The organism is Heyndrickxia sp. FSL K6-6286, from assembly GCF_038630395.1.
GTDB lineage: Bacteria > Bacillota > Bacilli > Bacillales > Bacillaceae_C > Heyndrickxia > Heyndrickxia oleronia.
This window is the reverse complement of record NZ_CP152029.1, coordinates 5,128,187-5,185,857: the sequence shown is the minus strand read 5'-3', so window position 1 is coordinate 5,185,857 and position 57,671 is coordinate 5,128,187. Positions and strand designations below refer to the sequence as shown.

Sequence of the window (57,671 nt, the reverse complement as noted above, 5' to 3'; positions counted from 1 at the left end):
CTTACCGTTAAAGGCTTAGGTTATAAACTGATGGTTGAGGATGAATAATTCATGAAATGGAAGCTGACGGGAAGGTATTTATTATCGGTTGTATTGGTTGTTATCCTAGTAGTTTTCATTAATATTGCTATTGCTTTAACCTTGCTCGTTGCTCAGTCAATTTTTGACATACCTTTATTACAAGAAAAGGAATCCTCTCCTGAACAATTTACTAGACAGTTTCAAAATAACATAGTTGTCTCGGATTCTGACGTGTCAATTACTGAAAAGGGAAAAAAGGAACTTGATAAAAAGAAGGCTTGGATACAAATATTAGACGAAAATGGCAAAGAAATTTATGGTTTTAAAGAGCCAGAAAAAATTAAGAAGAAATACACCCCTTCTGAAATTATTCAAATGTATAAGTATAGGGAAATTGATGCGAATACGACTGTTTATTTAGGAGAAAGAAAAGAAAATGGTAGAACATACAGTTACTTTATAGGAATTGACAATCCTAGATTAAATAAAGTTATTGTCTCATTGGACCTTGGAAATATTTTTCATGTCTTTAAATCAGGAACTTTTATTATTATTATTGATATTCTTATTGCTTTATTGGTCGGGTATTTTTTCAGTAAGCGTCTTACCCAGCCTTTATATACCTTAATGGATGGGATAAAAAAGCTAGCAAATAATGAATTTTATATAAATGATAAACCAAAAGGAATTTATAAAAATGTATTTGATAATTTAAACCACTTATCCGACCAATTAAAAGTGAATGAAATAGAAAGAAATAAATTAGATACAATGAAGGAAGAATGGATAGCAAATATTTCGCACGATATAAAGACCCCACTGTCCTCAGTTCAAGGTTATGCTGAAATGATAAAGGATCCCGAATATGACTTTACTATTGAGGAAATAAGGGAATATGCAGAGATTATTGAAACGAAATCACATTATATTAAAGAGGTGATTGAAGATTTAAATTTAACGACACGAATTAGGAATAAAGAACTTTCGTTAAATAAAAAGTGGATAAATATCGTGGCATTATTGCGTAATATTGTGATCGACATATTAAATGATCCGAAATATTCCGATCGAGATATCCAGTTTCATGTAAAAGAAGAGAAAATCATGCTTGAGGTGGATGAAACTCTGTTTCATAGAGCGATAAATAATTTAATTTATAATGCCATTGTCCATAATGAACGAGAAGTAAAAATCATTGTAAGTATTGAAAGAGCAGAACACACGCATATTGTAATAAAAGATAATGGTAAAGGGATAAAGAAGGCCGAGCTGAACAGAATCTTTGATCGTTATTACCGTGGAACCAATACGGGAATCGCACATAAAGGTTAAGGACTAGGAATGGCGATAGCTAATGATATTATTCAGGCACATGAGGGAGAAATTATGATTAACAGCGAAGTTGGTCATGGGACAACAATTGAAATTCAAATTTAGAACTTTAAGTAGGGACAATTTGTCTCTGCTTTTTTTATTCCTCTACCACCTTGATTTGCATAATTTTACATATTTATTAAAAGCAAGGAAATAATATCGATAACAAATATGTAAGGGGCAATGTACACATGGCTAATGAAAAAATAAAATTGACATCTGCCGAGATCGCTAGTATTTGGACAGGATATATGAATGATAGTTTGTCAAAATGTATACTAGGTTATTTTTTGCAGCATGTTGAAGATAAGGAAATTCGTTCTGTTGTTCAATTTGCTTATGACTTATCATCTGCCCATATTGAAAAGTTGAAGGTAATTTTTCAACAGGAACAAATTCCATTACCTATAGGTTTTACAAGTGAAGATGTTAATCTGAATGCCCCAAGGCTATATACTGACATGTTCATGCTTACATATATACTAAATATGGGGAAAGCTGGTTTACTTGCATATGGTGGATTTTGTGCGATGTCTGCAAGAAAAGATATTAGAGATTATTTTAGGGAAGGGCTTAAGGAAACATCCGACCTTTTTGATAAAAGTTCAGAAATCTCCTTATCGAAAGGTATATTTGTAAGAGCTCCTTTTATTGCTTATCCTTCAAAAACAGATTATGTAGATACCCATAAATATTTAAGTGGCTTTTCCTTTTTTAGCAAACAACGCCCATTAAATTCAGTTGAAATCGCCCATTTATATACGAATATTCAAACCAATTTGATGGGAGCAAAGCTAGCAACTAGTTTTGCTCAAGGCTCACCCAGAAAGGATATTCAACAATGGATGCTAAGAGGCAGAGATATATCAGAAAAGCACATTCAAGTTTTTACAAAAGCGTTGCTTAGTAACGGTATCCAGCCACCCGTATCATCGGATATTAGTATTACTGATTCGATCACCCCTCCGTTCTCAGATAAGCTAACGATGTTTCATATGAGCCTGTTAAGTGCAACAGGGACCGGAAATTATGCTACTGCTGCCGCTGCAAGTCAGAGAAGTGATCTTATAATAAATTACGAAAGGCTATCACTTGAAATTGCACAATATGCGAAAGATGGAGCAGATATTATGATTAAATACGCATGGTTGGAGCAGCCGCCAGGTACCCAAGATAAAGATAAATTGGTAACGAAAAAGGAACAGCAATAATGAAATATTCCATGACTGCATGAAGAAAGATAGGGAGATATTAAACTTCGAACATGATGGAGGATCGATGTTGATCTTCCTATTTTTTTTGACGTTCATTTTTCAAAAATTATTACGATTCGGTACAGATAAATTCCTCAACTTGTATAGTTTGTTTCTTTTGTAAAAGCCAGTAGTGGTTTGTTAATCAAGCAAAATCGAGAAAAAGGATATTGACGAATGTGTATATAGTGTATATATTATATATATACGGTATATAAGGTGCTGAAAAATAAATGGATATAATTATATCAAATACATCTAAAGATCCCATTTATCAACAAATCATTAAGCAAATTAAAGAGCTTGTACTAAAAGGAGAGTTACTGGAAGGAGATTCTCTTCCGTCTATTCGCCAATTAGCAAAAGATTTGCAAGTAAGTGTGATTACAACGAAACGTGCCTATGAAGAGCTAGAAAATGAAGGATTTATCGTTTCAATTGTTGGTAAGGGATCATTTATTGCTAGTCAAAATCAAGAGTTGTTAAAAGAACGACGCTTAAAAATTATTGAAGAAAAAATATGTGAAATTATTGACGAAAGTAAACTTATTCATTTTTCGAAAGAAGAGCTCATTGAATTGATTAATATATTGTATGGGGATGATCCAGAATGACGAATGTAGTTGAATTTAATCATGTATCAAAATCCTTTAAAGATTTTTCGTTAAAAGATGTAACCTTTTCCATTAAAAAGGGGTATATTACGGGGTTCATTGGCTCTAATGGTGCTGGAAAAAGTACAACCATTAAGCTACTCATGAATCTATTAAAAAAGGATAGTGGTGACATTACGATTTTCGGACTTGATCAAAACAAATATAATCAAGAGATTAAAAGTCGTATTGGTTTTGTGTATGATGAGAATTGCTTTTATGATACTTTAACCATTAAAGAACTAAGGAAAATCATTGCCCCGATGTACCCGAAATGGAATGATGACCTTTTTTATAAATATGTCGACCAATTTCGTTTACCGGAGAAACAGCAGGTTAAAAGCTTTTCCAAAGGAATGAAAATGAAATTGGCGATCGTATTTGCTATTAGTCATGATCCAGAATTTATAGTAATGGATGAGCCAACCTCTGGACTAGATCCTGTGTTTAGAAGAGAAATATTAGAAATTTTACATGAAATTATGTTAGATGAACAAAAAACGATTTTCTTTTCCACTCATATAACTACCGATTTGGATCGAATTGCTGATTATATTACTTATATCCATAAGGGACAAATTTTATTTTCAAAGGAACGTGAGGAACTGCTTGCGGAATATGGAATAGTCAAAGGGAAAAATGATTTATTAGATAGAGATACAGAAAAAGAGTTTGTTAGTATTCGGAAGACAGGTGTTGGCTTTGAAGCATTAACTAGTAATGTGAAGAAAACAATGAATCTTTTCGGCGATGAGGTTTTAATTGAAAAGCCTAGCCTTGAGGATATTATGTACTATACAGATAAGGGGAATTTGTCATGTACTCATTGATTTTAAAAGATATTCTTATGTTGAAAAAGATGTTATTACTGATTGTAGGATTTATAGCCTTATTTTATTTTTTAGAGAACCCTCCTGTAATGGCCATATCATTGGCAGGAATCATTTTCATTTCCAGTACAGGGAGTTTTGAAGATCGTAGCAATTCGCATATTATGTTAAATAGTTTGCCTATTAATCGTAAAAGTATTATCTCTTCCAAATATGTTGGGGCAATTTTGTTTGGAATATTTGCGACAGTTTTAGCGACACTATTTCAAATGATATTTTATTTTATATTGGATGCGTATAATAAGCCGCTACCAAATGCAAATCAATTAGTGTTGGGTATGTTAATCATCCTTTTATTTTCGGCTCTATATTTTCCAATATTATATAAATTTGGAGAAAAATACACAAGAATCATCCTTATGATTGTTATTTTTGGATTTATTATTTTTGGGCAAATGGCGATGTATGCTTTAAAAGGTAATATAGAAGTGTTTCAATTATTTCTTAATCAATTTACATTTACTCAGTTAACGATTGCAGGTTTTGCAATCACAATCATCGTCTTTATATTTTCTTGGCTAGCCACGATAAAAATATATGAGGCTAAGGATTTTTAGGTAGTTAACTAATAATCGAACACAAAAGCTGCGGAGAATTTTTTCTGCAGCTTTTTACTATGCTCAAATTCACTTAAAATATTAAAATAATATTTAGTATATTTTGAAATAATATTAAAATATTGTTCGGGTATAAATTTATTAATAAAACTGTTTTTTCTAGAAAATACAATTGTATTTTTGGTTGTTAATTATTATTATAGAATAAACGATTTGAATTTTTAAGATAATTATTTAAAGCAAGTGGCTATTCATAAGACTTCTTCAAATCTTTAAATAAGTGATATCAAAAAATGAATGACAGCACGTAAGCTTTTTAAAGGGAGAGAGGATTCAAATGGCAAACAAAGAGTTAAAAAGAGGTTTAGAAGCTCGTCATATCCAAATGATAGCGTTAGGGGGTACCATTGGTGTTGGTTTATTTATGGGGTCAGCCAGTACGATTAAATGGACAGGGCCATCTGTATTGCTTGCCTACGCTATTTCGGGGATATTTATTTATTTGGTCATGCGTGCTATGGGAGAAATGCTGTATGTAGAGCCTAGTACTGGATCATTTGCGACCTTTGGACATAAATATATTCATCCACTGGCAGGGTATTTAACTGCATGGAGCAATTGGTTTCAGTGGGTTATTGTTGGGATGTCAGAAATCATTGCAGTTGGGCAGTATATGCAGTATTGGTTTCCGGATCTGCCTGGCTGGATACCAGGTATAATTGCCATGCTGATTCTTGGTGCAGCAAACCTGATTTCTGTCAAATCCTTTGGAGAAATAGAATTTTGGTTTGCAATGATTAAAATTATTACGATTGTATTGATGATTGTTGCAGGATTCGGTTTGATTTTCTTTGGTTTAGGTAATGGAGGGAACGCTATTGGCTTAGAGAACTTATGGAAACATGAAGGTTTTTTTACTGGTGGCTGGTCTGGCTTCTTCTTTGCACTATCTCTTGTCATTGCTTCTTATCAAGGAGTTGAACTTATAGGGATTACAGCCGGTGAAGCAAAAAATCCACAGCAAACACTAACAAAGGCTATTAAAAGTCTGATATGGCGTATATTAATTTTTTACATTGGTGCAATTTTTGTGATCGTAACTGTTTATCCATGGGATCAGCTGAATTCAATCGGCAGTCCGTTTGTTGCCACATTTGCGAAGGTAGGGATTACTGCCGCTGCTGGTATTATCAACTTTGTCGTCATTACAGCAGCAATGTCTGGCTGTAATAGTGGGATATTCAGTGCTGGACGTATGCTTTATACGCTAGGAGTGAATGGACAAGCACCAAAAGTGTTTACAAAGGTAACAAGTAGTGGGGTGCCCATATACGGAACAGTCGGTGTTATGCTAGGCTTAGCGATTGGTGTGATTCTTAGTTATATTGCCCCTGAGAATCTATTTGTATATGTATATAGTGCTAGTGTGCTTCCCGGTATGGTGCCATGGTTTGTTATTTTAATTAGTCAAATTCGATTCAGGAAGGAAAAGGGAGCAGAAATGGTAAACCATCCATTTAAGATGCCTTTTGCTCCTTTTACAAACTATGTAACGATTGCCTTTTTAATAATGGTTTTAATAGGTATGTGGTTTAATGATGATACACGAGTATCACTTGTCGTAGGTATTATTTTCTTAGCCCTTGTAGTCATCAGTTATTATGTATTAAGTATTGGAAGTCGTTCTTCCAAAGTTGATAAAGAAAGGAAATAAATCCCTCAATTTTTATCCAATCCAGTAAGGGGATCGATCGCTCTTCTCCCTTTACTGGATGGTTAATGATCGTACTGATCCCTAAGTTTTTTCATTTCCTCTACTAAGTCTTTACCTATAATCGGAGCTAGTTTGTCGTATAACGGATATAGCTTCTTTGTCCACACTTTTCTTTCCTCATCGGTTAATTCATGTATTTGAATAGAAGATTTTTTTCGAATGAGCTGAAGCTGCTCTTCATTTAATTTTTCTGCTTGTTGTTGGTTCCAGGCAGTTGTTTCTGCCATTGCCTCGGTTAAAATCTGTTGAGTTTGTTCCGATTGCTTGTTCCAAAATGATTGATCCATTAAAACAACATAGCCTAGATAGCCGTGATTACTGATTGTCAAATACCTTTGAAGATTATAAAATTTCTTTGAATAGATATTTGATAATGTGTTTTCTTCTCCATCAATCTCTCCGGATTGTAAGGATTGAAAAGTAATATCAAATGCTTGTTGAATTGATTTTGCATCAAGTTGGTCGAATTGAGATTTTAAAACCTGACTTTGCATAATTCGAAAGGTTTGTCCTTTTATATCATTAGGAAAAATGATCGGCCCTTTATTGGATGTGAATTGTTTAAAACCATTTGTCCAGTAGGCTAACCCTTTCATTTGATCCTTTTCTAATGATTGTAATAACAGATGGCCAATTTTCCCGTTTAAACCTTTCTGAACAGCTTCATAATTAGGAAAGGCAAATGGTAAATCAAGTACCCCCCATTTACTAGATAAGGATCCAAGCTTTGATGTAGAAGGAGCAATAATTTGAACTTTATTTTCCTTCAATGCATTGATTTCCTCAATATCGGAATATAGCATCCCGTTTGGAAAAATTTCTACTCTAATTTTTCCATCGGATTTTTTATAGACAATATCCGCAAACTTTTTTGCAGCCAGCCCTTTTGGGGTGTTTTCAGCGACCACATGGCTAAACTTAAGAACAATTTGCTCGTTTAATCCTTCTTGTTCAGAATCATGAACCAGTTTATCATGAGGAAAAATGTATTTCATACCAAGTAGGAAAATAAAGATGACAATCAAAATTGAAAATAAAAGGACCATCCATTTTCTCATATGATTTTTCCTCCTTAATTGTTTGAAAAATTGTCCCTTTATAGAATTTTACTATAAAAAAGAAGAATTTATCATATCGGTGATAGAAGGTGATGACAAATGAAATTAAAGCAATTACCTATTCGTTGGAAAATGACCATTTTATCTTATACCATCGTCGTTTTTTCTTTACTAGTAGGCGGGACCTTCTTAATTGCTGATATTCAAAAGACAAAGGAACAGGAAATACAAACAAGTATTATGAATACCGCTAGAACTGTAGCGGAGCTTTCGGATGTAAAAAAAGAGGTTCAAGCACCTGATGGTTGGGAGCGATTAAATCCTTTGATCGAAGAGATTCGGTTGATAAATGAAGAGGATTATATTGTCGTGATGAATATGAATCGGGTTCGTTACTCACATCCGGTAAATAAACTATTAGGGACTGCTTCTACAACTAATGATGAAGAAGCAGCATTTGCGGAACATAATTATATTTCAAAAGCACGTGGTGAGGTTGGTACATTTCTAAGAGCCTTTTTTCCAGTTAAGGATCCAGATTTGAACCAGATTGGGGTCGTTGTTGTTGGTCATAGGTTACCATCATTTTTCGAGATTTTTACTGACTTAAAAAAGGAAATGATCATTATCACCGTTCTTACATTATCCGTAGGGCTAGTTGGATCATTTCTGCTTGCACGTCATATTAAACAGCAAATGTTTCATTTGGAGCCACATGAGATTGTCCGTATTTTAAATGAAAGAACAGCCACCTTTCATTCAATGCATGAAGGGGTAATTGCCATTGATTATAATGAAATCATTACTATTTTTAATGAGAGAGCCAAGGCCATTTTTTCCGTTGTTGGTGATGTAGTTGGCAAACCAATTAGAAGTGTATTGAATGATACACGGCTTCCTGAAATTGTTGAAAATAATCAAGCAGTATTTAATGAAACCATTATTGTTAGTGGAAAAACGATTGTTAGTAGTAGAATTCCTGTATTGATAGACAATCGCGTTGTAGGAGCTGTAGCTATCTGTCAAGATCGCACAGAAGTAGTAAAGATGGCTGAAGAATTAACCGGAGTAAGGAATTTTGTTGATGCATTAAGAGTTCAAAATCATGAACATATGAATAAATTACATACAATTGCTGGTTTAATTCAGCTTGGCAAGTCGGAGAAAGCTTTGGAATTAGCTTTTGAAACCTCAACCAAACAAGAGAATTTAGATCAATTTTTAAAGGATTCAATTAAAAATGATGCCATTGCCGGACTATTATTAAGTAAAATAAGAAGAGGAAGAGAATTGGGAATAGAGGTTTCAATTGATCCTAACAGCTATTTAACTACCTTCCCATATCAGATTGACCAGCATGATTTTGTTGTGCTCTTAGGTAATTTAATTGAAAATGCCTTTGGCTCATTTATGCATGTTGAAAGAAACGTGAAAAAAGTTGAGATCAGTATTGAGCAGTCTGAAGATATTTGTGCCATTTTAATAGAGGATAATGGATGTGGAATCCCAGAAAGTGATCTTCCTCATATATATGAAAAAGGTTTTACGAGAAATAAAAAAAATGGTTCTGGAATCGGCCTATATTTAATTAAACAAGCGGTTGATAAAGGAAATGGAGATATAATGGTTACATCAGTATCAGGGGAAGGGACAAGCTTCACAATTACTTTTCCTATGGGAGTAGGTGTTTGATAAATGTCAAATAAAACAATCAAAGTACTGTTAATAGAAGATGATCCAATGGTACGTGAAGTGAATAAAAGTTTTATTGAAAGTATTGATGGCTTTGAAATAGTAGGACAAGCGGGTGATGGCGAAGAAGGGCTTCGAATAGCTTCAAATAAAGATATTGATGTCGTCATTTTAGATATTTTTATGCCTAAGTTAAATGGGATTCATACATTACAAGAATTCAGAAAACAGAAATGGGATATTGATGTCATCGTTGTGTCTGCCGCCAAGGATAATGAAACGATTAATAGTATGCTTCAGAACGGTGCAATAGATTATATCATTAAACCATTTAAGTTTGAAAGAATGAAGAAATCATTAGAGAACTATCGCTTTTATAAAAACTCATTAAATAAAAGTAAGACATTTTCTCAAGAGGAATTGGACGCGATGATGAATGTCCGCCAAGAAACCGGGAGCAGTGGTACCCTCCCAAAGGGATTAAATATGTTCACATTGCAACAAATTACAACCTTTATGAAAGGAGAGAGTGTATCAAAGTCAGCGGAAGAAGTGGCAACTGCTGTTGGTATTGCGCGTGTGACTGCTCGGCGTTATTTAGACTATCTAGAAAAAACAGGGGTCATTCGTTTAGATGTACAATATGGCAGTGTAGGTAGACCAGTTAACCGATATGTTATGAATTAGACAGCTATCTTAAGACCAAAAAGACCAAAATGTCCTATATGAACACAAACTTCCTCGTTAACAAAGAAAGCGTTATCATCTACTTACAAGAAAATTCAATTTTCAGAGAAGGGATGTATACAATGAAGGGGAAGCGCATATATAAAAATTTAACCGTCCAAGTTTTAACTGCTATATTCATTGGTGTCATCGTTGGTTTAGTATGGCCAGATGTTGGGAAACAAATGAAGCCACTTGGAGATACATTTATAAATGCTGTAAAAATGCTCATTGCACCAATCATATTTTTGACCATTGTTTTAGGAATTGCAAAGATGGGGGACATGAAGAAGGTTGGCAAGGTCGGCGGAAAAGCAATCATTTATTTTGAGATTGTAACTACACTTGCACTTATCATTGGTTTGCTCGTCGTCAATATTTTACATCCAGGGTCAGGATTGGATCCAGATAAACTTCCGAAGGGGGATATCTCTCAATACACAAGCGATGGAGAAAAATTGAATTGGGTTGATTTTCTTACCCATATTGTACCTCATAGTATGGTAAGTGCCTTTGCAGAAGGGGATATATTGCAGGTTCTATTTTTTTCTATCTTATTTGGAGTTGGTTTAGCCGCATTAGGTGAAAAAGGTAAAAGTATCATCGACTTCTTTGATAAAATTTCACAGGTATTCTTTAAAATTATTGGATATGTTATGAGAGCGGCTCCTATTGGAGCTTTCGGTGCAATTGCTTATACCATTGGAACATTTGGTCTTCAATCATTGGTTCCATTAGGAAAACTAATGATCTCGGTTTATGTTACAATGTTCCTGTTTATCTTTGTCGTTTTAAATTTAATTTGTCGGAAATATGGATTTAGTTTATGGAATTATCTTCGTTTTATTAAAGATGAATTATTAATCGTATTAGGTACAAGTTCTTCTGAATCTGTTCTACCTAGAATGATGGATAAAATGGAGAAGTTTGGCTGCTCCAAATCTGTAGTTGGTCTGGTTATTCCAACAGGCTATTCTTTCAATCTAGATGGAACATCTATCTATCTAGTAATGGCTACAGTATTTCTTTCACAAGTGTTCGGTATTGATTTGACGATTGGCCATCAAATTACGATTATATTAATTCTGATGCTAACATCAAAAGGCGCAGCAGGTGTAACGGGTAGCGGGTTTATTGTTTTGGCATCAACGCTTTCAGCCTTACACATTATCCCTATTGAGGGATTAGCCTTATTATTAGGGGTTGATCGTTTTATGAGTGAAGGCAGATCAATCGTAAATCTTATTGGAAATGGCGTTGCAACGATTGTTGTGGCAAAAAGCGAAAAAGAATTTGATGAATCAAAACATGCAGAGGCAATTACGGAAATGAAACAAATGAAACAAGCAACCACAAGCATATAGGATATGGGATCAATTCTCCGCGATATAATAAATCGTAGGAGGAATGGTCCTTTTTTATTTCGTTAAAGAACATAGTAAGATACGATTTTGCACAAAATGGTTTAAAGGAATGAAGTTTGAAGCGAATATATTGGAAAAGGAAATAAAAAGAATGGCTAAAGGTATTGAGATAGAGTTTGGTGTACAATGTGAACGTACCTATGCACCAGATTACCCACCATTATATAATAACCCTGAGTTAACAGCCTTAGTAGCAGAAAGTCTAAGAAATATAGACGGTGATAAAGATATTAAGGAGATAAAGGAATTCCCAGCACTAGCACCATCAGAAGACTTTGCCTATTATGCAGAAAAGTTCCCAGCTTGTTTCTTTTATATCGCTTGCTCTCCAAAGGGAGTATCCGAACCTTAGTTTAATCCAAAATTTGATATAGATGAAGATGCACTTTTAGTAGCAGCGAAGGCAGTCGGCCAAGTAGTTTGTGAATACTATCAATTGAACTAATTTGTAAATAGATAAAAGTTGTTGTCTATAAGACAACAACTTCGGTAACTAGATTTATTTTGTATAATTATCGAAATATCCTTGAATAAAGATAATCGGTGTACCCTTATCTCCACTTCCAGAGGTTAAATCAGATAATGATCCTATAAGGTCAGTTAGCTTTCTTGGTGTAGTACCTTGTGCTTCCATTGCCCCTGTAAGATCGGAATCTTTATTATCGATGTATTGTGAAATGGCTTGTTTTAATTCTTCGCCCTTTAAGTGAGCAAAATTATTATCTGCAAGATATTTTAGTTTTACTTCATTCGGTGTTCCGTTCAATCCTGCTGTATAAGCTGGTGAAACAACTGGATCAGCAAGCTCCCATATCTTACCGACTGGGTCCTTGAAAGCTCCGTCTCCATAAATCATGACTTCCACGTCTTTACCTGTTTTTTCCTTTATTGCTTGTTGGATGTTATCAACGACTGGTTGACAGTTACGTGGGAAAAGCTTCACACTTTGTTCTGTTGACTTGTTTGATCCGAGCAGACCGTAATCTTCATTATATCCACTACCATCAATAGACTTAGATAAGATGTTATCTAGGCTAAATATTTTTTCCCCGCCATTTGCTTTTAGAATTCTCTTTGTTCTAAATCTAGAATGAATATCACAAGTAAGGACATTTTTTGTATAATCCAAAATTGTTTTTGGATTATTTGAGAAAATTACTTCACATTCCACACCGTATTCTTCGATTAATGATTTATAGTAATCAATATAATCTACACCAGTAAATGGGTGTTTATTATAGCCGAAATACTCCCTGAATTGTTTTTCTGTCAATACGTCAGTCCAAGGGTTTACACCTTTTTCATCAAGTATTTCAAGATCTACTAGATGATTCCCTACCTCATCAGAAGGGTAACTTAGCATAAGAACAATTTTCTTTGCTCCCTTTGCAATACCGCGTAAAACAATAGCAAAACGATTACGACTTAAAATAGGGAAAATAACACCAACTGTATCTTCACCAAATTTTTCTTGAACGTCCTTGGCAATGTGATCAATGGTTGCATAATTTCCTTGAGCACGAGCAACAATAGACTCTGTCACTGTTACGATATCTTTATCATTAATTGCAAAGCCTTCCACTTCTGAAGCCTTTAACACGCTATCAACAACAATTTCTTCAATATTGTCACCTTGATTGATTATAGGACAACGAAGTCCTCTAACAACTGTTCCAACTACTCTTTCCAAAATAATCTCTCCTAGTAAAGTGTATTTGAAAGTCTCTCTAAAAACTTGACTACATTTTCTACTGCCAAATTTTACTTATCGGTTAAGTAGAAAATAGCGCGATATCATTTATATTTTGGCTTTAACCTACATATGAAAAGCCAATGGAAAATACCTACTTGTAATATACCTCTTTCTAATGTTATAAGTGAAATTAATATCTTTAATATTAGATATAAGGAGAATTTATAATGATTGGTAAATTGGATTTATATAAAGTATTTTGTAAGGTAGCACGTTGCAAAAGCTTTTCAAAGGCTGCAAGAGACCTATATATGACCCAACCAGCTGTGAGCCAAGCAATTATGCAATTAGAAAGAGAGCTTGATACAAGATTGTTTAACCGGACACCAAAAGGGGTGTCTTTGACTAATGAAGGAAATTTATTATTTGAGTATGTTTATTCGGCCATAAATTTAATTAATGTTGGTGAAGAAAAGATACTAGAATTTAAAAATCTTACAACAGGGGAATTAAGGATTGGTGTTGGTGATACGATTGCTCGATATTTCTTACTTCCGTATTTCGAACTGTTTCATAATCAATATCCAAACATTAAATTTAAAATTGTAAATGGTACAACGATAGAGCTATGTTCTTTATTGAAATCGGGTGAGGTAGACTTAGTTATTTGTAATCTCCCTCTTGAAGACTCAACTCTCTTTATTAGATCATGCATTGATATTCACGATATTTTTGTTTGTGGAAAGGACTATAAACATCTTGCATCAACTCCAATACGGCTTGAAGAATTAGTTCAGCTACCGTTGATATTATTGGAAAGAAACTCCAACTCGAGAAAATATGTAGAAGATTATATGCTATCGAAAGGATTGCAGATCTCGCCGGAAATTGAATTAGGTTCCCATGATTTATTATTAGAACTTGCCAAAATTAATCTAGGCATAGCATGTGTGACAAAAGAGTTTTCTCAAGAGTATATAAATAAAGGATTGTTATATGAAATCCCCCTCATTGAGGAAATCCCAAAACGCTCCATTGGGGTCTGCTCTTTAAAAAGTGTGCCATTATCACCCTCCTCAACAAAATTTGTGGAAATATTGGAAAGAGAATTGAAGGATGGATAGGATAAGCATCCGTATATTGACAACATAATAAGTTATTGTCATAATAAGATTAATTGAAATATTGGTACCTTTAATTCAGTCCAGAGAGGCTGACAAGGACAGCGGAAATTTATAATCAAACACTAGTGGTGTAATTAGATTACACCCTTCTGTTTGATTATAAATAGAAGGGTTTATTGTCAGATGACGGCAATAAACCCTTTTTTAGTTTATAGGCTTGTTCAAAGGACCATTTTCAAATCAACTTTGGGGGAATACGTATGGAAAAAGTGGACTTGGAATTTTCGTTACAGCCTGTACCAAAAGGGCATCGAAATGGTTTTTGGAAGATTCTCGCTGTTATGCTTGGATTTACATTTTTCTCAGCAAGTATGTGGTCTGGTGGAACATTAGGGAACGGTTTATCATTTACTTCATTTATTTGGATTGTGTTAACGGGTAATTTGATCCTTGGCATTTATACCGGTGCATTAGCCTATATTGCAGCAAAAACAGGGCTATCCACCCATTTGTTAACCAGATATGCTTTTGGAAAAAAAGGATCCTATCTATCCTCTCTTTTATTAGGAATTACTCAAGTAGGTTGGTTTGGTGTAGGTGTGGCAATGTTTGCTGTTCCGGTCCAAAAAGCAACAGGTCTTAATGTGTATCTATTAATTTTTATTTCAGGAATTTTAATGACGATTACCGCAATTTATGGAATAAAGGCTTTAGCAATATTAGGTGTAGTTGCTGTGCCATCTATAGCAATCTTAGGAAGCTATTCTGTACTAGAGGCAACAGAAAAAGCTGGTGGATTTCAAGGGTTAATGGAATATCAGCCTTTAGAAGCGATGGGAGTAGCCACTGCGTTAACAATTTGCATTGGATCCTTTATTAGTGGTGGGACACTGACGCCCGACTTTGCTCGATTTGCTAAGACACCGCGGTCTGGCGTTGTTTCAACGGTTATTGCTTTTTTTCTTGGTAATTCGCTAATGTTTCTATTTGGAGCAGTCGGTGCGATCGTTTATGGTAAGTCAGATATATCTGATGTGATGTTTCTGCAAGGGTTAATCATTCCAGCGATTATCGTATTGGGTCTAAATATTTGGACAACTAATGAAAATGCTCTATATGCATCAAGTTTAGGATTCGCAAATATTACTAAAATATCAAAAAAGAAAATTGTCATTTTTAACGGTCTGGTCGGAACAGTAGCAGCTATGTGGTTATATAATAATTTCGTTGAATTTTTAACATTACTTGGATCGATATTACCATCAATTGGTGCCATTATTTTAGCAGATTATTTTCTATTGAATCGTGGCAAATATAAGAAATTCGAAGCGATGAAATTTAAAAACGTTAATTGGATAGCCATCATTGCATGGATTATAGGTGTAGCCGCCGCAAACCTCATACCGGGAATTCCTCCTATTAATGGGCTCATTGGAACGGCGGTTGTTTACATTATTTTAATGAAATTGGTATCTAAACGTGTGAATAATGAACAGCTACAAGAATTGAAGGGAGAACTAATGAATGATTATTAAACAGGCAAAGCTGAGAGGAAAAGAAGGGCTTTGGAACATCGTTGTACAAGATGGAAAGATTAGTAAAGTAACAGAATCATTGGATGATGTTTCAGGTCATGAAATTTTTGATGTAGAAGGGGCTCTTGTACTTCCTCCTTTCATTGAACCACATATTCATCTAGACACGACCTTAACTGCTGGTGAACCTGAATGGAATAAAAGCGGTACATTATTTGAAGGGATTCAAAGATGGTCACAAAGAAAAGAAACATTAACACATGAAGATGTGAAAACAAGATCGAAAACTGCATTGAAATGGCAAATTGCTCAAGGAATTCAACATGTCCGCACACATGTAGACGTAACAGATCCCAGTTTAACAGCATTAAAGGCAATGCTTGAAGTGAAAGAGGAGATGGCTCCATATGTAGATATTCAACTCGTTGCTTTTCCACAGGAAGGAATTCTTTCTTATCCAAACGGAATAGAGCTGCTTGAGGAATCACTAAAAATGGGAGCAGATGCTGTGGGAGGGATTCCTCATTTTGAATTTACACGTGAATATGGTGTGGAATCCTTAAAAAAGGCCTTTGACCTAGCTGAAAAATATGATCGTTTAGTAGATATTCATTGTGATGAAATAGACGATGAACAATCCCGCTTTGTAGAGGTAGTTGCCAAAGAGGCTTATGAGCGTGGGATAGGTGCTCGAACGACTGCAAGCCACACTACTGCTATGGGATCTTATAATGATGCTTATACGTACAAGCTTTTTAGATTATTAAAGCTTTCTTCTATTAATTTTGTATCGAATCCTTTAGTCAATATTCATCTTCAAGGGAGATTTGATTCGTATCCAAAAAGAAGAGGTTTAACGAGAGTAAAAGAATTACAAGAAGCAGGCTTAAATATTTGTTTTGGACATGATGATATCTTTGACCCATGGTATCCACTAGGAACAGGAAATATGCTTCAAGTATTACATATGGGGATTCATGCTGCACAGTTAATGGGATATGATCAAATCGTAAACTCCATTGATTTAATTACTAATAACAGTGCAAAGACTTTACAAATTGAGGATGCCTATGGAATTGAAGAAGGAAAACCAGCTAATTTTATTGTTTTATCTGCAGAAAATGAATATGAAGCCATTCGTAAACAGGCAACCGTCAGATATTCCTTTAGAAATGGCAAGATCATAGCTGAAACGAAGCCAAGTGAAACAACTGTATCCTTCGGAGAAAATACGGAAAAGGTTAATTTTAATAGATAATGAGGGAGGCACAATTTGTGCCTCTTTTTTAATCGATAGGAAGGTATACCATTCAATCGATTTTAAAAAGTTATATTGCTCGATATTTTTGTCCATTTCTAATAGCTAGCCCCCTTTATGTCAACTAACCTAGTGTCGATTTTACCCGTTTGAAACATATGGGTTGTTGGGTTTAACATACAATCTATACATTTCTAGGCTCTAGCTACTTATATACTGAGCGATATATTTAAAACTTTTAATAGATTGAGTAATAGCAGGATCCTTTCTTTGTAATATTCCTACTAGAAAAGTAATACGGTTGTTATCTTGAATATTTTCAAGTATGGTATATAGAAAAAAAGTATAGGAACAACAAAATAATAAAATGAATGGGTGAATCGAGGATGTCTAAAACGATTGTTGAAAAATTAAATTTAACTAAATATGCAAAAGTAGCAGTTTTAAATATGCCTGTAGATAAAGATTATCTATCCGGACTAAAGGGCTACAACACTGAGCTTAACGATAATACTTACGATCTTATTTTTGCTTTTGTATTAGATATGGAATCATTACAAGCGATGGTACACAAAGTAATTGAAGGGAATTATTTGAATGAAAAAGGCTATCTCTTTTTGGCTTATCCAAAAAAGGGGAATAAAGTATACCCAACTTATATCCATCGTGATGAGTTATTGAGTGGATTAGGTGCTGACGATCAGGGCTATATTGGAACAAGCGATATTAAATTTGCACGAATGGTAGGTTTAGATGATGTCTTTACGGTTGTTGGTTTAAAGGAGGCATCTCGAGAGAAAACAAAGCCAAAGACTACAGCGAGCCAGTGTGTAGATGATTATGTTGCAATGATTCCAGAAGTTGAAACAGAATTAAAAGATAATCCGGATTTACTTGCCTTTTATCAATCTCTTACTCCTGGCTATCAAAAGGATTGGGCACGTTATATCTACAGTGCAAAGCAAGAAGCGACTAGGAAAAAACGTCGTGAGGAAATGAAGCAGATACTTAGAGAGGGGTATAAAAGTAGGGATCTCTATCGTAGGGATAGAATGGAGTGATTTTTCCCCTGTTTAAATGAATATATGACATGTGTACTGTATTGGAGCATGTGTTTATTTTACGCGGGTAAGAAGCTATCTGACCAAGAAGGGCAATGAAAATAATTCTTTCTGGATGGGGCTCATACATAACAATGGAGCCCTCTTTTTTTGAACCATCAGTCTAATTTCATCCCGGTTAAAATGGAGGTTAATGTCATTCATTCTCTCCTGTTCATTTGAAATATCCTATTGTCATATATATTTCAAAAGGGAGAACAAATATCACAATAAAATTTAGAATAGCTTAGAAAAGGGACACAAGAGCTGTGTCCCTTCTACTAGTTAATATACTTTATCTCCATTGAAAATCGAATTCTTAACGACTACATAATCTACATTTCGAATAGCATCTAGTTTATTTCCTCCGGCATACGAAATAGAGGATTGCAGGTCTTGTTCCATTTCTATTAATGTATCGATTAAAGATCCTTTGTGTTCCACAAGCATTTTTTTGCCTTCTACATTTTTTCTCTCACCCTTTTGGAACTCTGATGCTGAACCAAAATATTCTTTATAAAGTTTCCCATCTTTGTTAATAGTTTCTCCAGGTGATTCTTCATGACCGGCAAACAATGACCCAATCATGACCATTGAGGCACCAAAACGTATTGATTTGGCGATATCGCCATGTGTACGAATTCCTCCATCAGCAATAATTGGTTTGCTGGCAGCTTTTGCACACCATCTTAGTGCAGCTAATTGCCAGCCGCCAGTTCCAAATCCAGTTTTTATTTTTGTAATACAAACTTTCCCAGGACCAATTCCAACCTTTGTTGCATCTGCTCCTGCATTTTCTAGTTCTCTCACTGCTTCAGGGGTCCCTACATTTCCAGCAATAACAAAGCTTTGAGGTAAATGCTTTTTAATATGTTGAATCATAGCGATTACAGCATTGGAATGTCCGTGTGCAATATCAATCGTAATATAATCAGGTATAAGATTAGCATCAGCTAATTGTTGGATGAAAAGATATTCCTCTTCCTTTACTCCTACACTTATGGAGGTAATTAATCCACGTGATTTCATGTCTTTAATAAAATCAATTCTTTTCTCGGGCTGAAAGCGGTGCATGATATAAAAATAACCGTTTTCTGCTAAATAAATTGCGATGTTCTCATCTATAATGGTTTGCATATTTGCAGGCACCACAGGGAGTTTAAAGGTATGTTCACCTAATTTAATTGTTGTATCACATTCAGATCGACTATTTACAATACATTTTGCGGGTATTAATTGAATATCTTCGTAATCAAATACATTTTCCATCGTTAACACTCCTATAGACGAATATTATATATATCATTCATTAAAATCGTTCGTATATTATGTAATTTACCTTAAAATTGTCTTTCTGTCAAAGTATTTACTAATTTTATACGAGTAATCCTTAAAAAAGGATATGAAAATGTGAGGGATTGACAAATGACACCGTGTCATTTATCCTGATATTAGATCGAAGTGACAATGTGTCATATTGAGGTGGGAAGATGAAAAACGAGAATAAATATTTAAAGAAACTAATGAAGCTGATAGAAGATTTGAAATTACAGGGGATCAATGTCTCCTTGTGTAAAAGACCCAGTATAAAAAGTGAATAGAGCGGGAAGATTAAAAAAGTTAATAATATATTAACTATTAAGGAGAAATATATGGAAGTAAAAGAAATCATCGATTTGCCAAAAATGAAATCTTTAAAGCAAGATCTAATTCGCTTTATGATGTCTTATAAATTTGCATTAAGTGAAGTAAATACAAAAATAGATATTTTAAAGCAGGAATTTCAATATATTCATGATTACAATCCTATTGAACATGTGTCATCACGTATCAAGTCCCCTGAAAGTATATTAAAAAAGGTTTATAAGAAAGGCTGTCCTCTCTCGTTATCTAGTATAAGGGAAAATATTAGGGATATTGCTGGAATTCGTATCACCTGCTCGTTTATATCTGACATTTATGAAATAAGCAGCATGCTCCAGAAACAAAAGGATATAACAGTTATTGAATGTAAGGATTATATTAAACATCCTAAACCAAATGGATATCGTAGTTTACATTTAATTATCCAGATTCCTATCTTTATGTCAGACAGAGAGGATCATATTTTTGTAGAAATCCAAATCCGCACGATTGCAATGGATTTCTGGGCAAGCTTAGAACATAAAATATACTATAAGTGTAATAAAGAGGTACCACAAAAAATGAAAGACGAGCTTAAACAGGCGGCTGATTCATCTGCCTTACTAGATAAAAAGATGGAAAAAATCCATAATGATATGAACAAATTAAAGGAAAGCATTGAGATTGAGGAGAATATGCAGGAGCTTCAAATCAACGATGACAAGTTCCATCTTCCATCTGCTTTTTTAACGAACGATATACATGAGGAAAATGATAAGTAATAGGAGAGTTAAAATTGCCGAAACTAACTTTTTTTAATTTACCAGAGATTAAGAAACAAACATTAATTAATGCTGCTAAACAGGAGTTTTCAAGAGTGCCATTGTTTGATGCTTCCATTGCTAATATTGTAAAGGCCGCAGGAATTCCTCGTGGTAGTTTTTATCAGTATTTCGAAGACAAAGAGGATGCCTTTTTTTATTTATTAAATGAACATTCAAAAAGTAAGAAGCAACAATTTATTTTTTTCTTAAATAAATATGATGGCGATATTTTTAATACAATGGCTGAATTTTATCAATTGATGATTAAAGATGAGGAGGATCTCAATTTTTTAAAGAATGCATTTTTAAATATGACGCACAAAATAGAACGTTCTTTTGAGAAGATGGTTAGTGATAATGAAAGCAGTGGGAATTTTAAAGAAATTAGTTCGATTATAGATAAAGAACAATTGAATATTACGAATGACGGGGAGCTAGTCCATGTTCTGCAAATTATTATGGCAGTTACATTACGAAATATTGTAGATAATTTTGCAAAAGACCTACCCTATGAGGTGGCGGTAAAAAACTATATGATTGAAATAAATTTATTAAAAAAAGGTTTATCGAAATAATTTTAAAGAAGAAACTATAGATTTCCACTACTTCCTATTAATTATTTTAGTATAACGAATTTTTTGATAAATTATTTTTTCTTTAGCACCAATTATTGTTGCGTTATAATAGGAAAGTTCGTAATACTAAATATTTTAATTAAGGAGGTTTTAACATGAAAAAGACATGGGTTTCTTCGGTAATCAATCTTGTTCTTTTAGTATGTTTGGTATTTGTACTGTTTATATACAAGGGACCACAACCTTCACAAACAGCAGCAAATGCTAGTGCGCATGGAACAACTGCTTCAGCTGGTGATCCGGAAGGGATTGTTAAGAAAAATTGTATCACTTGTCATGGAGATAACTTACAAGGTGGAGCTGGACCGGAGCTGGCTAAAATCGGATCTAAGTATGACCAAGGTGAGATCGAGAACATTATTAATAATGGAAAGAATGGAAGAATGCCTGCTGGTCTTATTTCTAAGGATGATGCGAAGAGTGTTGCTGAGTGGTTATCACAAAAGAAATAAGTGCTAAATATTAGAAGAACCTGACCCCAAAGGGGATCAGGTTCTTTTTTTGTCGTTTCTAGAAAAAAGATGTCCAATTAAATACAACTGACCATACTAGGGTATTTAATACTAGACCCGTGATTAAAAGAGCCCAACTATTTTTCTTCTGCTCCCAACATGCAACGATAACTGCTAAACCAATTGGGACCCCTATAAACGCTAACCATGGGAATGTGTCATTGGCTTTGAAAAGATAAATTGCTAGGCTAGCTGTTAATAATATTGATAATAGAATTTCACTGAAGAGAGAAAGTTCAGCTTTATTGTGAGTAGACATTGTATTTCTCCTTGCAAAGAATTTTTTGTTAATTGTTAATTATCTTTAAAAAACTTTTTTTCTTGATTTAGTGATTTTTCGATTCAATCGGCGTATAATGTTTTTTGTTATTTCGTTTTCCTAAATATAAGTATACTATTTTTTTATCCGTTTAAAAAGGAGTGAGCTCTAATTTAATATGGAACAGGCAAATCATCAAAATGATCAGGAACATGTACTTGTTTCGCATCTGACTGAATTAAGAAAACGGATGATCATCGTTATTGTTTTTTTTATACTTTCTTTAATATTAGGATTTTTCGTATCTTCTACCATTTTAAACTTTATAAAAGACCAACCATCTGCGGTGGATATAGAGTGGAATGTATTTGGATTTGGAGACGGAATTACCATCTATTTAAAATGTGCACTTATTGTTTCAGTATTAATCACTTTACCTGTTGCCTTATATCAAACGTGGAAATTTGTGAAACCAGGATTAACTGAACAGGAGAAAAAAGGTACATTTATTTTTATTCCGATTTCATTTTTCTTATTTATTCTAGGCGTAGTTTTTAGTTATTTTGTCTTGTTCCCGATGATGCTTCAATTTTTAACTAAAATCAATCAGACAATCGGAGCAACAGAAACATATGGAATTAACCAGTATTTTAAGCTGATGTTTGGAATTATATTTCCAATCAGTATTATGTTTGAGTTGCCTGTCATCGTCATATTCCTTACGAAGGTTGGTATTGTAAATCCGAAGTTTTTACGGAAAATCAGAAAAGTGGCGTATATGGTGTTAGTTGTTATAGCTGCAGCCATAACTCCACCTGACTTTGTATCGGAAATATTAGTAAGCATTCCTTTACTTCTTTTATTTGAGATTAGCATTATTTGCTCAAGCTCAATTTATAAGAAAAAAGTAAGAGATTCATAGTTTTATAAATATTAATTTTAGGAGTGAATATTTCATGTTTAGTTCAATTGGAATTCCAGGACTTATTATTATTTTAGTTCTTGCATTAATTTTATTCGGACCTGCTAAATTACCACAACTAGGAAAGGCAGTGGGGGATACCCTTAGAGAATTTAAAAAATCAACAAAAGAGGTTGTTGATGAGGTAACAGAGCCTTTTGAATCAGAAGAAAAAAAGGAAACTAAAAATTAATTGCTATTCAGGTATTTAGTATTTCATTTTTACACAATGATGAAATTCTAACTCCATAGTCCCAACAAACAGTAGCTTTAACTCAATATTGTAACGGGTTAAGATTATTCTTTTGTTAAATCAGATTATTTAGTAATGATAATTGGGGGTTTTTTGTGTGTCAGATAAAAAAAATCAAAATGGTGTACAAGATAGTTCAAGACGTGTTTTCTTGAAAAATTCCGGATTGACCGTCGGTGGAATCATTGTCGGTGGTGCATTAGGTTCTCTGATTGGGAAAAAACCTAGTTCAAAACCAGCATCAACAATGAGCGGTGGCCATGAAATGTCTGGTTCATCTAATCCGTCAAGAGCATTGATGTATTTTACAAAACAAGAGGATTTTACGACAATTGAAGCTGCAGCAGAACAGATTTTCCCAAAAACGGATGTTGGTCCGGGAGCAAAAGATCTAGATGTAGCTTATTATATTGACCATCAATTAGCAGGGAACTGGGGATTAAACACAAAAGAATATATGTCTGGTCCTTTTTCTCCAGCTGATTCTGTTCCTGAGCTAGGATATCAAACACATCTAAAACGACATGAAATATTTGATCTTGGAATTCAAGCTTTAAATGATACTGCACAGAAGAAACATAAGAAGAAGTTTCATGAGCTTGAAGACGATCAACAGATTGCTATTTTAAAAGATTTTGAAGCAGATAAAGTAAAACTTAATGGAGCAACTACCGCGAGTAACTTTTTTGCTTTATTAAGAAAGGCAACCATTGAGGGAGTTTATGCTGATCCAATGTACGGTGGAAATAAGGATATGGCTGGTTGGAAAATGAAAAAATTCCCAGGACATCAAATGTCTTATAAGGATATTATCCAAAAAGATTCATTGGTGAAGATGGATCCTAAAAGCTTAAGCTCTATGTGATAAATTTTCTAATAGAAGGTGACTAGTGATGGCAAAGAAATTACCAAAAACGGATGTAGTAACGGTTGGTGTAGGCTGGGTTGGTGGTATTATCGCTGCTGAGCTTACAAAAAAGGGATATAAGGTAGTAGGTCTAGAACGCGGAAAAGGTCGTTCTACGGAAGATTATTTAAAAGTACATGATGAATTACGTTATGCTCAACGTTATGAACTAATGCAGGATTTATCTAGAGAAACGATAACTATTCGTCATGATCTGAAGAAAAAGGCATTACCATATCGCGAATGGGGTGCATTCCTGTTTGGTGATGGATTAGGTGGTTCTGGTGTTCACTGGAACGGACAAACGTATTTATTTTTACCATATGATTTTGAAATTTATTCTAAAACCGTTGAACGTTACGGCAAGAATAAAATTCCTAAAGGTATGACAATTCAAGATTGGGGAATAACTCATGATGAATTATTGCCTTACTATAATACATTCTTGAAAATGTCAGGTATTTCTGGAGAGCCAAACCCATTAAAGGGTTCACCACAATACAAATATCCGACAAAGCCAATGCTTGATAGCCCTGAAATGAAATTATTTAAAGAGGCAGCGAATAAACTTGGATATCATCCATACAGTATGCCATCAGCCAATCTTTCAGAAAACTACACAAATCCAGACAATATTAGTCGTGGTGCATGTCAATATTGCGGTTTCTGTGAAAGATTTGGTTGTGAGTATGGAGCCAAAGCAGATCCTGTCGTAACGGTTCTCCCAGTTGCTGAGAAGACTGGTAATTATGAATTACGTACACATTCTGTTGTTCGTAAAGTCTTACATAGTGGTGGGAAAGCTACAGGTGTGCTATATGTTGATACTCGTACGGGTGAGGAATATATTCAAGAGGCAGAAGTAGTTCTACTATCTGCTTATCAAATGAATAATGTCAAGATCATGTTAAATTCAAATTTAGGTAAGGCTTATGATCCAAAAACAGGACGAGGTGTAATTGGTAAAAACTATGCATATCAAGTAAACTTTGGTGCTTCTACTGGATTCTTTGATAATGAATACAATGCATTTGCTGGGGCAGGAGCATTGGGCGCTAATCTTGATGATTTTAACGGAGATTTCTTTGATCACTCTGATTTAGACTTTATTCACGGGGCTAATATTAGATATGGCCAATCTGGAAATCGTCCAATTCAAAATAATGCTACACCTGCAGGTACACCTACATGGGGTAAAGAATTTAAAGATGCATCTGTTAAATATGCGAATCGTACCATTTCAATCGGTGCGCAAGGTGCTTCTATGCCGTGGCAAGACAATTATTTGGATTTAGATCCAACATATAAAGATGCCTTTGGTGACCCACTTATTCGTATGACATTTAACTGGAAAGATCAAGATAGGCAATTAAGTAAATTTCTTGGTGAGAAGACTGCAGGAATGTTAAAAGAAATGGGAGCAACAAAAGTTAATCAAGGTGGCCAAAAAGTTGGCAACTTCGATGTTCGAAACTATCAATCTACTCATAATACTGGTGGTTCAATTATGGGAGCAGATCCTGAAACAAGTGCTCTTAATAATTACTTACAAATGTGGGATTGTGAAAATGTATTCTCAGCAGGTGCGAATGCTTTTGGACATAATTCCGGCTATAATCCAACAGGAACAGTCGGTGCATTAGCATACCGTGCTGCAGAAGGTATTGAGAAGTATCTTAAAAAAGGCGGTTCACTAGTTTAATTTTTAATTGATGAAGGCAAACTGTATATTTATCCAAGGGTCTGTGCTCACATGTGGGGCCAGACCCTTTTAGTTTCTATAGTCTTTTTTATCAAAAGCTGTATTTTGTATCGTTTGTTGCTTTTAAAAGCCCTGCTGCCGACTTTTACCCTTCGATACAGGGTTCAGCTGTTTTAAGGAAGATATGCAGCTCTTTTCTCAGTAATGAAGAGACCTGTTTTTATCGTCCATATATTCTAATAACAGCAATGTTTGAGAAAAGAGCCTTTATATTATGGATTTAAAATAAGTGTATGACCTTTCTTCGTATTTAAAGAAGTTTGATGATAGGTACCATTTGCCCATGCATTTAATTGATTGTGGTACCACTTGCTTTTTAAATGCCCGGATTGTCCTGGACCGACCAAATGATATGCTGAATCCATGTTTGCAGTATCAATGACAAATCTCCAGGATCCCCCGTGGTTAACTGTTCCATCATTTTTATTGGCAGCAGCCTGTACAGTCACACTAGAACCGCCTACTGGAATACGGCCGTCACTATTAAATAAATAATTTAACGGTTTTACACTTGAAAGTGGGTGTGGGAAATAGAGTTGGTGGTATTCACCCCATGACCATTTACTAACAGAATTACCTTGTTCATCTATTATTTCATTAATGGCCAGATCAAAAGATTTTTTGAGTACCGCTTGTAATCCACCATTCTCTTTTATCCATGGACCAGGATTCCCTTCCGCAGCATGCCTTAAAAGCTCATCGACTGCCTGTTTTCTTCCCCCAAACTTTTCAAGCATCTCTACTGAAATTTCCTTATTAAATAGAACATCAGAGATTTTTGTCATCCATCGATTAAAAATAAGAGGAGCAGCTAACTCTTCATTATCAACAAAATTCCATTTTTTTAATTGTTGAATCGCTTCTTTTCCCGTTTTATCTTTTATTCCTTTTAGTTCATTGAGAAAAATTGGAACAAACTCTTTAGCCTGTAGATTCAGCTTATCCATCTGTAGATCGCGCATATCCTTTGCTGTAATTTGATCATTCGCTTTTAGAACTTCTTGGATACGCATTTGGCGATAAGGTTGGGCCCAATTATGACTAATATGATACGGATAATCATCTGAGATCACCTTGTTATTTGCGGTCGAGATGAATCCCTCCTTAGGGTTAATGGTTTTAGGAAGTTCATTGAACGGAATATAGCCTGTCCATTCATATTCATCTGACCAACCTGGAACAGGAAGCAAGCCATCACCTTTTTTGCGAATCGGAATTTTACCATTGGCTTTATATGCAATCGTCCCATCGTTAGAAGCGAAGACAAAGTTTTGGGCAGGTGTTTGGAAATTTTCAAGAGCCGTTTCGAACTCATCCCAATTCTTTGCTCTATTCATTTTTAGTATAGCTTCTAATTCATTAGAAGGCTGTAAGGCCGTCCATTGTAATGATAGGACTGTATCTTTGCCACTATCTGCTGCAAATTCAGAGATGATTGGACCATGTCTCGTAACGATTACATTATAATCTATAGTTTTTTGATCCTTGACTTTTATTGGTTCCTTGATTACCTCTGCATCTTCCCATTTTTCGTTATAAAGGAATTGATTCTTGTTCGTTGGATTTCTTTTTTCAATATATAAATCCTGTACATCAGGACCAGTATTAGTAACTCCCCAGGCGATTTCCTCGTTATGACCTAAAATAATACCCGGAATTCCGGCAAATATGACACCGCTTACATTTGTGTCAGGACCTTTTAAGTGCATTTGATACCAGATTGAAGGTGTACTAAGTGATAAATGAGGATCATCAGCTAAAATGGGCTTTCCTGATTTAGTTTTTTCACCACTTACTACCCAGTTATTGCTTCCATTAAATTCGTGTGGAATGATAGCAGAAGCGAAGCTTTTTTCAAGGTTTAATGTGTCTTTGCTTATAATATATGGTGCATCCTTAGGATAGGAGGGAAATAAATCGTATGCTTTTTCTTCTGAGAAGTTTTGCAATAAATAATAGCGAAATGCCTGATCCTCCCAATGTCCACCAAGATCAAATGCCATATATTTTCCTATTGTTAAGGAGTCAGTAGGTGTCCATTCTTTAGGTTTATAGCCAAGTAACTTAAATTCAATGGGCCACTTCCCGTTTTCGTCTAGTTCTTTAATAAATGCATTTACTCCTTCTGCGAACCAGTTAAGTGTATCCTTTGCTTGATTCGAGTATTGATCATAAGAGGCGACCGCTGCTCTTCTTAATCCCAGAGCTCGAAAGTATTTATCTTTATCTATCGCTGCACTACCAACGACTTCGCTTAATTCACCGGATGCTTGACGGCGACTAAGATCCATTTGAAATAAACGATCTTGAGCCTGAACATACCCCTGTGCCATGTATAAGTCATGATTGTTTTTTGCACGGATATGAGGAACTCCATCCTTATCTCTTATAATTTCAACTTTTTCTTTTAATCCAGATAGTTGTATTTCCCCCTCTGTTTTTGGTAATGACCGTGCGATATAAGCATTTGCCCCGAAATAGATCGCTGCAATTAGAACGATGATGATGGCCACAATCCATGCTGTAATCTTTGTCCATTTTCTCTTTCTTTTTGTATTTGCTTGTACAATGACTTCCAATGCTTCTCCCCCCTTAGGGGTAATAATTCGTTTTTTTTCTTCAAGAACCCTGCTTACATTTGAACATTTCCACCCTATATAAAAAAAACTGACTTATAGGGGGGTATCCCTTGTAAGTCAGCCTGTGAATTCTATTTAGCAATTTTAGTGAACACCCTTCATAAAGCTTTGAATCTTTGGTGAGAGAATAAATAGAATAATACTAAGAACAATTGATGCTCCTCCAATGATTCCGAAGTATACCATTTCGGTTGCAGGTGTATAGAATTTTACAATTTGTGCGTTAATAGCTTGTGCAGCTGCATTAGATAAGAACCAAAGACTCATCGTTTGTGCAGAGAATGCAGCTGGTGCTAGTTTTGTAGTTGCTGAAAGTCCAACTGGTGATAAACATAATTCTCCGATGACAACGATAAAATAACTAAGAACAAGCCATAATGGGTTGACTAATGATTCCGAACCACCAAAGTAAGCAGGTAAAAGAATAACCAAGAATGAAATTCCTGCAAATAGTAATCCAAATGAAAACTTCTTAGGAATAGATGGCTGGCGTTTACCTAACTTCATCCAAAGCCATGCAAAGACCGGTGCAAACACAATAATAAATAAAGGGTTTAATGACTGGAACCAAGCAGGTGAGATATGAATTCCTGCAAAATCTAATTGTGTGCGCTTGTCTGCGTAAGTTGCTAGTATAGTTGAACCTTGTTCCTGTATTGCCCAGAACATAACGGAAGCAATAAATAATGGAATATAGGCAATAATGCGTGAGCGTTCTACCTTTGTTGTTTTAGGACTACGATACATAACAATAAAGTACATTGTAGGGATTAAAATTCCTAAAATACCAATTAAACCAATAAAGGTCTCAAAATTAAGAATGCCTGTTGGAATAGCAATTGCACATAAGATTGCGATAATTATAATCGCTAATCCGATGATGCTGAATACTTTTTTCTTTTCAGTTGGGGAAAGAGGATTCGCAACAAATGTCCCCGCTAGGCCAAGGTTTTTCTTCTTTGTAACAAGAAAAACAACTAATCCGATAAACATACCTACTGCCGCACAGGCAAAGCCTAGGTGGAAACCATAGTTAGATTGAACGGCTCCAACAACTAATGGAGAAACAAATCCCCCAAGATTGATTCCCATATAAAAGATACTAAAACCGGAATCACGACGGCTGTCCTCTTCACTATAAATTTCACCGACTACACTAGAAACATTCGGCTTTAATAATCCTGTACCTAGAACAATTAATACCATTGAAATAAAGAAAAAGGTAATGTTGCCTGGGATGGCTAAAGCGATGTGACCGAGCATGATGAGTATTCCACCAATAAATACCGCCCTGGATGTACCAAAAATACGGTCAGCTAACCATCCACCGATAATTCCAGACATATATACTAATGATCCATAAATAGAGACAATAGCTAGAGCAGTTGATTGATCAAGCCCTAAACCGCCTTTTGAAACTTCATAATACATATAATAAACTAGGATTGCTTTCATTCCATAGTAGGAGAAACGTTCCCAAAATTCTGTAAAAAATAATGTAAATAGTCCTTTAGGATGCCCGAAAAATCCTTTTTGGGGAACGGTAGACAAAATTTTCTGTCTATTTTATTCTAACATAAGAAAACCTCCTTTATTATTATAATATAATACTTTAAATTTAAAATATTGTCAAAAAGGTTCTTTTTTCTACAATTTTATTTCGGGTTTTTAGTGAAACAGATTTTTCAGAATAATAGTTAAAGTAAAGGGACTTACTTACTAGGGAAAATTTATGCATACTTCAATTATTTGTAAATTAAATATTTTTTGTGCAATATGTTATACTATTCTGAAAAGGGAGGGGTAATTTTGGAGAATATGATATTAAAAGCAATACAAGATGAATATCCAGATGATTTTTCCTGGTGTTATGGCTGTGGTCGACTGAATGAGAAGGGACATCATTTCCGTACAGGCTGGGATGGGGAACAGACACTAACAATTTACTCCCCTAAGCAAGAGCATATGGCACTTCCAGGCTTTGTATATGGAGGACTTATTGCATCATTCATTGATTGTCATGGTACGGGATCTGCTTCGTTAGCCTTGCATCGGAAAAATGGACATGAACCGGGGGATGGAGTTGAACCTCCTAGATTTGTAACCGCCTCTTTAAAGGTAGATTTTATTAAACCAACTCCGCAAGATACTCCTTTAAAGGCGATTGGTACCATTCATGAAATTCATCCGAAAAAGTGGAAGGTTGAAACAGAAGTATTTGCTAATGATATACTCTGTGCACGTGGTGAGGTTATTGCTGTAGTCATGCCTAGTACTTTTGTAAAATAAGAAGTAGTTTTTCTAGAGCAGCGATTATAAGTAGGTAGGAATCACCACTTTCAGGAGGGGAACAGCTTATGGAAAGTTATGTTTTTAATGCTTCCGAAGAATATGCACTAAAATTAGATAAAAATGATTGTCTAGCTTCATTTCGAAATGAATTTTATGTAATGGACGGAAAAATTTATTTAGATGGGAACTCCCTCGGACTCCTGTCAAAACGCTCAGAGACATCATTGCTAACATTACTAGATTCATGGAAACAGTTTGGTATAGACGGATGGATGGAAGGGGAGAATGCTTGGTTTGATTTATCTGAGAGATTGGGAGGACGTCTTGCTTCATTGATTGGAGCTTTACCTGTTGAGGTAATAGTAAGCGGTTCCACAACATCGAATCTCCATCAAATGATTGCTACCTTTTATCAGCCTCAAGGGGAAAAGGTAAAAATTCTAGCAGATGAACTCAATTTTCCCTCTGACATTTATGCAATTCAAAGTGAACTGAAATTAAAAGGCTTTGATCCACATACACACTTGGTTCAGGTATCGAGCCGTGATGGACGTATAATTGAAGAGGACGATATCATCCGCGCGATGACAGATGACATTGCCTTAATTGTGCTACCTAGTGTCCTTTATCGAAGTGGCCAAATATTAAATATGAAAAGATTAACAGAAGAGGCACACCAGAGAGGGATCATTATTGGCTTTGACCTTTGTCACTCCATTGGGGCAATTCCCCATGAATTGAGTGATTGGGGCGTTGACTTTGCTGTGTGGTGCAATTATAAATATTTGAACAGTGGTCCAGGAAGTGTCGGTGGTTTATACGTTCACAAAAAGCATTTTGGGCAAGTTCCAGGACTTGCAGGCTGGTTTAGTTCTAGAAAAGACAAACAATTTGATATGGAGCATGTATTGACCCCTGCAAGTCATGCAGGAGCTTATCAAATGGGAACCCCCCATATTTTAAGTATGGCACCATTAATCGGCTCACTAGAAATTTTTGAAGAAGCTGGATTAAAGAATATCAGGAATAAATCATTACTGATGACACGGTATATGATGGATCTCATAAAATATGAGCTTCGTGAGATGGGATTTTCGCTTGGTAATCCTATAGAGGATTCAAGGCGTGGCGGTCATGTCTTTCTAGAGCACCAAGAAGCAGCACGTATTTGTAAAGCACTAAAGGTCAATGGAGTAATTCCAGATTTTCGTGCACCTAATGGCATCCGTCTTGCCCCCGTTGCTCTTTATAATACATTTAAAGAAGTGTGGGAAACGGTTCAGATTTTGAAACGAATAATGACGGATGAGGAATATAAACAATTTGAAAATAAACGCGAAGTAGTAGCGTAACCATGTAAGAAAGTGGATTGTTTATTGTTAAAAGGGACAGAGTCAATAAACAATCCACTTTTTTCCTCATTAGGATTTTTATTTTAATTTGTTTAGCTCAACGATCTCACCGTGGACAGCATTGACCCCGTACTGACTATCTAATTTCCCACATAATATATATTCTTTTCGTTCGGCATTATAAACATAGACTGGGGTTAGCTCAATATATGGCCTTATATATTGAAATGCCTCATCTTTCATTACTTTAATGATGCCAGATTTGGGATAGGATCGAAACATCTCTATTAAAAAGTCATTATCCATATAATTGATCACTTCATAAGACTTCCGATTAATGAACAAAAGAAGTTTCCGTTGAAAAACAAGATTGTCCTGTTCAGATTGTTTAAGAGTGGCGTGAATATATCCATTATCACGATGGAGTGTTTTTAGTACCCACAACCCTGATTGGTTCGGATAAACTTGTCGTAAAAAATTAGTAACCGCTATCTTACAATATTCTTGCTCTTCACTAGTAATAGGAAATGCATCAGGACTAGGCAAATTCGAAAGGGCTTGCTCAAGGGTAAGATCTTCTATTAAATTCATTTTTTCTCTATTAAATAGTTGATCAATTGATTCTTGCCATTCTATGATCTCATTAATAGTTATTGTATCTCGTTCATCTAAAGGAAATTCAATAGTGACAGATTGGTCATTTGCGATATACAGTTCCTCTATTGCATAAACAGGGAGCAATTCTTTGGTTTCATCGGAAGGAAAATGGATGAGCTTAAGCTGTTCCCTTGCAATTTGTTCAATATCTTCAAGAATAAGAGAATAGTCTCGCTCTATTACACTATTTTTTGATGGATAGTTTCCAATGACAGAATAAAAGACAAGCTTCCCATCGGAGTTAATTTTTACTTCAATAGATCCCCCAGGAGAAAGTGGAATTCCTTTAATGCATGTTTGAAAGGTAAACTCACCTTTGTCCTCCCTATGTAGTCTAAAATGTTCTTGATAAACTAAACCAGTTTCTTGTTCAATCCAATGTATAATATCCTTCTTGTCTTGACTACTAAATGATATTCCATCTTTTACATAGGTAATCCCACCTACGAAAATCGCGCTTTGAACTTTTAGTGTATGCATATTTAATTCTATAGATGCAGTACCATCTGGATTTAGACCATCTTCCTCACGATCCATAATATGTGAGGGGAACCACTCCATGCAAAGCGTATAGATGGTTTCACTATTGGTGTTTATTTTTCGATAAATTTTATAATCGTGTATTTGGTAGTTTACTAAACCAAATTTATTTTTAGTCCATTCAAGGTAATCACTTATTGTATTAGTCATATTAGCACCTCCTATCAAAATTGTAACATAAAGTGGTGCATATTCCTTATTTTGTATATTTATCAAGCAATAAGGTTGCCTGAAGGACAACCCATGCTTTATGGAAATTATAAAAAGAAACCATTTGAATTCATTTTAAATTGTAACTACTTATTTGTACTATGTTGCTTGTTAGGTAATTTGAAGCTTGAGCTTTCGCTTCCTTTTTTTCGATTTTTGTCTGCCTTTTTTTGATTCTCATTTAGTTTCTCAACATATTCATGTGTATTTTCCATGTCGTAACCTCCTATACTAAATAACTTCATTGTTACTATAACCATTCGGAGCGAATGAATACTGCAAAATTTACCGTGAGTATGGGTAAGGAATTATTTCTTTGATTGCTCAGAATATCATCTCAACTTTTTAAACTGCTTCCCCTCGTTAGGGTTGTGTCTAGCTTTTCATATGGATAAGAGTTTAAAAAGTTTTAGGTGTTTTTCTCATGTTTACATTTCCGTTCTCAGGAACTAAAAAAGGTGTCAGACTATGCCTGACACCTGATGTTTTTGTTTTATGCCTTTTCTTCAAAAAGTTTTGTTATACCGATGATTACCTGTGTTGCTTTCTCCATATTATCTACTGAAATATATTCATATTTCCCATGGAAGTTTTCTCCACCTGTAAAAATATTTGGTGTTGGTAATCCCATAAAAGAAAGCTGAGAACCATCAGTACCACCACGGATTGGTTGTATAATCGGTTCGATGTTTAAGTCTTTCATTGCCTCATAGGCAATATCTACAATATGTTTTACTGGTTCAATTTTATCCTTCATATTGTAATATTGATCACTTATTTCTAATATGATGTTGTTCTCTCCATATTTTTGTTTGAGTTCATTAACAATCTTTTCAAGATTTGCCTTTTTGGCTTCAAATTTTTCCTTATCATGATCTCGGATGATATAGTTCATTTTGGTCTGTTCAACATCACCGTTCATTGATAACAAATGATAGAAGCCTTCATAACCTTCAGTATATTCTGGGGCTTCCTCTGCAGGCAGCTTATTTTGAAGCTCCATTCCAATTTTGATGGAGTTGATCATTTTTCCCTTTGCTGATCCAGGATGAATATTGCTACCTTTAATGGTAATTTTCGCACCTGCAGCGTTGAAGCTTTCATATTCTAATTCCCCAAGCCGGCCGCCATCAACTGTGTAAGCATATTGTGCTTGAAAAGCTTCTACATCAAATTTATGTGGTCCTCTACCAATCTCCTCGTCTGGAGTAAAGGCAACTCTCACTTTACCATGCTTGATTTCTGGATGCTGGATTAAATAGGCCATTGCAGTCATGATTTCAGCAATTCCCGCTTTATTGTCAGCACCTAGAAGTGTGGTTCCATCTGTTGTAATTAATGTATGCCCCTTATAATTTTCAAGATTAGGGAATTCTTTTGGGGACAAAGTAATATGTAGGGAATCATTTAAAAGTATGTCTCCACCATCATAATTTTCAACTAGTTGTGGATTTACATTTTTGCCGGTAAAATCAGTCGCTGTATCAACATGTGCTAAAAATCCAATAGTTGGTACATGCTTATCGGTATTAGAAGGGAGAGAGGCCATTAAATATCCATTCTCGTCCAATGTAACATCTTCCATACCTATAGATTTAAGCTCTTCTTCAAGCTTATGAAGTAGATCCCATTGTCCAGGTGTAGAAGGACATGTCTCGCTATCTTCATTAGATTGGGTATCGATTTTTACGTAAGATGTAAATCTTTCAATGATTTCATTTTTCATTTTACATTCATCTCCCTGTTAGCAATCTATTCTTATCTTATCATGAACTAAAGTTCAATACATATGACAAGATTAGTGGAAATGATCAATCGTGTTAAGTTCATTCAAAAAAGTTATTTAGTAATTAAGCGGGATTGATGGTCTTCAATTTATATTTATTCGTTAAATAGTAAAGAAAAAAAGGAGCAAATTCCCACTCCTTTTTTTACTTTTTATGACGTTTTCAATGCTTTCATTTTAATCTTTGCCACCTTGCGTTCCCATGGTTTTGATAACCAGCGTCTAAAAGCAAAGCAACCCCTAAACCATTCATCTGCACCTTGTGCAATCCAAATTCCTAAAAGACCTAGACCAAAATGGACGCCAAGTACATAGCTTAAAACGACTGCAATGCCCCACATAGATATCATTCCAATGATAACAGGAAAGCGTACATCCCCTGCAGACTTCAAGGAGCTCATCAACACAATATTCATCGCCCTACCAGGTTCAGTTATAACAATAGCCCATAACACAGGAAGCCCGATAGCAATAATTTTGGGATCATCAGTAAAAATACTTAATATAGGCGACCCGATCAAAGCAAGAATTAATGAGGCGATAAATGAAGCGATCATTGCGATTTTCAATGTACGAACCCCACGGCGTAATGCACGTTCATATTGCTTTCCACCTATATATCGTGCAACGAGAAGTTGTGTACCTTGTGCGATTGCTAATGTAAATAAGTAACAGATCATTGATAGATTCAGTAAATAAATGCGAGAAGCCAGTGCAGATGTTCCAATCGTAACAACAAACCCTGTAATGACGAGTTGAGAAAGTTGATAGGAAAGGTTTTCACCAGCTGAAGGGATGCCGATTGATAAGAGACTTTTAACATCCTCCTTCTTAGCCTTAAATAAATCACTAAATGTTAATCTAAGTGACAGTCGTTTATATACAAAGTAAATGAGTGCAAGAACAGCGAAGCTACGCGCCACAACGATAGCCCAAGAAACACCGACTACACCCGTAATCGGAAGACCTAGAATACCAGTTGTTGCAAGAATGTTTCCACCAATACTAATTAAATCCATGATCACCGTTACGACCATGGATTCCTTCGTAAAGCCATGGCTACGCAAAACGGCACTTAATGCTAAGGATAAGGATTCAAGGAAAAGGGAGGCACCGCAAATACGAACAAAGATTAGCCCATAGTCAAATACTTTTCCTTCAATATCAAATAAGCGCAACAAATGTTCACCAAAGAAAAAAACAATCAATGCGATGATCATTCCGAACCAAAAATTCAGTCCAAAAACGGACCTAGATAGCTGTCTGGCCTTTTTAAAGTTTTCTGCACCTAGGCTTTGACTAATTAAGACAGTGGCACCGATAGAAGTAACTGTAAATACTAAAATAAAAATATTTAACAGTTGATTTGCAACACCTACTCCTGAGGCAGCGTCATCTGAATAATGACTAAGCATAAGTGTGGCCATAATTCCCATTCCCATATGGAGGGTTAGCTCGATGAGGAGCGGCCAGGTAATACTGAAAAGTGTTTGTTCTTGAAGTTTATTTGTACTCAATGAAGTTCTCCTTCTTTTTTACAAAATGATATATAAAATCCATTTTAACTCTATAGGTATATTAGTAAAATAGGAAAACATGATATTCGTAAAAAATATTCTTCTTTTTAGAAGAAATATAAAAAAGGACGAGCATCTACTATGCTTGCCCTTTAAAATGATTAAGCTTGAAAAATATCATCGATTTGCTTTATTTCTTCTGGAGTTAAATGGACAGCTAAGGTAGCCAGATTTCTCTTTACTTGTTCGGGCTGTTTTGCTCCAGGGATTAGTGCATCAATTGAATCACGTGTTAAGTACCAAGCAAGTACGACATGAGCAACTTCCGCTTCTTTCTTTAAAGCGATTTCACGAACAAGCTCTACTTTTTCTAAGTTCTGAATAAATGCATCACCTTGGAATAATGGATTTTTAGAACGTCCATCTTTAAACGTTGTTTCCTTTGTATATTTTCCACCTAATAGCCCAGCTGCAAGTGGGAAATAAGGAACAAATGAAATATTCTTCTCTTTCGTATACGGTAATAGCTCTTTTTCCGCCTCACGTTTAAATAGGTTATATTCTGATTGCAGTACATCTACATATCCATCTTTATTGGCTTCCTTTAATTGCTCGATTGAAAAGTTAGAAACGCCAATTGCTCGAATTTTCCCTTGATCCTTTAGTTCCTTTAAAGCGCCAACCGCCTCATCTTTAGGGGTTTTATCATCAGGAAAGTGAATATAGTATAGATCAATATAATCAGTCTTTAATCGTCTAAGGCTTTTTTCAACTTCATTTTTTAAAAAAGCGGGAGAATTATCAAATATTATCTTTCCGTCTACTAACTTATGTGCCCCTTTAGTAGCAATGATGATTTCTTTACGATTTCCTGTTTCTTCTAAAACCTCGCCGATTAATTCTTCAGAACGTTCTGGTCCGTAAATATAAGCTGTGTCTAAGAAATTGATTCCATTAGAAATAGCAGCTCTTACCACATCTTTACCCGTTTCCTCGATTAAATTGGGGTAAATATTATGTCCTCCTACAGCATTTGTACCAAGACCAATTGGATTAACATATAAATCTGTTTTACCTAAACGAACTTGTTTGATCATATACTCATCTCCTTCGTTTATTTAGACATATCATAGCAAAAAATCAGCATTAGATGGAAATGATTGGTTTGGAAGATTAGATTAAAGTGTGAAAATTTACTACCTTTTCTATTAGGGAAAGTTAATATAGTAATAGATATAAATTATTCCATCGTTTCCAAAGCCATGGAATCTTAAGAAATTCTTCATTTTTTAATTAGCTGATTGTTAAGAATTGGGTTTTATACTATAGATAACACGAATAAATAGGTGGGGGAGTAGCTGGTGGATACATATCGTGTATTAGTTGTTGATGATGAAATAGAAATTCGTGATGTAATTGAAATTTATTTAAAAAACGAAGGGATTACTGTGATCAAAGCGAAGGATGGGTTGGAGGCAATTGAAAAGTTAAATGAGTACGATATTCATTTAATTTTACTAGATGTCATGATGCCTAGAATGGATGGTATAGCAGCGACATTTAAAATTCGTGAGAAAAAGGACATTCCCATTATTATATTAAGTGCTAAAAGTGAAGATACCGATAAAATATTAGGATTGCAAATTGGAGCCGATGATTATATCACCAAGCCATTCAATCCTTTAGAGTTAATTGCTAGGGTGAAATCACAGCTACGAAGGTATGTAAAGTTCGGTACTTATGAGGGAGCGAGGAAAGTAATTGAATTAGACGGACTAACTTTAAATCCAGTTGCAAAGGAAGTGACTGTAGATGGAGAATTAGTGAAGTTCACACCTATTGAATATCGAATTGTTGAATTATTAATGAAGAATGCTGGTCGAGTTTTTTCTATATCTGAAATTTATGAGCGGGTTTGGAAGGAGCCTGGGTTTAATGCGGAAAATACAGTAGCTGTTCATATCCGTAAAATTCGAGAAAAAATTGAAATTGATCCGAAGAATCCAAGATACATAAAGGTGGTGTGGGGGATTGGCTACAAAATGGAAAGGTAGAACTTTTGGATTTATTATTGCTTTGCTTTTGTTCACTTTCGGATTGACAAGCATTGGATTATTACTGGACCGTGGGCATGAATATCTTTTTAAAACCTATTTTGATACAGATCAATTTGCGGCTGAAATAGAGTCTTTCATTCATGAATTGGGTAAATATGAAATATATCATGGTGAAGACGTTGAAGATGATTGGATTAAGGAAAAGGAATTATCAGAACTGTATGATTTTAAGAAGGTATTTAAGTTCTATCTAAGGGATATAAATACGAATGAGGTTTACACTAATTTATATTCTAGCAATGAAAGCTTTATTGATTCCGAATTTACAAAGCCTGATATGAAGTATGTTCAAGAGTACTCTCGTTTGGATGGAACAGAGCTAGTGGTGAATAACTTCCAAAATGAGATAGATGGAGATCCTAAATTATTAGAAGGTAGGATTGGTGTACTTGTTTCCGCACCAGAGGATAGTTCTGTCATTGCCAACTATCAACAATACCCGCAACAACAAATGGCCTTTTATTACTATATAATGGGTGGAATGGTCACATTATTTTTTGGCCTCTTACTAATGAAAAAATTAAGTCCATACCCTTCCCTTACAAGGCTTCAAAGGTATTATCAAAAAGTGCCGATTGATATTGGTTTGTCTCTATTAATATTCTTGACTATGTATGAAAATATAATTATTGGAATCATAAGTAGGCTTTATTTGAGCGAGGGATTTCCGGTAGACTCCTATTTATTCAATTTTATTTTAGCTGCAATCCTTACTTTTCTTGTACTTATACAGCTGGCACTCATGTATCGCAGAATAATGGATGTTGAAAATTTAAAAGTAGATATAAAAAAAAGTATACTTTTTCGACTATACTTCGCTTTAAAGGAAGCTTTCTTACTCAGAAGTATAGGTACCCAGGTGCTTATTTTTTTCGCCGTTCTTTTTTCATTTATACCTATATCAGCTATTGCAGGGACCGAGCCAGAATTAGTCATTATTTACTTACTTCTAACAATATTGATATTTATCATCGTGATTAAACAGGCAGGATCTTTTAATCGGATTCTTAAATATACTTCGGAATTAGCAAAGGGGAATCTTGAACCAGATCTCGCCATTGGCGGAAAATCATCCATAGCAAAGCTAGCGGAAAATATTAATCATTTAAAGCATGGGGTTAAAACCTCAAAGAAGGAACAAGCTAAGAGCGAGCGACTAAAGACAGAGCTTATAACGAATGTAAGTCATGATTTAAGAACTCCCTTAACATCTATTATTACCTATACGGAACTATTAAAGTCAAAGGAATTAGGGGAGGAAGAAAGAGAAGCTTATATAGGGATAATTGACCGTAAATCTAAGAGGTTAAAAGTTTTAATTGATGATTTATTTGAAGCTTCGAAAATAGCCAGTGGCAATATAGAGCTTGTCAAGAAGCAAGTTGATATGGTGCAATTACTAGAGCAGGCACTTGGTGAATATAACGAGCAAATGAATCAATCAAGTTTGCAATTTCGAATTTCTACACCGAAGGAACCGGTATATGCTCATGTAGATGGACAAAAAATTTGGCGCGTGTTCGATAATTTAATTGGAAATATACTGAAATATGCATTAGAAAATACAAGAGTATATATATCAATTGAATCGACTAGTGAACATGTGATGATCATTTTTAAGAATGTATCAAAATATGAGTTAGGAAAACATACAGATGAATTATTTGAACGATTTAAACGTGGAGATCAATCTCGACATACAGAAGGTTCTGGATTAGGTCTTGCCATTTCTAAATCCATTGTTGATCTTCATGAAGGAAGCATGGATATTGGGGTAGATGGAGATTTATTTAAAGTGATTATTGAGCTAAAACGTCTATTTTAGTAAATAGACGTTTTTTATTAAAGCTGTTTTCATATTGTTTCGTGCTTGTGTAAATGCTCTACCGCAGCCTATTACACGTCCTGGTAGTTCTTATGAAGTTTATAGCTCTTTTTACTCAGTGAAATGAAGGAGGAGCAATGGTCTTCAACCTATATTTAAAAAAACAATTGACAATTGATCCCATTTCACATAATATTTAATTGAACAGTGGTTAATAAGGAGGAAATCATGTCACCAAGAAAATCTGTCCAGCATGAACTTTCGCGGGAAATGATTATGAATGCAGCAAGAGAGTTATTCATAACGAAAGGTTATCAACATGTTTCTATGAGGCAAGTGGCCAAAGAATTAGGGTATAGCCATGGAGCGATTTATTATCATTTTAAAAATAAAGCAGAGCTGTTTTATGGGTTAGTAGAAGAGCACTTTCATATGTTAGATCAAGTACTTGATCGTATCTTGGAGGAGGAGCTTGATACATTAGAAAAATTAAAAAAGGTGATGCTAGGCTTTATCGAATTTGGGTTGACCTATCAAAGTCACTATGAAATCATGTTTTTAATTAAAGAAGAGGAAGTCATTAACTATATTAATCAGGGGCCAAATAAAAGCTATGAGAAATTTGCTCAAACAGTCCATATGTTATGTGGGCGTCAAACAACTATCCAAGAAATTTGGAGCATCTTTCTATCTCTACATGGGTTTGTTACACATTATCTTCGGCATGTCACTAATTTTGAAGATGTGAAGGAATTAGCTCATTTACATGTTAATTTCTTGTTAAAAGCAATGCTATAATTTTTTTTAACTATATTTGAACAGTGGTCAAATAAATGGTGGGAGGAATTTTTTATGAAAAAGGCTTTGGTATTAGGGGCATCAGGCGGTATGGGGTATTCGATAGTAAACGAATTAATTAGCAGAGGAATTCATGTTGTAGCCTTTGCTCGTACAAGAAGCAAGTTAGAAAAATTATTTCAAAATCAGCAAGGCATCACAATATTTACAGGTGATATTTTTAATTTAGATGATTTGCTTAAAGCAGCTACTGATGTAGATATCATTTTTCAAGCAGCAAATATTCCATATCCAGAATGGGAAGAAAGGCTTGCTACGTTTATTCAACAAATTATCAACGTTTCTGAGATGAGGGGAATTAAGCTAGCGGTAGTTGATAATATTTATGCATATGGGAGAAGCAATCGTGAGAAAGTTTCTGAGAATGCACCTAAAAACCCACATACTAAAAAGGGTAGGATCCGTCTGAATGTGGAGAACATGATAAAGGAGTCCAATGCTCAGGCATTTATTGCCCATTTTCCAGATTTTTATGGCCCGAACGCAGAAAATACCCTTCTCCACGTTACTCTGGAAAAGGTTGTAGCTAATCAATCATCGATGTTTGTAGGAGATCAACGGATTGCAAGAGAATATATTTATACACCAGATGGGGCGAAAGCCATCGTTGAGCTTGCTTTCCGTGAAGATGCCTATGGAGAGAGCTGGAATATTCCAGGACATAGTGTGATTACTGGGAAAGAGATTATGGAAACTATGCGCGAATTGACCAGCTATGATAAACGTGTATTAACGATTACAAAGTCAATGATACGTATGCTCGGGCTATTTAATCCAATGATGCGTGAAGTGGTAGAAATGTATTATTTAAATCAGGAACCAGTTGTATTAAGTGGAGATAAATATGAAAATAAAATTGGTCCTGTTCCACGAACTTCTTATAGGGATGGATTAAGGCAAACCATAGAGTATATGAAAGACCAGCAATAAAAAAGGCTTAAAGCAGGTTTTAGTGACCTGCTTTTTTAGTTTCCCAGTTTAGGGACGATAGAATAATACATAGTCACCTGGCCCAATTAGTGCTACTCCAATGACAACGGCGATAAGAACAAAATTATACTCAAAGCCATTATTGGTGAGCCAGTACCCATTACGACCATGAACAGATACAATGGCATCAATCATAATAATGGCAATTAGAGCTGCGCCTATTGGGGTGAGTACACCCGCACTAAATAATAATCCCCCTACTAGCTCAAATAACCCTGCACAGATTGCCCAAATAGTACCACCAGGTTTTATTCCAATTGATTCTAGCCATTCACCGGTTTTAGTCGCACCCGTACCACCGAACCAACCAAATAGTTTTTGTGCACCATGTCCCACAAATGTAAGACCTACCACTAAACGAATAATAAGTAGTCCAAGGTTTGCCATCCATATCCCTCTTTCATATTTTTAATTTCAGTATGAGCGAGAGTTTGGATTTTATTCACAATAGAATCAGATGAGATGTATATCTTTCTATTAAATAGCAAAGGGTAAGAATAAATTAAAGGAGGTATATTCAAGTGAATAAACAACGGGCACAGGAAATTGCTGAGTCTCCTAGAATGGTTAATGTTACTTATAATGGAAAGCCAATCTATATTCAGCATGTTGACGAAAAAAATGAAACCGCTCGAATCTATCCTTTGGGTCAACCAGAAATGGAAGAAGAGGTTTCATTGAATAGTCTTATTGAAAGTGAATAAAAAAACACAGGGCCGGTTCTTTTCCACATTTAGTGGGACAAGGGACCTGACCCTGTGTCCCTATCGATTATTACTTTTTGGATCGAAGGCATCACGAAGGCCATCGCCAATAAAGTTTATACAAAGAACAGTTAATAGGATTGCGAGTCCAGGAGGAATCCATGCTTCTGGGCTATTGCGTAAAATACGTAAGCTTTGAGCTTCAGAAATCATATTTCCCCAAGTAGGTGTGGGCTGTGGAATACCAAAGCCGATAAAGCTAAGAGCGGATTCAACAATAATCATTGTTGCCATCATGAGTGTAGCATTTACGACAATAGGTCCGATGGCGTTTGGAATAAAATGCTTAAAGATAATTCGAAAATCACTGGCCCCAATTGCTTTTGCTCCTAGGACAAATTCTTGTTCGCGAAGAGAAAGAAAGGTTCCGCGAATAATCCTTGCCAGGTTGGGCCAAGAAGTGATGGCAATAATACCTACGAAGATTCCGATAGTAACTTTTTGCAAAATGGCTACAATGGTTAAGACGAGAACAAGAAAAGGAAGCATGAGAATCAAATCGGCAATTCGCATAATGATCCCATCTACGATGCCTCTATAGTATCCTGCAATTGAACCAAGTGTTACCCCTATGATAAGAGTACAAAACATGGCACTAAATCCGACAATCATAGAAATTCGTCCACCATATAAAAGACGGGAAAGATTATCTCTTCCAGAGCTATCTGTTCCTAAAGGATGATCGGCGCTTGGTGGCTGTTCAATTAGGAGCAGATTCGATTTAGTAGGAGGTTGATTCGTTAATAATGGAGCAAAGATAACAGCGACGACAATAAGAAACAAAATAATCAGCCCGGCCATTGCAAGTTTGTTTTTCATAAATCTTCGGAGGGCTAGCTGAAAAGGACTTTTCCCTTTAATTTTTCTCTTAGAATTGACTTCAGGGTTCGAATCGAAAGTAAGATTCGTTTTAGTATCCATTCTTTTCCCCTCCTAATCATAGCGAATTCTTGGATCGACGATACTATAAAAAATATCTGCCAATAAATTTCCGAAAAGTATAAAGAAACCTAATAATAAATTGATCGCCATAATGACAGGGTAGTCGCGGCTTCCTATTGCCCTTAAAAATAATTGACCAAGTCCAGGGAATTGGAAAACTCCTTCGGTAATAACTGCTCCGCTCAATATACCTCCTATTTCAAATCCCATAAGAGTAATAATTGGTATCAGTGCATTGCGAAGAGTATGTTTATAAAGGACATTTCGTTCACTCATCCCTTTTGCCCTTGCAGTCCGAATATAGTCTTTCCCTAATACATCTAGTACCTCCGATCGCATATAACGCATATAGGCAGCTGTTCCTGCTAAACCAAGTGTGATTCCTGGTAAGAAGAGATGGTGAAGCTTATCAAAAAATAACTCTAAACCAGTTAGCCCTGGTGTTGATACAGTTCCCTGGGATGGAAACCAACCTAGAGTGATCGATAAGACGTATATAGCAACTAGTCCAAAAAAGAAATTTGGAACAGCTAAACCAAAGAATCCAAAGGTTGTAGCTCCATAATCAAGCAAGGAATAGGGCTTTTTTGCTGAATAGATGCCAATTGGAATGGAGACGATTAATGTAATAATGAGAGAAAACAGTCCTAAACTAAATGTATTACCTATTCGATCACCGATTAATTCGGAAACATCTCTGCCATTATATGTGTAAGATTGACCTAGGTCCCCCTTAGCAACAGATGTGAGCCATTTCCAGTATTGTACATGGATTGGGTCATCTAAACCAAGGGCTTGCCTTTGCTGCTCAAAGACTTTTGGGTCAATTCTAGGATCGACCATTCTACCAGAAAAGGGATCGCCAGGTGCCGCTTGGATGAGAGCAAAGACGATAATTGTTAAGCCGAGTAGCATTGGAATAAAAACGAGTATCCTACGAATAATGTATGTTGTCATAGGTCCCCTCCGTTCTTGGAAAGGATGGGAATATCTCATGAATGGTAAAATCTCTTTTCGCTGAGACATTCCCGTTATCCTTAGATTTTATTAAATTTATTTAGATGACACCCACCATAAATGTGTATCATTATACATGGAGTATGGTAGAGGTTTAACATTTTGTAAGCGCTTGTTATACCCCCATAATGTATTTTGTGCATATAAGATTAATGCTGGTAAATCATCCTGGAATAATACTTGCCAGTCACTATACACTTGATCGCGATAGGCTTGATCAAATGCTTCTGGAGGTTGTACCGCCTTTTTCATTAGTTCGTCGGATTCCTTATTATTCCAACGACCATAGTTGTAGGCAGCTTTGGAGCCCCATAGGCCGCTTGGATCTGGATCTGTACTGCTGAGGCTCCAGCCAAGTAAATAAAGATCCCAATCATCACTATCTTTTTCAAGAACATCAGAATACGTAGAGAATTCAATTGGCTGACGAAGATCTATTTTGATTCCTACAGCCTCTAACATTTCTTGAATAATTGGTGCAGATCGCATACGAAGCTCATTTCCTGTTGGATAATTTAATGTAAGAACCCATTTTTTTCCGTCTGGGTCTTCACGGAAGCCATCATTATCTTTATCAACATATCCAGCTTCATCCAGTAGTTTTTTAGCTTCTTCAACATTAAATTTGTATTGATTTGGTTTTTCGCCGTCATAAGCGGAGAATTGAGTAGCTATCGGTGCATTAATAACCGCTCCACGCCCATGAAGTAATGCTTTAATTAATCCTTCTCGATCAACGGCATAAGCAATTGCTTGGCGCACGCGTTTGTCTGCAATCTTTTTATTAGAGACCCAATTCTCAGGTTTAATCACACCGGCTTTTACATCTTCAGGCGTACGATGGTTTACCATGAAGCCCATTAGCTGGTATCCAAACTTTGGCTGCTCAATAATTTCAATATTATCCAATGCACTAATGGAGTCATAATCCGCTGGTTGGAAGCCATTTGGGTCAGCTACGAAGTCGAGTTCTCCTGTTTCGAGCATACCGACAATAACTGATTGATTGACTACCTTCCAAACAATTTGATCAAGGTATGGCTCACCTTGCCAATAATCTTTGTTCTTTTCTAGAATGTATTGCTCTCCTTCAATCATTTTTGTGAATTTAAATGGTCCTGTTCCAATCACCTCTCCCGCATTGAGCGTGGCACCAGCTTTTGGCATATCTTTTATAGGGATATCTTTAAAAATATGTTCAGGAATAATCGGGAAGCTAGCATTATCAAGAGCTGTTACATTTGGTTCACTAAACTTAAAGGTAACTGTATGCTCATCTTGGGCAACTACACCTTCCAATTGATCAGTTTTCCCCGAATTGAAATCCTCGTATCCTAAAAGTTTTTCTACATATTCGGTACGAACTCCGCCAGCTTCAACATAGCCAGGGCTAGCAATCGATTTGTAAGTGAAAACAACATCATTTGCTGTGAATGGTTTGCCATCATGCCATTTAACATTATCCTGTAAGGTAAACGTTACTTCAGTTTGATCATCATTGAATTTCCATTCCTTTGCCAATGATGGCAAAAATTCAAGTTTTTCATTTTGCGTGACTAGACTTTCATGTGTAAATGACAGAATGTTACTTTCATATGCATCTGTGTAGAATATAGGATTAAATACACCGGCAGGAGCCGTATCCATTGCCCCAGTAATCGTCCCGCCCATTTGTGCTTTCCCTGTTTCTTCAGAAGGGTTGTTAGACCCCTTTTCGTTTTCCCCTTTTTTGGTACTATCTTCCCCACCTTTACAAGCTGCAAGGAACATACTTAATGAAAGAATGAAGATTAAACTAAGAAGAAAGCTTTTTCTTGTTTTCAAATTTTTTCACCCCTTTTTATCTTTAAAGAAAACCAGCACTTCAAATGTGAATTTCTGTGCATCACCTCCTTTGAACCACTCATTTTATTTTTTTGAGTAAAGATGGCAGGCTACAAAGTGATTGGTGGTCATGGTAGATAGTTCAGGTCGCTCTATTGCACATTTTTCGAAAGCATGTGGGCATCTTGTTCGGAACGCACATCCAGACGGTGGATTGGATGGGCTAGGGAGATCTCCTTTTAAAGTTATTTTTTCACGTCTTATGTGGATATTTGTTGTTGGTGCAGAGGATAGAAGTGCTTGTGTATATGGATGTAACGGTTCCTCGTATAACTCCTTTTTTTCAGCTATTTCTACGATTCGGCCAAGATACATGACAGCTACACGATCGCTAATATGTTTCACAACACTTAGATCGTGTGAAATAAATAAATAGGTTAAATCAAATTCATCTTGAAGATCGGACATTAAATTTAGTACTTGTGCCTGTATAGATACATCCAATGCAGAGACAGGCTCATCACAAATAACAAATTTTGGTTTAAGGGCGAGAGCACGGGCAATACTTATTCGTTGCCTTTGACCTCCGGAAAATTCATGAGGATATTTCAGGCGATCTTCGGGACGTAGCCCAACCTTTTCAAGCAGTTCAATTGCTTTGTCTTTTCGTTCCTTTTTATTTAGCGATGTTTGTACCACAAGAGGCTCCTCAATTAATTCAGCTACACTCATTTTTGAGTTTAATGAGGCAAAAGGGTCTTGAAAGACAATCTGCATATCTTTTCTAAAAGGTCGAAGCCTTCGATTCCTTAAATGGGAAATGTCTTGGTTTTCAAAGATGATTTGTCCCTCAGTTGGTTCATGTAGGCGGAGGATAACTCTTCCAAGTGTGGATTTTCCTGAACCGGATTCCCCAACAATTCCAAGTGTCTCTCCTTTTTTAATATTTAGAGAAACTCCATCTACAGCTTTTACATGACCAACAGTTGATTTTAAAATTCCTCCTTTAATTGGGAAGTACTTTTTAATATTTTTAGCTTGTAATAGGTATGTGTCTGTTTCTACTTGTCTTTCTTTAACATTGTCTAATTGCAAATAAAATTCCTCCTTATTCATAGATATAACAACGAACATCATGTCCAGATTCTGTTGTTTGTAGCTGCGGCAAAGCTTCTTTGCATTTTTCCATCACTTTCGGACATCGATCGGAAAAACGGCAGCCTTTTGGAAAGTTATAGGAAGGTGGCACGGTCCCTTTAATCGCACCTAGTCTTTTTACCTCTTTATCAATACTTGGTAAGCTCTCAAGTAGGCCAATTGTATATGGATGCTGTGGATTAGAAAATAATCTTTCAACCGTTGTATCCTCCACAATTTGTCCACCGTACATTACCATGACCCGATCTGCATACTCTGCCACCACGCCAAGATCATGAGTAATTAAAAGTATGGCTGTATTGAATTTTTTCTTCATTTCATTCATTAGATCCAAAATTTGTGCTTGGATAGTCACATCTAATGCAGTTGTAGGCTCGTCTGCAATTAGTAATTTAGGATCGCATGACATGGCGATTGCAATCATTGCTCGCTGGCGCATTCCTCCTGATAATTGGTGAGGATACTCTTTAATGGTTTCCTCTGCCCTGGGGAATCCGACCATTTTCAATATTTCGATCGCTTTACTATAGGCTTGTTTTTTTGTTAATTTTTTGTGTTTGATTAAAGTTTCCACGATTTGATTGCCAATCGTGAATACCGGATTTAAAGCTGTCATTGGCTCCTGGAAAATCATTGCAAGGTCATTGCCCCTAATTTTCGCCATTTGTTTATCCGAAAAGTTTAGTAGGTTATCTCCGTTAAATATAACTGTGCCCTCTTTGATTTTTCCTGGTTTATTAATTAACTGCATAATTGAAAGGGATGTGATGCTTTTCCCACTTCCGGATTCTCCAACGAGAGCAACAGTTTCGCCTGGATAAATAGAAAAGTCAATCCCGTCTACTGCTCTAGCAATTTTCTTGTCGTCTAGATAGAAATAAGTTTTTAGTCCCTCTACCTTTAGCAATGCATCCTGCATATTTCCTTCTCACCTCGTATCCCCAAATCTATTATTTAAGTAGTATGAGGTATTCCCATTTTCTACAATCCTGCTTGTGCATCCATTTCCATTTTGCAGATTGCGAGAATACAATTTTTTCTTTAACTACTATGTGTAACATTTTTGTAATATGACTAAAATATTTTTTTTATGTCGAATATGATCCAAGTATTTCGTGAAAAGTATGTATGCAGTGAATAAACTCTTAATTAAATGCTGTTTTCGTATAGTTTGTTGCTTATGTAAAAACTCAACTGCCGACCTTTACACCAGGTTCTTATGGAGATTGCAAGTTCTTTTCACATTAAAATGACAGGTGTAGCGATCTTCAGCCGATATTTATTAGTTAAAACTTTACTTATATAGCAACTAAATTTGAGAAAAGAGCCTAAAAAAATAAGGTAACAAAAACGACATGAAAGATTGAAAAGGATGGGAGATATGAAGCAGAAGAAGGAGAAATCAGTCTTTGAAAATCAATCAATGCTGATTTGGAAAATTGCGATTGCCTCTGCATTATCATGGGAGATAGCCAAATTTACAGGTTCACAGCATCCTTATTTAGCTCCGTTGACGATTATTTTGTGTATTAAAACAACTCTAGATAAAACCATTCTATTTTCATTTTATCGTTTCGTGGGTACAGTGATTGGCATCATATTAATTGTTTTGTTAGCAAAGTATGTTCAAGTAAATGGTTTTACCTTAGGGATTTTTATTTTAGGAGGTTCATTCATAGCAAAATGGATGAAATTAAATAAGGTGATTATCGAACAGGTAGCCTTGTCGATTCTATTAGTGTTGGCTCTAGAGCAACAATCTAGTGGTTATGCCTGGGATCGGATCAAGGATACATTGATTGGGGCAATTGTAGCTATTTTAGTGAAAGTTTATGTTTTTCCATCTTCAGGTATAAAAAAGGCTACAACGGCATGTAACAATTACAGCAATCATTTAACAGGAATGTTCATTGAATTTTCAAACTGGATAAAAGGTGGATGTGACCCTGTAAAAGGAGTGGAATTCCAAAATCAGTTAAAAAAAGATTATCAGTATCTTGATCAAATGAAAATGGATTTAAATCAAACTTCAAAAGCTTTTAGTTACTTTCCTTTTTGTTCGAAGAAAGGGGAAGTAGTAAAGATTTTACATCAAAAAACGAAAAACATTAGTAAAGGTTATTTATATTTATCGAATGTAACAGGAATATTCAAAGAATGGGGAAAGGCAGGTACAATGACAGACCAGGACAAAGCTTCATGGGCAAATCAAATGAAGTTGTTTAGTGAGAGGGCGAGCAATATAAGTAGTAATTCCCCTATTGTGACGAATGACTCTATGATTATATCCATACCAATGGAGTTAATCAATTGGCAATATCATGTGTCACTATTTCAAGAAACGAAGGAATTTTTAAACGGTAGTTCTTCATGATTCACTTCTAATCTCTTATCCCAGATGAATATACTTTTATATAGTACACAGGAAAGTGGTGAATGTATGGAGGACATTTTACCAATATTATTAAAACTTCCTTTTTTGAAAGAGAGCAGTGTTCTGGCAACTATTATACATGTTGAAGGATCTTCATATAAAAAGGAAGGTTCCTGTATGCTTATTGAAGAAAATGGGGAACAAATTGGGATGTTAAGCGCAGGATGTCTAGAAGAGGATGTTAAATGTCATGTAAAGCAAGTTTGGAAGCAAGGGGAGTCAAAACTGTTAATCTATGACCTTAGAGGGGAATCCGATTTAATCTGGGGCCAAGGGGCAGGCTGCAATGGAATCGTGCATATATTATTAGAACCGTTGAAAGAACCGTTAAGAAACGATTTGATGCAAGTAAAGTATTTTTTGGATAAAGGGCAATCTGTTATTCATTTAAAACGATTTGATAAGAATTTTAACCTACTTTCGAATAGCTATATTCCTCAGGATGGGGCTGCATTTGGTGATTTGTCCTATCTAACGGATTTACCTGTTTTTCCTAATAAGAGTGGACTATTCTATACAGAAAGTTTGCTTCCAATATTTAGCCATCATTATATGCCGAGACCACGAGTTATTGTTTTCGGAGCAGGCTTTGATGCAAGACCTTTGGAAAATTTTGCTGCTCAGGTGGGCTTTGAAGTGATCATCTGTGATTGGCGACCTCATTACTGTAATAAAGTAAATTTCCCTTTTGCAAGCAGTTTAATTGTATGTTTCCCGCGTGAAATAGATGAAAAGCTAGATATAAAGAATGGAGATTTTGTGGTTTTGATGACTCATGATTTTCAAAAGGATAAAGAACTCCTATCTATTCTGATCGATAAAAACCTATCCTATCTAGGGATATTGGGTCCAAAAGAAAGAACGAAACGTCTATTGGATCATAATGACATTCCAGATTGGATCTCTTCCCCAGTTGGAATCTCAATTGGATCAAAGGGAGCGGAGGAAATTGCCATAAGTATAGTAGCTGAGATGATAAAAGCTCTCCGGAATCCAAGGAGATTCAATGAGTAAAAGCAGAATTATTGGTATTTACCTTGCTGCTGGCAGGAGCAGTAGAATGGGGAAGAAGAATAAGCTTGACTTACCTTTATTAGATGATTGCCTAGGCAGTATCGCTTTGAAGACGATCATGCAAACAGATCTGGATTTTACTATTGTAATCACTCCAACGTCTGAGGTGCCATCGTGGATTACACCACCTCTTTTGTTGAATAAGAAGTGGTGTTCTTTTTTATGTACGGAGGCTGAACAGGGGCAGGCCTACTCCTTAAGATGTGGAGTTATGAAGGCCATGAGTATGGAAGCGGATGCTGTAATCGTGTTTCTTGCGGACCAACCATTAATTTCCCGACAAATCATTCATCAACTAATTCATACTTATACATCAAATAGGGACTTGGAAGTTATTGCATCCTCCTTTAATGGAATTTCTAGACCACCTATCCTTTTTTCCCATCAAGCCTTTCCAAAACTACTAGAGCTAGAGGGGGATATTGGAGCGAGGCAATTACTAAAGAAAAGTAAAAGGAAAGTATGTATCGAGTTTAATGATGAGGTGCCCTTCATGGATGTTGATAATGAGGAGGATTATTCATTAATTCGGAAACTCACAATGGGGAGGGATGAGAATTGAATGTGCTTGGAAAGGGGATAACGCGGAAGGATGCAATAGAAAAGGTAACAGGAAAAGCAAAATATATAAATGATTACACCACTTCTAACATGCTTCATGGAGCCCTAGTTATCAGTCCACTAGGTCATGCAAAAATAGTGAAAATTGATGCTGCTCGTGCTAGAAAAGTTCAGGGGGTACGAGCGGTCATTGCCGGTGAGCGTTTTCCACTAGTAGGTGAGGAAATGAAAGACCGCCCACCAATAGCAGTTGATAAAGTTCGCTACCATGGGGAGGTAGTAGCTGTAGTCGTAGCAGATACTTTTATGATAGCCAAACATGCTGCCAAATTAATTAACATTCAATATGATCCTTTGCCAGTTGTTAACTCACCTAGTGAAGCGATGCAAGAAGATGCGCCAATTATACATGAAAACCTAGGGAGTTATGAAAAGATTCCCGCTGTTTATCCGGTACCAGGAACCAATATTGCTAGCCTGCAAAAGATTCGTAAAGGGAATATCGAAGAGGGCTGGAACCAGAGTGACTTAACCGTTGAGGGGAGTTTTTTCCTTAAACCTTCTGACCACGCTGCCATGGAAACACGGTGTGCATCTGCGGAAATAAAACCTGATGGAAAGATCATTATTTCTACAACCTCTCAAGCTCCATTTATGGTCAAAAAGTTGATTAGCAATTATTTTAATGAGGAACTTGGCAAAATCATTGTGAAAACTCCATTAGTTGGTGGTGGTTACGGAGGCAAGGCATCTACCCAAGTAGAAATTCTTGCCTATCTTGCTTCAAAAGCGGTTGGTGGTAGGCCTGTCAAAATAAGATATTCAAGAGAACAAGATATGTTGACAGCACCATGCCATATCGGTTTAGAAGCAAAAGTTAAACTAGGTTGTACAAACGAAGGAAGGCTGACTGCTGCGGAAATTACTTTCTTATTTGATGGCGGGGCCTATTCGGATAAATCGATTGATTTAAGTAGAGCAGCCGCAGTCGATTGTACCGGTCCATATCATATCGAGAATATTTGGTGTGATTCATACTGTCTTTACACAAACCATCCTTATGCAGCTCCATTTCGAGGATTTAGTCATTCTGAGCTTTTATTTGCATTTGAACGCACAATGGATCTGTTGGCAGAAAAATTACAAATGGATCCTTTTGAATTACGTTATATTAATGCCATTCTTCCTGGGGATACAACTCCTACTCAGGTGGAGCTGAATCAAAGTACTGTAGGAAATTTAAGAAAATGCATTGAACGTGTGAAGCAATTATCTAATTGGGATGAAGGACAAATTATTGAAATAAACGATCGTTTTGTTCGTGTAAAAGGAGCAAGTTGTGGCTGGAAAACGTCAACTATTGATACGAATGCAAGCTCAGGTGTCATTCTAACCTTTAATTCAGATGGGAGTATTAATTTAATTTCAGGTGTTATTGAAATTGGTACTGGAACCAAAACTGTTCTCGCCCAAATGCTTGCTGAAAGGTTACAGATGAGTGTGGATCAAATTCATGTGCGAATGGAAGTAGACACTCAGACAACACCTGAGCATTGGAAAACTGTTGCAAGTAGAGGAACATTTATGGCAGGTAGAGCATTATTAGAAGCTGCAGCAGATGTAGAAAGACAACTAAAAGATGTCGCTTCGTGTGTCTAGATGCTCCCCAGAGGATTTAGTGGTCGCTAATTCCCGTGTGTTTTTAAGGGATGATCCAAAGGTGGGGTTGGCCTTCCCAGAGATTGTATATGGGTATACGTATCCAAATGGAAATGCTATAGGTGGTCAAATCATCGGTAAAGGAAACTATATTTTACGTAGAATGACGTATATTGATATGGAAACAGGTGCTGGAAAACCAGGACCGGAATGGACGGTTTGTGCTTCGGTTGTCGAAGTAGAATTTGATCGTAGGGATTACACCTATAAGATTATCAAAGCGAGTACGGTGGTTGATATAGGAAGAGTATTAAATGAAAAAACCGCAAAAGGTCAAGTAATAGGAGCTATGAACATGGGCCTTGCCTATGCGGGACGCGAAACATTTATTTTTGATGAACTAGGGAGGGTATTGAATCCGCAATTAAGAACGTACCGCCCTATTCATTACGGTTAGAATCCTGAGTACTGCGTAGATTTTATTGAAACAAAACAGCTAGATTCACCCTTTGGCTTACGTGGAGTAGGTGAGCATGGAATATTAGGGATGCCCGCAGCTCTTGGAAACTGTTTGTCAGTAGCAGCTGGTGTTTCATTGCACCAACTCCCCCTTGTTCCTGAATTACTTTGGAGAACAAAGGAGGGGAATTTAAATGATTCCATATGATTTTGATTATTATCGTCCTACATCCATCCAGGAAGCCCTTACTATGTATCAAACATTAAAGCATACCGGAAGAAATCCAATGTATTTTTCAGGAGGAACCGAGATCATTACTCTTGGGAGAGTAGACTGGGTTTATACCGATGCTGTTATAGATTTAAAAGGAATTCCTGAATACCATGTGCTCTTTAAAAGTGAAAGCCGTCTGATCCTTGGTGCAGGACTATCCCTTGTACAAATTGAAGAAGCTAATCCATTTCCTCTACTATCTAAGACGGCTAGTGAAATTGCCGATCATACAGCACGGACAAAGATTACATTAGGTGGGAATATTTGTGCACAGATTTTTTATCGGGAAGCCGTACTCCCCTTTCTATTATCTGATAGCTTAATGGTGGTTGCCATGCATGATGGAATGAAAATCTTTCCGATACATGAAATATTCTCGAAGTGCTTATGTTTAAATGAAGGTGATTTTCTTATTCAAGTGAGCACCGATCAAAAATTTGTAGAAGCTCCATCGATTAGTATTAAGCGGCGTAAACAATGGAATACAGGCTATCCGTTACTAACTGCTGCAGCGCTAAAGGTGGATGGAGCCATTAGATTAGCTATAAGCGGATTATGTCCCTTTCCTTTTCGGGCATTTGAAATAGAAGAATTGCTTAATAACAGTGATTTATCAATGGAGGAAAAAATAAACGGTGCAGTCGAAAGACTCCCATCTCCCATATTAAATGATGTAGAGGGATCGGCAGAATATCGTCTATTTGTTTTAAAAAATACGTTGATTGATATTTTACAAGAGTTAGGGAAGGAGTGAGGCAAGTGTCATTGGTTTCGATGTCTTTAAAAGTAAACGGGGAAAGACGGGAGGTTAATATTCGAACGTCGGAAACGCTTCTTAATGTTTTACGAAACAGATTAGGACTAACAGGGGCAAAGCCGGGCTGCTTAAATGGAGATTGTGGTGCATGCACCATTCATGTCGATGGATGGCCAATGAAATCCTGCCTAATGCTCGGTGTGGAGGGGGTAGATAAAGAAATCACAACCATTGAAGGCTTAGACAATACATCTATTCAACAAGCATTTATTGAACAGTTTGCTTTTCAATGTGGGTACTGTACTCCAGGCTTTATTATGAATTGTCAATCCCTAATTGAGCAACATCCAGATGCATCTGATGAAATGATTCAAGAATGGCTAGAGTCGAATATTTGCCGCTGTACTGGATATCAAGAAATTGAACAAGCGATTAAATCGGTATTAGTACGGAAACAAAATTCGGAGTAAGCGGGTGAGGAAACCCGCCGTTTTCTGTTTGCCCGTCATTTTTCAAGGATGCTGTACCAATCAGTTATTTTCCATTGGTCATCTTGTTTAATAAGAGTAATTTCAATTGTTGCTAGTTGATTGGGGTTTGATGGGAATGGGACTTTGCTCCAAACCACTTTAACTTTATTGTTCGATATAATTGTGTAGGATGGATATTCTTCGAGGTTCAGAGGCAAGGTAAGGAATTGTCTATCTACAATGTTATTTTCATTTTTAACTTTTTCTAAAATTTGTTCTTTGAAAGTAGCAAGGAAGGATTCATCAAAATAATTAGGTAGAATGTTATCATAGTCTTCGGTAGTAGTATCTTTACTAGAAACTAAATTGATTAGTTTGCTGCAAGCTTTTCTAATATCAAGTAATATTTTGTTCTTTTCTTTTTCTGTTAGCTCAAATTTCTCATTAACTGGTTGAATAGCTTTTTCTGTTTTAGATGGATCCTTTTCTGAAAACATAAAGGATAAAACAAGTGCAAGGACAAAGATGATCGGAATAAAAACAAAGTTCTTTTTCAATTCTTTACACCCCCATAGTAATAATTCTACCATAATTTGTTGTGAAATCAGAATATTTAGGGAAATTGATTCGAGCTATATTTTCTCTTTCGAACAATTTGATTGCGACATTTCCATTTAAAATTTATAATCGCTAAAGACGAATGAAATAAATGGGGGTGCAGCATGTTACGCAGATTTTTTTCTTACTACTTGCCGCATAAAAAATTATTCACTATCGATTTTTGTAGTGCAGTAGTAGTTGCTTTATTAGAATTAGGGTTTCCGCTTGCTGTACAGTGGTTTATTGATAGTTTACTACCAGATGGGAATTGGTCAACCATTGTATCAGTAGGTGCTGGATTGCTTGTGCTGTATATTATGAGTACTTTTTTACAATATATAGTGAATTATTGGGGGCATAAGCTGGGGATTAATATTGAAACAGATATGAGACAGCAATTGTTCCAACATGTACAAAAACAATCATTTCGCTTTTTCGATAATACAAAAACAGGACATATTATGAGTCGAATTACGAATGATTTATTCGATATCGGTGAACTAGCCCATCATGGTCCAGAGGATATGTTTATTGCAATAATGACATTTGTGGGAGCATTTTGGATTATGTTGGGAATTAATGTTAAGTTAGCATTAGTGACCATTATCATTCTACCATTCTTAGTCTGGTTGATTACGGTGTGTAATCTAAAAATGAATAAAGCTTGGAAACGAATGTATGGCGAGATAGCAGATGTAAACGCACGTGTGGAGGATAGTGTATCAGGAGTAAGAGTAGTACAATCCTTTACAAATGAAAACTATGAAATTTCTCGATTTACAACGAATAACCGTCGATTTAGAAAGGCAAAGCTAACAGGTTATAAGGTAATGTCATTTACCAATTCAGGAATTTATATGATGACTAGGCTGATCACTCTCGTCGTTTTAATCTATGGTGCATGGCTTAGTTTTAATCATCATTTAACATACGGAGAACTTGTTTCCTTTATTTTATATGTGAATGTTCTTTTTAAACCGGTGGATAAAATCAGTGCGATTATGGAGCTTTATCCGAAGGGAATGGC

At 35.8% G+C, this 57,671-nt stretch carries 52 protein-coding genes and 2 pseudogenes (2 of these 54 running past the window's edge); 36 read left to right on the top strand and 18 right to left on the bottom strand.

Annotated elements, in window-relative coordinates; translation table 11 throughout:
- From MHI39_RS25925 to MHI39_RS25895, 7 genes and pseudogenes are all read left to right on the top strand, one after another.
- Positions 1-48 carry the final stretch of a response regulator transcription factor gene (locus MHI39_RS25925; RefSeq protein WP_342540453.1) on the top strand. It extends 663 nt beyond the left edge of the window, so only the last 48 of its 711 coding nucleotides appear in the window; its start codon lies off the left edge, out of view; it ends in the stop codon at positions 46-48.
- 3 nt (positions 49-51) lie between these two features.
- A pseudogene (locus tag MHI39_RS25920) lies at positions 52-1,458 on the top strand (HAMP domain-containing sensor histidine kinase).
- Between the two features lie 128 nt (positions 1,459-1,586).
- Positions 1,587-2,606 (top strand): DUF3231 family protein, encoded by a 1,020-nt coding sequence (locus MHI39_RS25915; protein WP_342540452.1) that lies wholly within the window; start codon positions 1,587-1,589, stop codon positions 2,604-2,606.
- A gap of 275 nt (positions 2,607-2,881) precedes the next feature.
- Complete coding sequence (locus MHI39_RS25910) at positions 2,882-3,262, top strand: GntR family transcriptional regulator (RefSeq protein WP_058005076.1); 381 nt, start codon at positions 2,882-2,884, stop codon at positions 3,260-3,262.
- Complete coding sequence (locus MHI39_RS25905) at positions 3,259-4,131, top strand: ABC transporter ATP-binding protein (protein ID WP_058005075.1); 873 nt, start codon at positions 3,259-3,261, stop codon at positions 4,129-4,131. The genes MHI39_RS25910 and MHI39_RS25905 overlap by 4 nt, the downstream gene beginning before the upstream one ends.
- Entirely contained in the window at positions 4,119-4,748 is a 630-nt protein-coding gene (locus tag MHI39_RS25900; RefSeq protein WP_216384111.1) for an ABC-2 transporter permease, read from the top strand. Before MHI39_RS25905 ends, MHI39_RS25900 begins: the two co-directional genes overlap by 13 nt.
- Positions 4,749-5,085: 337 nt before the next feature.
- On the top strand, positions 5,086-6,462 hold the full coding sequence (locus tag MHI39_RS25895) for an amino acid permease (protein WP_071976313.1): 1,377 nt from the start codon (positions 5,086-5,088) through the stop codon (positions 6,460-6,462).
- 62 nt (positions 6,463-6,524) lie between these two features.
- Here MHI39_RS25895 and MHI39_RS25890 read toward each other — a convergent pair whose 3' ends face one another.
- Positions 6,525-7,580, bottom strand: a complete 1,056-nt coding sequence (locus MHI39_RS25890; RefSeq protein ID WP_071976314.1) for a DctP family TRAP transporter solute-binding subunit — start codon at positions 7,578-7,580, stop codon at positions 6,525-6,527.
- A gap of 99 nt (positions 7,581-7,679) precedes the next feature.
- Between MHI39_RS25890 and MHI39_RS25885 the strand changes: the two genes are divergently transcribed.
- The 4 genes from MHI39_RS25885 to MHI39_RS25870 all read left to right on the top strand — a co-directional run bounded on the left by MHI39_RS25885 (position 7,680) and on the right by MHI39_RS25870 (position 11,774).
- Complete coding sequence (locus MHI39_RS25885; RefSeq protein WP_071976315.1) at positions 7,680-9,272, top strand: sensor histidine kinase; 1,593 nt, start codon at positions 7,680-7,682, stop codon at positions 9,270-9,272.
- 3 nt (positions 9,273-9,275) lie between these two features.
- Positions 9,276-9,959 carry a response regulator gene (locus MHI39_RS25880; RefSeq protein WP_071976316.1) on the top strand — a complete coding sequence of 228 codons (684 nt, stop codon included), beginning with the start codon at positions 9,276-9,278 and terminating at the stop codon, positions 9,957-9,959.
- Between the two features lie 122 nt (positions 9,960-10,081).
- Positions 10,082-11,362 (top strand): C4-dicarboxylate transporter DctP, encoded by a 1,281-nt coding sequence (gene dctP, locus MHI39_RS25875; RefSeq protein WP_259548488.1) that lies wholly within the window; start codon positions 10,082-10,084, stop codon positions 11,360-11,362.
- A 43-nt stretch (positions 11,363-11,405) separates the two neighbouring features.
- Positions 11,406-11,774, top strand: coding sequence for a M20/M25/M40 family metallo-hydrolase (locus MHI39_RS25870; RefSeq protein WP_342540451.1), 369 nt, complete (start codon positions 11,406-11,408; stop codon positions 11,772-11,774).
- Between the two features lie 147 nt (positions 11,775-11,921).
- On the opposite strand, the gene MHI39_RS25865 is transcribed toward MHI39_RS25870, so the two are convergent.
- A complete protein-coding gene (locus tag MHI39_RS25865; protein WP_078109496.1) occupies positions 11,922-13,112 on the bottom strand; it encodes a coenzyme F420-0:L-glutamate ligase in 1,191 nt (396 codons plus the stop codon).
- A gap of 230 nt (positions 13,113-13,342) precedes the next feature.
- Here MHI39_RS25865 and MHI39_RS25860 point away from each other — a divergent pair, with 230 nt between their 5' ends.
- From MHI39_RS25860 to MHI39_RS25845, 4 genes are all read left to right on the top strand, one after another.
- Entirely contained in the window at positions 13,343-14,239 is an 897-nt protein-coding gene (locus MHI39_RS25860) for a LysR family transcriptional regulator (RefSeq protein WP_071976320.1), read from the top strand.
- Positions 14,240-14,499: 260 nt separating this feature from the next.
- Entirely contained in the window at positions 14,500-15,774 is a 1,275-nt protein-coding gene (gene codB / locus MHI39_RS25855; RefSeq protein ID WP_342540450.1) for a cytosine permease, read from the top strand.
- A complete protein-coding gene (locus MHI39_RS25850; RefSeq protein WP_342540449.1) occupies positions 15,764-17,032 on the top strand; it encodes a cytosine deaminase in 1,269 nt (422 codons plus the stop codon). Before codB ends, MHI39_RS25850 begins: the two co-directional genes overlap by 11 nt.
- A gap of 386 nt (positions 17,033-17,418) precedes the next feature.
- Entirely contained in the window at positions 17,419-18,093 is a 675-nt protein-coding gene (locus tag MHI39_RS25845; RefSeq protein ID WP_071976323.1) for a YdeI/OmpD-associated family protein, read from the top strand.
- A 324-nt stretch (positions 18,094-18,417) separates the two neighbouring features.
- Here MHI39_RS25845 and guaC read toward each other — a convergent pair whose 3' ends face one another.
- Positions 18,418-19,401, bottom strand: a complete 984-nt coding sequence (gene guaC / locus MHI39_RS25840; RefSeq protein WP_071976324.1) for a GMP reductase — start codon at positions 19,399-19,401, stop codon at positions 18,418-18,420.
- A 383-nt stretch (positions 19,402-19,784) separates the two neighbouring features.
- Here guaC and MHI39_RS25835 point away from each other — a divergent pair, with 383 nt between their 5' ends.
- From MHI39_RS25835 to MHI39_RS25825, 3 genes are all read left to right on the top strand, one after another.
- Positions 19,785-20,537: a GTP pyrophosphokinase family protein gene (locus tag MHI39_RS25835; protein WP_071976325.1), complete on the top strand. Its 753-nt coding sequence runs from the start codon at positions 19,785-19,787 to the stop codon at positions 20,535-20,537.
- Between the two features lie 14 nt (positions 20,538-20,551).
- Entirely contained in the window at positions 20,552-21,154 is a 603-nt protein-coding gene (locus tag MHI39_RS25830) for a TetR family transcriptional regulator (RefSeq protein ID WP_078111120.1), read from the top strand.
- 155 nt (positions 21,155-21,309) lie between these two features.
- Positions 21,310-21,666 carry a cytochrome c gene (locus MHI39_RS25825; RefSeq protein WP_058005060.1) on the top strand — a complete coding sequence of 119 codons (357 nt, stop codon included), beginning with the start codon at positions 21,310-21,312 and terminating at the stop codon, positions 21,664-21,666.
- A gap of 58 nt (positions 21,667-21,724) precedes the next feature.
- Here MHI39_RS25825 and MHI39_RS25820 read toward each other — a convergent pair whose 3' ends face one another.
- On the bottom strand, positions 21,725-21,985 hold the full coding sequence (locus tag MHI39_RS25820; protein ID WP_058006120.1) for a hypothetical protein: 261 nt from the start codon (positions 21,983-21,985) through the stop codon (positions 21,725-21,727).
- Positions 21,986-22,163: 178 nt separating this feature from the next.
- Here MHI39_RS25820 and tatC point away from each other — a divergent pair, with 178 nt between their 5' ends.
- The 4 genes from tatC (at position 22,164) to MHI39_RS25800 (ending at position 25,808) form a co-directional block, all read left to right on the top strand.
- Positions 22,164-22,907: a twin-arginine translocase subunit TatC gene (gene tatC / locus MHI39_RS25815; protein ID WP_058006121.1), complete on the top strand. Its 744-nt coding sequence runs from the start codon at positions 22,164-22,166 to the stop codon at positions 22,905-22,907.
- A 34-nt stretch (positions 22,908-22,941) separates the two neighbouring features.
- Complete coding sequence (gene tatA / locus MHI39_RS25810) at positions 22,942-23,139, top strand: twin-arginine translocase TatA/TatE family subunit (RefSeq protein ID WP_058006122.1); 198 nt, start codon at positions 22,942-22,944, stop codon at positions 23,137-23,139.
- Between the two features lie 157 nt (positions 23,140-23,296).
- Positions 23,297-24,064: a gluconate 2-dehydrogenase subunit 3 family protein gene (locus MHI39_RS25805; RefSeq protein ID WP_058006123.1), complete on the top strand. Its 768-nt coding sequence runs from the start codon at positions 23,297-23,299 to the stop codon at positions 24,062-24,064.
- A 28-nt stretch (positions 24,065-24,092) separates the two neighbouring features.
- Positions 24,093-25,808: a GMC family oxidoreductase gene (locus tag MHI39_RS25800; protein WP_058006124.1), complete on the top strand. Its 1,716-nt coding sequence runs from the start codon at positions 24,093-24,095 to the stop codon at positions 25,806-25,808.
- A 272-nt stretch (positions 25,809-26,080) separates the two neighbouring features.
- On the opposite strand, the gene MHI39_RS25795 is transcribed toward MHI39_RS25800, so the two are convergent.
- Together MHI39_RS25795 and MHI39_RS25790 are read right to left on the bottom strand one after the other, a co-directional pair.
- The gene (locus MHI39_RS25795) at positions 26,081-28,447 is read right to left on the bottom strand and encodes a penicillin acylase family protein (RefSeq protein ID WP_342540448.1); all 2,367 of its coding nucleotides are present in this window, start codon (positions 28,445-28,447) and stop codon (positions 26,081-26,083) included.
- A 144-nt stretch (positions 28,448-28,591) separates the two neighbouring features.
- The gene (locus MHI39_RS25790) at positions 28,592-30,061 is read right to left on the bottom strand and encodes a peptide MFS transporter (protein WP_342541490.1); all 1,470 of its coding nucleotides are present in this window, start codon (positions 30,059-30,061) and stop codon (positions 28,592-28,594) included.
- A 255-nt stretch (positions 30,062-30,316) separates the two neighbouring features.
- On the opposite strand from MHI39_RS25790, the gene MHI39_RS25785 reads away from it, so the two are divergent.
- The gene (locus MHI39_RS25785; protein ID WP_071976329.1) at positions 30,317-30,796 is read left to right on the top strand and encodes a PaaI family thioesterase; all 480 of its coding nucleotides are present in this window, start codon (positions 30,317-30,319) and stop codon (positions 30,794-30,796) included.
- Between the two features lie 68 nt (positions 30,797-30,864).
- Positions 30,865-32,151 (top strand): kynureninase, encoded by a 1,287-nt coding sequence (gene kynU, locus MHI39_RS25780; RefSeq protein ID WP_342540447.1) that lies wholly within the window; start codon positions 30,865-30,867, stop codon positions 32,149-32,151.
- Positions 32,152-32,229: 78 nt separating this feature from the next.
- Here the strand turns inward: kynU and MHI39_RS25775 are convergent, their stop codons facing one another.
- The 5 genes from MHI39_RS25775 to MHI39_RS25755 form a co-directional block, all read right to left on the bottom strand.
- Positions 32,230-33,498, bottom strand: a complete 1,269-nt coding sequence (locus tag MHI39_RS25775; RefSeq protein ID WP_342540446.1) for a hypothetical protein — start codon at positions 33,496-33,498, stop codon at positions 32,230-32,232.
- Between the two features lie 146 nt (positions 33,499-33,644).
- A complete protein-coding gene (locus MHI39_RS25770) occupies positions 33,645-33,773 on the bottom strand; it encodes a DUF4023 family protein (RefSeq protein ID WP_342540445.1) in 129 nt (42 codons plus the stop codon).
- Positions 33,774-34,051: 278 nt separating this feature from the next.
- Positions 34,052-35,284 carry a peptidase T gene (pepT, locus tag MHI39_RS25765; RefSeq protein WP_180212561.1) on the bottom strand — a complete coding sequence of 411 codons (1,233 nt, stop codon included), beginning with the start codon at positions 35,282-35,284 and terminating at the stop codon, positions 34,052-34,054.
- A gap of 212 nt (positions 35,285-35,496) precedes the next feature.
- Positions 35,497-36,861: an MATE family efflux transporter gene (locus MHI39_RS25760; protein ID WP_058006131.1), complete on the bottom strand. Its 1,365-nt coding sequence runs from the start codon at positions 36,859-36,861 to the stop codon at positions 35,497-35,499.
- 161 nt (positions 36,862-37,022) lie between these two features.
- On the bottom strand, positions 37,023-37,958 hold the full coding sequence (locus tag MHI39_RS25755; RefSeq protein WP_071976335.1) for an aldo/keto reductase: 936 nt from the start codon (positions 37,956-37,958) through the stop codon (positions 37,023-37,025).
- A gap of 264 nt (positions 37,959-38,222) precedes the next feature.
- On the opposite strand from MHI39_RS25755, the gene MHI39_RS25750 reads away from it, so the two are divergent.
- The 4 genes from MHI39_RS25750 (at position 38,223) to MHI39_RS25735 (ending at position 42,591) form a co-directional block, all read left to right on the top strand.
- Positions 38,223-38,915 (top strand): response regulator transcription factor, encoded by a 693-nt coding sequence (locus MHI39_RS25750; protein ID WP_342540444.1) that lies wholly within the window; start codon positions 38,223-38,225, stop codon positions 38,913-38,915.
- A complete protein-coding gene (locus tag MHI39_RS25745) occupies positions 38,893-40,803 on the top strand; it encodes a HAMP domain-containing sensor histidine kinase (RefSeq protein ID WP_278891033.1) in 1,911 nt (636 codons plus the stop codon). Before MHI39_RS25750 ends, MHI39_RS25745 begins: the two co-directional genes overlap by 23 nt.
- Positions 40,804-41,031: 228 nt before the next feature.
- Positions 41,032-41,601, top strand: a complete 570-nt coding sequence (locus MHI39_RS25740; protein WP_342540443.1) for a TetR/AcrR family transcriptional regulator — start codon at positions 41,032-41,034, stop codon at positions 41,599-41,601.
- Between the two features lie 54 nt (positions 41,602-41,655).
- A complete protein-coding gene (locus tag MHI39_RS25735; RefSeq protein ID WP_278891035.1) occupies positions 41,656-42,591 on the top strand; it encodes an SDR family NAD(P)-dependent oxidoreductase in 936 nt (311 codons plus the stop codon).
- Positions 42,592-42,639: 48 nt separating this feature from the next.
- On the opposite strand, the gene MHI39_RS25730 is transcribed toward MHI39_RS25735, so the two are convergent.
- A complete protein-coding gene (locus tag MHI39_RS25730; RefSeq protein WP_058006137.1) occupies positions 42,640-43,038 on the bottom strand; it encodes a DoxX family protein in 399 nt (132 codons plus the stop codon).
- Positions 43,039-43,172: 134 nt separating this feature from the next.
- Between MHI39_RS25730 and MHI39_RS25725 the strand changes: the two genes are divergently transcribed.
- Positions 43,173-43,355, top strand: a complete 183-nt coding sequence (locus tag MHI39_RS25725) for a small acid-soluble spore protein H (protein WP_058006138.1) — start codon at positions 43,173-43,175, stop codon at positions 43,353-43,355.
- Positions 43,356-43,415: 60 nt separating this feature from the next.
- Here the strand turns inward: MHI39_RS25725 and opp4C are convergent, their stop codons facing one another.
- From opp4C to MHI39_RS25700, 5 genes are all read right to left on the bottom strand, one after another.
- Entirely contained in the window at positions 43,416-44,336 is a 921-nt protein-coding gene (opp4C, locus tag MHI39_RS25720; RefSeq protein ID WP_251339544.1) for an oligopeptide ABC transporter permease, read from the bottom strand.
- A 12-nt stretch (positions 44,337-44,348) separates the two neighbouring features.
- Entirely contained in the window at positions 44,349-45,314 is a 966-nt protein-coding gene (locus MHI39_RS25715) for an ABC transporter permease (protein WP_058006140.1), read from the bottom strand.
- A gap of 96 nt (positions 45,315-45,410) precedes the next feature.
- Positions 45,411-47,198, bottom strand: a complete 1,788-nt coding sequence (locus MHI39_RS25710) for a peptide-binding protein (protein WP_341462633.1) — start codon at positions 47,196-47,198, stop codon at positions 45,411-45,413.
- An 84-nt stretch (positions 47,199-47,282) separates the two neighbouring features.
- The gene (locus MHI39_RS25705; RefSeq protein WP_278891037.1) at positions 47,283-48,293 is read right to left on the bottom strand and encodes a dipeptide ABC transporter ATP-binding protein; all 1,011 of its coding nucleotides are present in this window, start codon (positions 48,291-48,293) and stop codon (positions 47,283-47,285) included.
- A 13-nt stretch (positions 48,294-48,306) separates the two neighbouring features.
- Positions 48,307-49,275: an ABC transporter ATP-binding protein gene (locus tag MHI39_RS25700; protein WP_278891038.1), complete on the bottom strand. Its 969-nt coding sequence runs from the start codon at positions 49,273-49,275 to the stop codon at positions 48,307-48,309.
- A gap of 462 nt (positions 49,276-49,737) precedes the next feature.
- On the opposite strand from MHI39_RS25700, the gene MHI39_RS25695 reads away from it, so the two are divergent.
- From MHI39_RS25695 to MHI39_RS25670, 6 genes and pseudogenes are all read left to right on the top strand, one after another.
- On the top strand, positions 49,738-50,730 hold the full coding sequence (locus tag MHI39_RS25695) for an FUSC family protein (RefSeq protein ID WP_342540442.1): 993 nt from the start codon (positions 49,738-49,740) through the stop codon (positions 50,728-50,730).
- A gap of 66 nt (positions 50,731-50,796) precedes the next feature.
- Positions 50,797-51,804, top strand: a complete 1,008-nt coding sequence (locus MHI39_RS25690) for an XdhC family protein (RefSeq protein WP_180212568.1) — start codon at positions 50,797-50,799, stop codon at positions 51,802-51,804.
- A complete protein-coding gene (locus tag MHI39_RS25685; protein ID WP_180212569.1) occupies positions 51,797-52,426 on the top strand; it encodes a nucleotidyltransferase family protein in 630 nt (209 codons plus the stop codon). Before MHI39_RS25690 ends, MHI39_RS25685 begins: the two co-directional genes overlap by 8 nt.
- Positions 52,423-54,751: pseudogene (locus tag MHI39_RS25680) on the top strand (xanthine dehydrogenase family protein molybdopterin-binding subunit). Before MHI39_RS25685 ends, MHI39_RS25680 begins: the two are co-directional and overlap by 4 nt.
- Positions 54,738-55,571 (top strand): FAD binding domain-containing protein, encoded by an 834-nt coding sequence (locus MHI39_RS25675; protein WP_071976349.1) that lies wholly within the window; start codon positions 54,738-54,740, stop codon positions 55,569-55,571. Before MHI39_RS25680 ends, MHI39_RS25675 begins: the two are co-directional and overlap by 14 nt.
- A gap of 20 nt (positions 55,572-55,591) precedes the next feature.
- Positions 55,592-56,044, top strand: a complete 453-nt coding sequence (locus MHI39_RS25670) for a (2Fe-2S)-binding protein (protein ID WP_342541489.1) — start codon at positions 55,592-55,594, stop codon at positions 56,042-56,044.
- 35 nt (positions 56,045-56,079) lie between these two features.
- Here the strand turns inward: MHI39_RS25670 and MHI39_RS25665 are convergent, their stop codons facing one another.
- Positions 56,080-56,601, bottom strand: coding sequence for a hypothetical protein (locus tag MHI39_RS25665; RefSeq protein WP_342540441.1), 522 nt, complete (start codon positions 56,599-56,601; stop codon positions 56,080-56,082).
- A 165-nt stretch (positions 56,602-56,766) separates the two neighbouring features.
- On the opposite strand from MHI39_RS25665, the gene MHI39_RS25660 reads away from it, so the two are divergent.
- Positions 56,767-57,671 carry the 5' portion of an ABC transporter ATP-binding protein gene (locus tag MHI39_RS25660; RefSeq protein WP_342540440.1) on the top strand. It continues 820 nt past the right edge of the window, so 905 of the gene's 1,725 nt are visible here — the first part of the coding sequence; it begins with the start codon at positions 56,767-56,769; its stop codon lies off the right edge, out of view.

Excerpts from the sequence above, each read along its gene's own strand:
- MHI39_RS25915 (WP_342540452.1), top strand. The coding sequence starts at position 1,587 with ATGGCTAATGAAAAAATAAAATTGACATCTGCCGAGATCGCTAGTATT.
- MHI39_RS25910 (WP_058005076.1), top strand. The coding sequence starts at position 2,882 with ATGGATATAATTATATCAAATACATCTAAAGATCCCATTTATCAACAA.
- MHI39_RS25905 (WP_058005075.1), top strand. The coding sequence starts at position 3,259 with ATGACGAATGTAGTTGAATTTAATCATGTATCAAAATCCTTTAAAGAT.
- MHI39_RS25900 (WP_216384111.1), top strand. The coding sequence starts at position 4,119 with ATGTACTCATTGATTTTAAAAGATATTCTTATGTTGAAAAAGATGTTA.
- MHI39_RS25895 (WP_071976313.1), top strand. The coding sequence starts at position 5,086 with ATGGCAAACAAAGAGTTAAAAAGAGGTTTAGAAGCTCGTCATATCCAA.
- MHI39_RS25890 (WP_071976314.1), bottom strand. The coding sequence starts at position 7,580 with ATGAGAAAATGGATGGTCCTTTTATTTTCAATTTTGATTGTCATCTTT.
- MHI39_RS25885 (WP_071976315.1), top strand. The coding sequence starts at position 7,680 with ATGAAATTAAAGCAATTACCTATTCGTTGGAAAATGACCATTTTATCT.
- MHI39_RS25880 (WP_071976316.1), top strand. The coding sequence starts at position 9,276 with ATGTCAAATAAAACAATCAAAGTACTGTTAATAGAAGATGATCCAATG.
- dctP (WP_259548488.1), top strand. The coding sequence starts at position 10,082 with ATGAAGGGGAAGCGCATATATAAAAATTTAACCGTCCAAGTTTTAACT.
- MHI39_RS25870 (WP_342540451.1), top strand. The coding sequence starts at position 11,406 with ATGGTCCTTTTTTATTTCGTTAAAGAACATAGTAAGATACGATTTTGC.
- MHI39_RS25860 (WP_071976320.1), top strand. The coding sequence starts at position 13,343 with ATGATTGGTAAATTGGATTTATATAAAGTATTTTGTAAGGTAGCACGT.
- codB (WP_342540450.1), top strand. The coding sequence starts at position 14,500 with ATGGAAAAAGTGGACTTGGAATTTTCGTTACAGCCTGTACCAAAAGGG.
- MHI39_RS25850 (WP_342540449.1), top strand. The coding sequence starts at position 15,764 with ATGATTATTAAACAGGCAAAGCTGAGAGGAAAAGAAGGGCTTTGGAAC.
- MHI39_RS25845 (WP_071976323.1), top strand. The coding sequence starts at position 17,419 with ATGTCTAAAACGATTGTTGAAAAATTAAATTTAACTAAATATGCAAAA.
- guaC (WP_071976324.1), bottom strand. The coding sequence starts at position 19,401 with ATGGAAAATGTATTTGATTACGAAGATATTCAATTAATACCCGCAAAA.
- MHI39_RS25835 (WP_071976325.1), top strand. The coding sequence starts at position 19,785 with ATGGAAGTAAAAGAAATCATCGATTTGCCAAAAATGAAATCTTTAAAG.
- MHI39_RS25825 (WP_058005060.1), top strand. The coding sequence starts at position 21,310 with ATGAAAAAGACATGGGTTTCTTCGGTAATCAATCTTGTTCTTTTAGTA.
- MHI39_RS25820 (WP_058006120.1), bottom strand. The coding sequence starts at position 21,985 with ATGTCTACTCACAATAAAGCTGAACTTTCTCTCTTCAGTGAAATTCTA.
- tatC (WP_058006121.1), top strand. The coding sequence starts at position 22,164 with ATGGAACAGGCAAATCATCAAAATGATCAGGAACATGTACTTGTTTCG.
- tatA (WP_058006122.1), top strand. The coding sequence starts at position 22,942 with ATGTTTAGTTCAATTGGAATTCCAGGACTTATTATTATTTTAGTTCTT.
- MHI39_RS25800 (WP_058006124.1), top strand. The coding sequence starts at position 24,093 with ATGGCAAAGAAATTACCAAAAACGGATGTAGTAACGGTTGGTGTAGGC.
- kynU (WP_342540447.1), top strand. The coding sequence starts at position 30,865 with ATGGAAAGTTATGTTTTTAATGCTTCCGAAGAATATGCACTAAAATTA.
- MHI39_RS25775 (WP_342540446.1), bottom strand. The coding sequence starts at position 33,498 with ATGACTAATACAATAAGTGATTACCTTGAATGGACTAAAAATAAATTT.
- MHI39_RS25770 (WP_342540445.1), bottom strand. The coding sequence starts at position 33,773 with ATGGAAAATACACATGAATATGTTGAGAAACTAAATGAGAATCAAAAA.
- pepT (WP_180212561.1), bottom strand. The coding sequence starts at position 35,284 with ATGAAAAATGAAATCATTGAAAGATTTACATCTTACGTAAAAATCGAT.
- MHI39_RS25755 (WP_071976335.1), bottom strand. The coding sequence starts at position 37,958 with ATGATCAAACAAGTTCGTTTAGGTAAAACAGATTTATATGTTAATCCA.
- MHI39_RS25740 (WP_342540443.1), top strand. The coding sequence starts at position 41,032 with ATGTCACCAAGAAAATCTGTCCAGCATGAACTTTCGCGGGAAATGATT.
- MHI39_RS25735 (WP_278891035.1), top strand. The coding sequence starts at position 41,656 with ATGAAAAAGGCTTTGGTATTAGGGGCATCAGGCGGTATGGGGTATTCG.
- MHI39_RS25730 (WP_058006137.1), bottom strand. The coding sequence starts at position 43,038 with ATGGCAAACCTTGGACTACTTATTATTCGTTTAGTGGTAGGTCTTACA.
- opp4C (WP_251339544.1), bottom strand. The coding sequence starts at position 44,336 with ATGGATACTAAAACGAATCTTACTTTCGATTCGAACCCTGAAGTCAAT.
- MHI39_RS25715 (WP_058006140.1), bottom strand. The coding sequence starts at position 45,314 with ATGACAACATACATTATTCGTAGGATACTCGTTTTTATTCCAATGCTA.
- MHI39_RS25700 (WP_278891038.1), bottom strand. The coding sequence starts at position 49,275 with ATGCAGGATGCATTGCTAAAGGTAGAGGGACTAAAAACTTATTTCTAT.
- MHI39_RS25695 (WP_342540442.1), top strand. The coding sequence starts at position 49,738 with ATGAAGCAGAAGAAGGAGAAATCAGTCTTTGAAAATCAATCAATGCTG.
- MHI39_RS25690 (WP_180212568.1), top strand. The coding sequence starts at position 50,797 with ATGGAGGACATTTTACCAATATTATTAAAACTTCCTTTTTTGAAAGAG.
- MHI39_RS25685 (WP_180212569.1), top strand. The coding sequence starts at position 51,797 with ATGAGTAAAAGCAGAATTATTGGTATTTACCTTGCTGCTGGCAGGAGC.
- MHI39_RS25675 (WP_071976349.1), top strand. The coding sequence starts at position 54,738 with ATGATTCCATATGATTTTGATTATTATCGTCCTACATCCATCCAGGAA.
- MHI39_RS25670 (WP_342541489.1), top strand. The coding sequence starts at position 55,592 with ATGTCTTTAAAAGTAAACGGGGAAAGACGGGAGGTTAATATTCGAACG.